Genomic DNA, 57,671 nt, shown 5'->3' with positions numbered 1-57,671 from the left:
TGCCAGCCTTTTTCAGCATTTTTGAGATAAGCTCGGAGGTTTCAACAGCAACGGTACCTACAAGGATAGGCTGACCTTTTTTATGGCGTTCTTTGATATCTTCAATTACTGCACGAAACTTCCCTTCCATCGTCTTGTAAATTAAATCTGGTTTATCGTCACGGATAATTGGTTTATTTGTAGGGATGGCGATAACATCCATATTATAAATATTCCTAAATTCTTCTTCTTCCGTCTTTGCAGTACCCGTCATACCAGCAAGTTTATTGTACATGCGGAAAAAGTTTTGAAACGTGATGGAAGCTAACGTCATGCTTTCATTTTGGATTTGCAGACCTTCTTTTGCTTCAATCGCCTGATGTAGTCCATCACTATAGCGACGTCCTTTCATGAGGCGCCCAGTAAATTGGTCGACGATAACCACTTCGCCTTCCTCAACCACATAATCATCATCGCGATGCATGGAAACATGTGCTTTCAAAGCTTGATTAATGTGGTGCGTTAAAGAAACGTGATTTAAGTCGAACAAATTCTCGATAGAAAAATAGCGTTCTGCTTTATTAATTCCTTCTTCAGTAAGCTGAACACCTTTTGTTTTCTCATCGTAAGAATAGTCATCTTTCGTCAATGTGTTCACAAAAGCATTTGCTTGTTGATACAAGCTTGCCGATTTTTTCGCAGATCCTGAAATAATTAATGGTGTTCTCGCTTCATCAATTAAAATAGAGTCTACCTCGTCAATAATCGCATAATTCAATGGGCGTTGTACCATCTGTTCTTTGTACAAGACCATATTATCACGTAAATAGTCAAATCCAAATTCATTGTTCGTTCCATAAGTAATATCCTGATGATAAGCTTCCCGTTTTTGTTCTTTCGTAAGACCATTACCATTTAATCCAACTGTCAATCCCAGGAATTCGTAAAGTACACCCATTTCCTTCGCATCACGACTTGCTAAATAATCATTTACTGTAATAATATGCACGCCTTTACCAGCTATTGCATTTAAATAAGCAGGCATCGTTGAAGCTAATGTCTTTCCTTCCCCTGTTTTCATTTCAGCAATGTTGCCTTCATGTAAAGCGATAGCTCCCATTAATTGTGTTTGAAATGGGCGCATACTTAATGCACGTTTGGCACCCTCTCGAACAACAGCATATGCTTCTACAAGCATATCGTCGAGGGATTCCCCATTTTGATATCTTGTTTTAAATTCTTCTGTTTTCTGTTGTAATTGGTGATCAGAGAGCTTCACCATCTCCGGTTCTAACGCCTCAATTTGGTCGACGATTTTCTGTAGTCGTTTTAATTGACGTTGCGTTCCATCTCCAAAAATTTTCTGTAATATTCCAGCCATTTATGCAGCACCTCAATATTTATCAAAAATAACGAATTTCAATTCATTTAGATACCATATTGCCTATACCTTTTTTATTTAAAAGCAAATGGATAGGGCATCTATGGTTAATTGCTAGTTTAAATATTCTCATCCAACATTTATCATAACACTTTCTAAAGATAGATGACAACTTGGAACATAAAAACAAGTCTGTCGTGTATTTACTGAGCTATTCTTACTTTTATGCCGCTTGCATCTTCTATTCTTAGACCGAGGGAGTCTACAACGCCTTTTTACGGGATAAAGGAATCATGCCACCAAAACAGGAGTATGCCGATGCCTGGGCGGCAAGCCCGTCTTTAGCCGCCCTTCCTCTTAGCGACAAACCGATGAGGACTTATCGTAGGGCAGATTTCTAAAGTCGCATCGTTGCTGAACGATGGATTCGGACGTGACTAGTTAGTTATTTCGTTATCCACAAGCATCTAATTTTAGACTTTCCTATACAAATACCAAAGAGTGGTTCGGGGATGAACCACTCTTTTTAGAGAGGATAATAGAGGATATATGGAGGTTCTTGCATTCATGCGGGGAGATGTGATAACGAGATTTTTATCGCTCTAGTTTCATCGTTCCCTCCTTTAGCACTGCTATTTGTCGATGTAACACAGCTACAATCTCCACAAGTTGACTGATGGTTCTCTCATGCTGCTCCACCTTTTGGCAAATTTGCTGTAAATGAATAGTTTTATCACGGTCCAATTAACCACCTCCTGCTCTTGTATAATTTATATCACATACGAACTGGATTAAGCTAATCGGCAATTTTTAATTTTAGGCATAAAGTCGACATTATTCTTCAATACACAGGTTAAAATACCTAGATAAAAGGTCTTTTTTGGTTTTTTCGTCCATTATTATGAAAGCGTTTTTTGAATTTAGTATTTTCGACACCAATTTTCGACATTTTTTACTGAGATTAGTAATCTCTAATTGAATACAATCATAATGGCATCTTATTGATGGCTCTAATCGGTCGCATTCACTTATTTCAACTTTCTAAAAGAAATATAGCATGATGATTGACTTTTTAATAACAGACATAAGGCTACATGTTAAGTACTCTCTTTTTCTATTCCATTTATAATCAATTGGTTGGAATATCAAAAACCAGCTGTAAAAACAGCTGGTCTTCTTCTTTTTGGGATTTTATTTGTAAACATATTTTTATTTATCAATCTAAGCGTTCGGTTCAATCAATCCGTATTTTCCGTCTTTTCGGCGGTAAACTACATTAGTATCACCGTTCACAGCGTTTTCAAAAACATAAAATGAATGACCCAACATATCCATTTGTAGCACCGCTTCTTCTGAATCCATTGGTTTTAGGTCAAACCGTTTGGTTCTAACAATTTCTATTTCAGAAGATTCCTCTTCCTGCTCCCCATTCAAAGCATCTTTTTCCAATTCCGCAAAAACATGCTTTGGAGATCCTTTTTGTCTAAATTTTCTATTCACTTTAGTTTTATGTTTTCTTATTTGTCTTTCCAGTTTATCAACAACTAAATCAATAGCTGCGTAGAGGTCGACATGCTGTACCTCGCCGCGTAGTAGCAGATTAGTCATCGGAATCGTAACTTCAATCCTTTGCTCATCATTATAGACACTTAAATTTACATGTACTTCGGAAGTTGGTGGAGTATCAAAATATCTTTCTAGTTTGCCTATTTTTTTCTCCACATAATCACGTATAGCTCCCGTTACCTCAAGATTTTCACCACGTATGTTAAATTTCATATCAGTGTCCTCCCTTCTCCTGATACTCTCATTATACAACGTTTTCCATCAAATTTCCTGTTAAAACTATTAAAATGTTAATGAACCGTTAATCTAAATCGTGTAACCCATGCTACGTACATATTTAACCTATTTACATTAGGTTTACAAATGGATAGTATCAATCTTTATTCGGTTTAATCCAACAAGCGGTTTATTGTAATGGTTTTATTTTTTTCGATCTAAAAACATCCCATCACGGGCTTGTATCGTTTCATAAGGATTAGCATACTTACGATTAGACTGTTTTTGTTTTTTCACCTGTTTCATTTCTAATTTTAATGCATCAAATAATGAATGCATGCATGGTTCAATCAATTGATTTAAGCGAATTACTTCTTGCGCTGTTGCTTTTTCAGCTTCCGAATACGGAGGGAACAGTAAATCCATTTGCTTGCCTCGCTCTTCCATTAAATTATTCACTTTCGCAATTAAGGCTTCTCGTTCCTTAGAATCCGTTTCTTGTTGAAGGAGATCGTATAATTCTTGGGTTATGTTGTATAGTGTTACTAAACGGTTCATTACACTTGAGCACCTTTAGTATATTGGTGTTTTCTTGTTTGCAAGATGACCTGCTTCCAAGTGTCGCGAAACTCAATAGCGAATTCTAGTACTTCGGTTAAAGCAGTTTTATCATTGTGCATATTCGCTTCCGTTAAGCGATGGAGCATATATTCATAAAGTGACATAAACTGGTGCGAAATATCCACTTCCACATCTAAAGTAATCATCAACTCACGAATAATATTTTGTGCCTTTTGGATATTGGTATTTTTAGCTTCAAACTGATCGCTTTCCATATCTTTCATTGCCTGTTTAATAAACTTAATACAACCGTTGTATAACATTAAGGTTAATTCTGAACTCGATGCTGTGTTAACTGCGTTATTTTGATAAGCCTGATATTTTTTATTGAAGGACATACTATTCACTCCCATCTTAATTACATGCCGCCACCGAATTGGGACAATAGCTGTGCCGACTGTTGGTTCATACGTGATATTGCTTTTTCCATCGCCGTAAATTGGTTCCAGTAGCGGGTTTCCACTTGTGAAATGCGAGCTTCAAAAGCCTCTATGCGCTCATCTATCTCCTTCATTCGTTTTCCTAACGTATAGCTTTCCAATGAAGGTGTTAGCACACTGCCAGCTTTTTCACCAATTTGTTTCTTTGTAACTTCTAAGGAATCCTCTAATCGTTGAACGAGTCCACGTGATTCTCCTTCATCGCTATTAGTAAATAGCTTTTGAACGTCTGCAGGATTGTCACGAAGTGCTGATTTTAGCTTTCCTTCATTAACGATTAGCTTCCCACCATCTAAGTAGTCTTTAGATGTTTCAATCCCAACCTGAGTTAATGAAGTATACTCACCACCAGTTTCCACCTTAGCATACCAACTGGAACGCAAGTTAAACAATCCACCAGATATGGTATTATCCCCTCGTAACAGTCCACTTTTAGCCCGTTCTTCCCACAGTTCAATTTCATTTTCAGACATATCCTTCTTTTGTTCTTCAGTTAATGGTGGGAAATCGCGATAGCGTTCCTCCAGCTGCGAACTATTTAACGCTTCAACAACTTCGTTATATTTATCAACAAACTTCATGATCTTTTCGTAAGAAGCTTCTACATCATTTGTTACCGTAAGGCTTGCATTTTTACCATCTGTCGTTTGCTTAAATTCGAACGTTATTTTATCGTCTAACTTATAGGAATTCGTTTTGGACTCCATCTCTAGCCCACTATTATTGTACTCAAATTTCGCATTCGTTCCCCCTTTTTCCTTGCTCATATCCATTTGAAGAACGTCAGCTAAAAATGAACCTTCGGCAAATTGAATTTCAGCACCATCGCGATAATTACCCGTTTTTGTTGTTTCCATAATTACTTTATTACTAGATTCATCATAAAACATGCGAACATTATTATCGTCACGCGATATTTTCTTTAACACATCTGATAATGTATCTCCTGCTTGAATTTCATATGTATATTCTTGTGTTTCCCCCTTTTCATTCACTGTATTAAATGTAACTTTTTCCCCTGCCATTAGTTTATCTGTCGGTTTGATAGTCAATTCGTTTTCACTCACATTAATAGCCGTACTTGCTAATTGATTGACTTTAATTTGATATGTACCATTCGCAGTATCAGCGTTCGCTGTTGCAATTACGGCATCCTGTAGTGAGGAACTAACCCTCTTTGCGTTATATGCTTCACTTTTTTTCATTTCAATCATTAAATTATCTAACTCAGTTAGTTTACTATTAATTTCTCGAAATGCATCCCTTTTCCACTCGAGTTTCGTACGGTCTTGTTCCAATTTATTTAATGGGATTCGTTCCGCACTCATAAGCTTATCTACGATTTTCTCGATTTCCATTCCACTTGTCAAACCACCAACACGCATAACCATTATACACTCCACCTTTTACTCATTAATTATGTTAGGTTGTTCAAAAACTCGCTATAAACGTTACTTTTAAAGACACATTTTTAACATGTCTTATATTTTTTCATCAATTAAGATCCCCATAAGCTCCGCCATATCGGCATACATATCTAACATTTTTTTAGGAGGAATTTCTTTAATAATTTCGTCTGTCAATGGATTCACGACTGCCACATAATATTCATTCAGTTTTTCATGGTACTTAAATCGTAAATCCGTTCGTAACGGCTCAATAAATTCGTTCAATTTGTCTACAGCTGTTTTTAACTTATCTTTTGTTACACCACTAAAGGAGTCCCGAACATCGCCACTCTGCTTGGCATTGGTTTTCGTCGCTTCTTTCATAACTACTGGCCGGTCGTTCTGACTTTGTAACTTAGGGTGTGATCCGGCTCCAATGCGTTCTAATCGCATATCCATCTGCTCCACAACCTTTTTATTTTTATATCGGAATAGCAGGGAACTTATTAAAGCAATTATTTAACAGAGTTACTTAAAAATTGCTATAAAACGGTACTTTGATCTAATTGCTTCCTTTTTTAACTGTCTGTAATTTCTTAGAAACTTTCGTAATGGTGGACATTAGAGGATAAATGCACACCTTATTTTTTCTTGATCTATTACCGTTTGTCCAACCTGTACATGAACATGTTTTATGTTTTCTTTAATAGATTGACTAATTCATTTGGTATATTTACTGCTTGATTGTTTTCATGCATAATATCCAAATAAATCTCCTTCCGATAAATATCTACAGATGAAGGAGCACTTATTCCTATCTTCACTTGATCTCCTTCAATTCCAAGCAGTTTCACTTCAATGGCTTCACCAATTTGAATGGCTTCATTACGTTTACGAGTTAATACAAGCATGCTTATTCTCCTTTCGCCATTAAAGGATCGCTAATGGTAATGGGCGCTCTTGTCATATATTCATTCGTATTAATTACAAACTGTTTCCCAGATAATTTGCTTGCATTAATAATAATGGGCGCTTGTAAATTCATCGTGCTATCCTTAAAAGGCTCCTTCAGAGTTACAATCGATAGAACCATAATGTCGGATTTATCAATCAATTGTAATGCTTGTACAGTGCTTTCATCCAGTTTAAATGTATAATCTGGATACATATGATACGGATTTACCACAATAAAAGCAGTTTCTTTAGATTTCGTAGATTGTAATATTTGAAATATAGATAGATTAGGAAAATCTAGTAAAACAAATTCTGTTTCCTGTTCAAAACCTAATACACCTGTAGGAAAATGAATAATGCTTGTAGACACGATGTCCACTTCCCCAAAATATTTTGTGTCCATACGCATGTAGTGTCTCCCCTTTCCACCTGTTTCGTTGAGTTGCATACTTTAGTAAAGAAATGGAAACCACGTCTTTTTAGTCGTCCTTCGTTTTCATCCAGTCAAAAACGTTAATTGTTTACCACTTCTATTTTTAAATCCTGATATTGCTTCATCTTTGTGGTCACATCGCCCGGCTCATAATCATGTTGTGCCGTGTTTGGTTTTATATTAATAACCGGTGGCTTAGTATGTACTTCTATCTTAAGCCGGGTCGGTTGATAGCTTGTTTTTACGGAAAAAACAGATGGTATGAAAGTGATCCCTAATCTTTTCATAGGTGGTTGTGCATTTGCCTTTGCCTGCGAGATAAGCGGATTCCCTTTCTGTTCAATCTTCATAAGCTCTGTTCCTTGCCGTGCACGTCTCTCTATTCCTTCTAGTGCAGCCTGCTTTCCATCGCTTGCAAATTGGTGATTGCGTTGAAAAATGGACATCAAATTCATATCAGCAAATGCCTTTGTTTGATCAATGGTCAATTTGCCAGGCGTTGTGCGCATCTTTACTTCTGCCTTTGGCTGTTGAATCGACAGTTCTGCTTTCGGCTGACGGATCGTTTGTTTCGCTGCAGTATGTTGAATTTCAATTTGTGCCATTTGCGATGACATTTTCAGTTTCGGTATCTTCATAACTAATTGTTTCCTTTCTACAATAACGGAAACCCTGTGACCCAAACTGGGACAGGGTTTTATTGTTATCTCAAGAAATCAACAAGAGAAGGCTGGATAATTCGAGACCCTGCTGATAATGCAGCTCGGTGCAGACTTTCCTGCTTGATTAAATTTGTTATCGCTTCAGCAAAGTTAACATTTTCGTTTTCTGACATCATTTTTGTCGCCATTATTTTCTGATCGTCCAACCTATTTTCCACAAGTTCCAACCGATTCATTCTTGCTCCTAGCCCTGCTCTTGCATCAATAATTTGGTTGACACCAGAATCGAGCTCTGAAATACTTACACCAATCGTCTCTTCTATATTTTCCATATCGCTATTTTCGAGCTTTTGAATAAATGAATCAACTTTATCAAATAACCCATTTCCAAATACCGCTTCTCCATCCATGTTAACTTGTAACTCCGCCCCAGCGGAAATGGGGATATTCACTGGATCGGTATTCGGAGAGAAGACACCATTTTCATCAAAAGGTGAATTGGTCGTGTCCGTTCCATTAAAGATGTATTTGCCATTTACTTGCGTATCTGCCAAACTAATTAAATGTTCTTTTAATTGTTTGGCCTCTTCTTTCATGCTCGCATATTCTTCTTTGTCGTTCGTTCCATTACTTGCTTTCACAGCTAATTCACGCAACTTTTGCATCGCTTTCGTCGCCTTATCAAGCGCAGCATCAGAATTATCCATCCAATTGTGTGCTTCACCTGTATTTCGTAAATACTGTTCTGCTTCATTTTCCTGTCTCCGATAATTGATCCCTTTCATTGCAACAACCGGATTATCTGAAGGGCGATTAATTTTTTTGCCTGTACTTAATTGCTCCAAATACGTATCTAGCTTCGTATAACTATTGGACAAATTTCGTAACATATTATTTGAAAGCATACTCTGGGTGATTCGCATACTATCATCTACCTCCCAACAAGTCCCATATTATTAATGATACGATCGAGCATTTCATCAATGGTTGTCATACTTCTAGCAGCAGCATTATATGCATGCTGAAATTTAATCATATTCGACATTTCTTCATCTAAAGATACACTGCTTATAGACATCCGCTCATTCTCCACTTGCGCTCGAAGAAGGACAGTAGTTTCTTTCATCCGATTAGCTTCTTCTGCTTGTACCCCCATCTTCCCAATTAGGGAGTCATAAAAACCATTAATTGAAGTGTTTTCGCCCAGAGGGTTCCCCACTAGGGATTTATCATTAAACACTTTGGAAAGAGCTAGTGCATTTGCCCCTTCTCCATTTGTTTCATTCGTACTTGCTGCAATCAAATCTGGTTCTTCCATTATATCCGGGTTAACCGTAATTCCAGCGGCTCCGCTCTTGCCGTCTTTAAAGACGAAAAAGTCCACTCCTTCTGTACCGTCCACTGCTTTTCCATTTCTATGTACACGATTAAACTCTTCAACCATCGTAGTTGCCATTTTATCTAAATTAGTCAACATATCTGTATACGTACCTTGTATCGTACCGTCTCCATCTATATCGTGACCATAAGCTGCAACTAGCCCTCCTAGAGAACCGTTAGATTCAAGGATATTTAGTTGTTCACCATTTACACTAAAACTAGAAATCGGAGCATATGAACCATCTCCATACTCCACTGTCAATTCATTTATCTGTTCTTGACCAGGCTCTCCATTTACTAAAATGACGTTAGGCTGAAAAGAGTTGCCATCGTTGTCTACAACCTCAATAGTAGCAATGCCATCGGCAATATTAGGTGAGCTTTCACTGCTCTTTGAGTATGAAGCTTTTATATTTATTATATTTGACAATTTGTCAATAAGCTTGTCACGGCGGTCGTATAAATCATTTGGCAAATAACCGTGTGGCTCTAACTCACTAATTTGCTCGTTAAGACTGCCAATTTGCCGTAACATAGAATTTGCATTCTCCATTGACGTATCGATTTGATTTTTAAGGTCTGATCGATGCGACGCTAAAGATTTTGATAAATACTGAAACGTTTCTGCAACCGCCAATCCACGATTAGCAACAACTGAACGCGCGCCTGAATTATCAGGATTTACTGCCAAATCCTGTAGTGAATTCCAAAATTTATCCATCGTTTTGGCTAGCCCATTTTTAGACGGCTCATTTAAAAGTGTTTCCAACTTACTTAGCGCTTCTGATTTCGTTGTCCAATACCCTAACCTACCGTTTTCAGAACGAAATTGATAGTCTAAAAACTTATTGCGTACACGTTGAACAGAGCCTGCCTCAACTCCTGTTCCTATTTGACCAGGAATTTCCGGGCGATTTCTAGAGGCTGCAGGATAAGGGCTCAGTGTTTCAAAATTCACTCGCTGCCTCGTATAACCTTCTGTATTAGCATTTGAAATATTATGTCCAGTTGTATATAGCGCTGACTGTTGAGCAAATAGCGCCTGCTTTGCCATTTCTAATCCATGAAAACTACTCATCTCTCGACCTCCTATTAAACCTTCGAGTCAAATAATGACTGTTTTACAGATCTTGTCTGTTTTTCATTCGTTCCATAATTCATGGATTGAATCGTTGGATTCAACACATTAAGAGAAAATTGAACAAACTGTAAAGATTGTTGAATTAACATATCATTTAACTGTTCTTGCCGTTTCAATTCTGTCATAGCCTTTGTTAATAGAGTGGTTAACTCCACTAGCTTCTCTTTTTCTTCCCCGGATTTTACAAGCGACAAAAGCGTCGTAACAGTGTGTTCCTGATCTTGGTACTGATTTGCGGCAAACCAATCTGCCATTTCGTGTTGCCTTTCCTTCTCGGCTTTTTCAATCTTCCGGATCTGCTTCCGCTCCGTTGCTAAAATAGATGTTAATGTATCTACATCACCGGCCTTTACAACCTCTGTTTTTTTCTTTGCGATCTCTATTAGTTCCATATGCAGATGCAACAGTCGTTCCAATAGGTCCAAAATCGATTGTAAGCTCAAGCAAATCCCTCCTTTATACGACTATACACTTATTTACTTACCAGAGAAGAAATCAATCATCTTCTGTGCTGTTTGATCATAAGAAACCTTGTAATCACCAGATTCGATCATTGCTTTTAACCGCTCTATATGAGCAGTTCTCGCTTTGTTTTCCTTATGCCCCTTATGCAATTGCTTTGCTTCACTTGATATTTCCAATTGATCCTTTTTCATTTCTCGTTTAACTTCCAATTGTTTAGGGATTTGCTGTTTATGGTACGGGTTAAAGTCGGATTGATTAGGTCCATTTATTTTCACTTCCACTTCACCTCTTTAAAGACAGTTTCCGTTGGCAATATGCTACTCTACTTTTATTATCGGGTAAAATAAATAATTATTAAATCAATTGTTCAAATGCTTAGATAAAAATAATGTGCTAACTTTTCTAAAAATCAGCTTTCAATCCGTGAGGTGTTACCCCACACTGTTTTTCATTGCTACAAGGGTGTCTGAAGTAGGCATTGAATGACTCAATCTAGGTACCGTTATCTGCAGTCTAGACTTATTGCGGTACAGATTATCCAACTCCTAAAGTGAAAGTCCTACAGCCCCCCTTATATACGAGATTAACATTCTGAAATACCCATTTTTAGTCTCACATATCTTTTAACATATCATATCGGCATGCTGCTTTACCCATTTAATCATCAAACATGTAATACGTTCTTTGTTTTTCTCTTTCCTCTTCCACCTTTCTTTCTTTTTGTTCATACTGTTGTAAATCTTTTTTTAATTTTTCCCGACATGAAATACATAAATTACCTGCAGTAATTTGAGTACCGCAATGGCTGCATGGGTAGCCTATATTAGGAAATTCTGACGGCAATAAACGCTTCTCTTTAATAAATTTAATAATTAACTCCTCAGCTACTCCTGTATTTTCAATAATCTCTGGCATCGTCGCTTGTCTATTTTTTCGCTTACGCATAAATTGGTAAACCGTTTGAAACGCTTTTTCTTCTTCTTGATAGCAATCCTGGCAAATAGAACGTGTTCCTTTCAAAAATAAACGATCACAACGAGAACAGTTTGCTAACTCTGCCATAAATCCATTCCCTCACTTTCAAAATCAAATACTGAAACGCTTCAAGCATTATTTTTAGTATAACATGTCTACATACCTAACTTCGAATAAGCGTAAAAGAGATTACCTCAGGGCAACCGTGCTCTATCAACACCTTTGCAGCATGTCTTAAAGTCGTACCTGTTGTATATATATCATCGACTAAAATAATAGGTTTGTTAATAGGTTTTCTTAATTGAAACGGATTCGCTGATCCCATCCTTTCACTTCTTGTTTTCGTTGCTTGCTTTTCACTGGTCACCCGTTGTAAGTAAGGAGCTTTTGGAATAGGCAAAAATTGTGCAAGCATTTCGGCTTGGTTAAATCCACGCTCAACTTGTCTTTCTACACTTAAAGGAATAGGAATAGCCAAATGGGTTTTAGCAGCCGTTAGCATCATTTTCTGGAAATGCGTATGAAATGCGTTTTTAAATATATATCCTAGCTCATAATCCCCTCGATATTTCCATTTTGTTATGATCTCTTGCATACATTCATTATACTGATAAATGGAATAATTATATCTTAAAGTATCCCTCGCTGGAAATTGCTCCCACTGTAAACAGTCTATACACTTTGGCACATCACTTCTTCGACTACATCTTGAACAACGTGCCCCGCTTATCACAGTGAGTGAATGATTGCATAATTTACATATGCTCATAGGTGTTGGATAGAAAAGCGTTCTCCAGGTTACTTCACTTGTAATCTTGCTTTGACAGAATAAACATTTCAAGTTATAACCATCTCCCTATCCGATTCATTTTTTTAATCGAACGAACTGCTCGAGACATTGCATTTGTTTTTCCATCATGAAAAAAAACCACTTCGCCAGTAGGATCGTCTGCGCTCCTCCCAGCCCTTCCTGCAATTTGAACGAGCGCAGCTTCATCAAATACGGAATGACCCGCATGGATAATTGCCACATCGACAGCTGGAAAAGTAACACCTCTTTCCAAAATCGTCGTCGTTACTAATACAAAAAGATTTTTCTCACGAAATAGGGAAATTTTTTGCTCTCTATCCGGATCAGAAGCATGCACAGAAGAAATTTCTGCTGAACCCTTGATAACATGTTCATGAATAAGCAGTTCACTTAAATTACTAGCTATTTTTTCAGTGAGAGCAATGGTCGGAAGGAAAATCAGCAGCTGCCGTTGCTGATTTTGTCTCAAACGGAGCCATTGGATAAAGGCACGAGGTGGATTCCCTTTGACCAAATTTTTCTGTAGAGCAAAGCACATGCACATTATCGGGACAGGGAGTGGATATCCATGATAACGAGTTGGTACAAAAACATGCTTTAATTGCTTCAACAGCATTTTCGTTCGCTGCTTCTGCCTAGGTGTTGCGGTTAAATAGATCATTGTGCCAGAAGGCTTTAGCGCCCTTTCTGTTGCAAATGCTAACGAAGCATCTTTGTGATAAGGGAAAGCGTCTATTTCGTCAATGATGATAACATCAAACGCATGTTCAAACCGTAATAGCTGATGAGTTGATGCGATGATGATTTGCGACGTACCTTGCTTTTCCGCGCTATCCCCATACAACGCCTGAATGGGTACTGCTGAAAAAGCCTGTTGTATTCGGGGGAGTAATTCCCTTACCACGTCTATTCTTGGCGTAGCTATACAAATTCGCATCCCTTGTCGTAATGCTTCTTCGATTCCAGAAAATAGCATCTCTGTTTTTCCAGATCCGCAAACGGCCCAAACTAACAGTGATGATTCTGGCTGTAAAATAAATCGCCGTACCATTTCCGAAGCCTTCGCTTGTGCTTTCGTAAGTTGACCTTTCCAAGTGCAAGCAGCTTCATGCTTTTGCCAAGAAAAAGGTTGTCCATTCCAGCGGTATAACGGCTCTGTTTCAATTATTCGCCCCATCATAAGACAATTTCGGCAATACCAGGCACCGTGTTTCCTATTTATGTCGTGTATCTTTGCGAATCGAGAATTTGTACGATTTCCACAACGCTGACAAATTTTTCTAAATAGAGTCTTAACGATAGAAGGGATTGGAGTAAGCATGTTCTTTTCAAGTAAAAAATCAAATAGTGTGTCCTCAAAAGGGATCTCTTTGCGCAGCAAAAGCTTTCCCTCCAATTGTTGTGCCAGTTTTGGATCTAACGGACTCGTTTTTTTTGCCATATTTCCACCATCCTATATATTTAGTTCTCTTATTTTTCTCGATAACGAACATTTTTTTCTAAAATATTATTCTTGGATAAAGAAAGGCATACAATCCTAAGAGGGAAGATCAGATAGATCTATATATCCATATTTTATGGGGATAGTAAACATTGAAACATTTATATACGAGAAGCTATTTAAAAAGGGGCAATGGAAAAGTTTAAAGCTATAACTAGACAATTCTCTGATAGATGAAAATTCATCCATTATAAAGGACATAGAAAAGGTATACCATATCAGCTTCAAAAACCGTAAATTATCAATTGATAATACGAGAGGAAAGCAGTTTTCTATTAGAAGGAATGGTAGGAAGAAACTGATTGTACTCTTCATAAAGCCAGAGCATTGCATCTATCTTGTTAGGAAGATTAAGCGTAACACAAGCTTTTTTAGCGGTAGCTCAAAATGAAAGTGATATGAGGTTAGCCATACGTTACAGGATTTTATATCTCTTTATAATGAAGTAATAATATCAAAGAAAAAATAAAACCACTATCAGCTCCAACCGTGTAAGACAAATTCCTTATGACATTCTCGCTCGAACGCCCCCCTTTTTTCCACATGTATTAGTACATGTTGATTTATAATGAAAAACACAATGTCTCCTATGGATAGTCTACAGAATAAATAAAAATTTCACAATAGTTTTAAATAAAATAATAAGCAACCCATGGTTGGATAATCTTTCTTCCATGGAACTATAAATTTCTTTGTTACAGCTATTCTTCATCTAGGAATAGATTCTCTTTTATGAATTATATGTTTCCGCTTCTTATTGCATATGCTACAGCTTGCGTCCGGCTTTTCATCTTCATTTGTCACATAATATAATCGCGCACACTTAACTGCAATTTATTAGTAGCATCTTGTTGATTCTCCTTCAACCATCAATGTGAAAACTTCAATCTCTCTAATTGACAAATGGTATGGCTAACTTAATGGACACGGTTCATTTCTAACCGCATCTTTCCACTACTGTATGCGGGCACCTATAAAAGTAGGGATAAAAAATAAAGCAGGTAACCTGCACGCTATATTTTTCGGAATTGTATAAATAATAAAAACAATATAAAGTACATTTATAGCTTTATTACAACAGGATACTTTTTTCAATTCTGTACTATAACTGTTTTCGCATTAGCAGAAAATGAAAAGGTTTACAACATTGCGTTAGATACGTTTTATAGATCGGAGCGTGATACAGGGAGATAACGAAAGGTTAATTATTGGATAAGGGGGAGTTTACGATTAATAATTTTTTAAAAAAACTAATCACTATTTCACTTAGTTTAATTGTCGTGTTTTTCTATATCAACAATGTTAAACCTGTGCATGCAACGGAAGTTAAAAAATCATTTGATTATTTATGTGTTGCTTCTACTTCCCTTGCAGGAGATATTGAGATTAAGATGAATGTAACCCCTACTGTATCGATCCCTGACTTTGTTCAACCGAATCAGGAAATTCCAGTAACAGACATGAAGACTGCAATTCAAGTTGATTTAACTGGTGAACTTGCTCCATTAAAGGCGTTTATTAATCCATTTAATGGTCATGTAAGTCAATTTCAGCTACAAACAGTAAACCAAACCGTAAATGCAGTTGGTGAAGAAGGAGCTGCAATTCCAGAAACCCCCTTTAATGAAGAGGATACTTTTATCCCCTTCCAAATTAGTGGGAAAGATACTAACGTAACTGCAGGTGAGGAAAGTGTAGACATCCATGTTGGCGAAATAGAAGCAGAGATTCACGCCAAGTTAGGGAGCACACCAATTAATTTACCTGTTACATGCACTCCACCTAGTGATAGCTTATTAGCGACAGTACAAGTAGAGGAAGCTGCTGACGCTACAGATCCAGAAATTTCTATAATCGGGGATAACCCAATGCATTTAAAAATAGGAGAGCCGTATACGGAGCTCGGTGCTACAGCCTCAGATAATGTTGACGGAGACATAACCGACCAGATAACCATTACCGGAAACGTGAATACGGATGTAGCAGGTGAATACACTGTTACATATTCTGTAGCGGATAAAGCAGGAAATAAAACTACCGCAACCCGCACCATCTTCGTAAAAAATACTGAAGAGCCAGGCGATGGGGATAAACCTGGGGATGGCGGACAACCTGATGGCGATGATCCAGGTGACGGCGAACAGCCTGGTGGTAGCAATCCGAATGACGGGAATAAACCTGGCGACGATGATCCAGGTGATGGAAATAAACCAGATGATGGCGACGACGATTCAGGGGATGAAAATAAACCAGGTGGCGACGAACTTCCTGGTGGGAACGATCCGAATGACGGGAAACCTGGCGGTGGCCAACAGCCTGATGATGGTAACGGAAACCCTGGTGGTAAGATTGATAATCCAAAAAACGATATGCAAAATAATGTTCTCCCTAATACAGCGACGAACACTCCATTCATTTTATTAATTGGCACTTTACTCTTAGTTTTGGGTGGAGCTTTATATGTCACTAGAAAGTTCGTCTTCAATTAAATAATTGAAGATAGGCAGTGAAAATCTCCTATGATTTTCATTGCCTTTTCTTACCGACCAATCATGGGGATGGAAGAAAGATTCAGAAGGAGGACGTTACATGAGTAGAATGAGGTATGTGTCAGCAGAATTGAAACACATTTTCAAAAACCGATTTATACTTATATCAGTTTGTTTAGCAGTTCTTGTTCCGCTAATTTATGCAATGATCATGCTGTCACCTAAATGGGGTCCGTACGATAACACGGATAATTTACCAGTCGCTGTAGTTAATAACGACCTTGGAGCAATATCAGAAGGTGAAAAAATAAATATTGGCGAAAGTTTATTAACGAGTTTACAAGAAAATAATGTACTAGGATGGGAGTTCGTCACTTCAGAAGAAGCACAAAATGGCATGAAAAATATGCAATATTATATGACCATTGAAGTACCGCAAGACTTTTCAAAGAAAGCATTGACTGTACTGGATGACGATCCGGTAAAACCAGAATTAATATTTACGCAAAATGAAGGTCTGCATTTTATGGCTGCCCAAGTCACCAATAAAGCTGTCGAAACATTAAAAACTCAGTTATCTACACAAATAACTGCAACATATGTAGAAAACGTTGTCTCTCAATTAAAAGAAGTTGCTAACGGGTTCGGCGAAGCTGCGGATGGCGCTAAACAAATCAACGATGGAACTGGAAAGTTAAGAGATGGGTCCGAACAAATTCTTGACTCTTTAAATGAAAAGTCCCCTGATATTGGTCGTTTAGCAAATGGGGCTAACCAATTGGAAGATGGATCACAAACAATGAAAGAATCCTTAGTATCTAAGCAGGAAGACATAACGAGACTTGCTAATGGTGCCCAAGAACTAAATAATGGAACTGGCATTTTATTAAATAATTTACAAACTAGAATAAATGATATTGGGCGACTTGCAGATGGAGCCAAGCAAGTCAATGATGGAACTTCCCAACTATTAACTGCTTTAAATGAAAAATCAGCTGATATTAACCGCTTGTCAAACGGGGCTTCCCAATTAGCGGATGGGGCGAGTGAGCTTCATTCCGGTTCAACCGAACTACTGGAAGGCGCTAAACAAGCGAAGTCTGGAAGTTCCCAATTAAAAGATGGGCTGAATCAAAAAATTCTGCCGGGTAGTGAACAATTGGCAGCAGGAGTCCAGCAAGCACAAGCAGGTGTTAATGAAACCATTGAATCCATGCAAAATTTGCAAGCAGCTCTGGAACAACTACCTAACAGTGTTGATGGATTAGAGAATAATGTTCTATATAATCTGATTATGGGACAATTAAACGAAAATTTAAAAACAGCTCCTCAAAAACAAAAAGATTTCCAAAGACTGGTAGACGGAGCTCATGAATTAAGGAATGGGTTAAAAAATGATTTCAACCCTGGAATGGTAACCTTAGACAACGGTCTTGCTCAACTTGTAGAAGGTCAACAACAATTACAAAACGGTGCAAGCAAGTTAGCGGGTGGCTCAAAGGAAGTAGCAGCTGGTAACCATACGGTAGCTGCAGGGTGGAAAGAATTACAAAAAAACGTTGCTAAACTAAAAGAAGGAACGAAACTAGTGCAAGATGGCAATGCAACTGTTAAAAACGGCTGGAATGATCTAACAGCTGGAGCACAGCAACTGCATGATGGTTCATCGCAAGTTCGTGATGGCAACAAAATCGTTGAAAGTGGATGGAGAGAGCTATCCTCTGGCGCAATGAGACTGCACGATGGTTCCAGCCAGTTAAGTGAAGGAAACCATACTGTAAAAGAAGGTTGGGCAAAGTTAACAGACGGCGTCTCAGAAGTAGATGGAGGTTTAGGACAGCTATCTGATGGAAGTGAAGAGTTGCATAAAGGTCTAGAGGGAGGCGCTGAGCAAACGAGCAGCATCGATCCAGAAGAGGAAAATATTGCGATGTTTGCCGAGCCCGTTGCTTTAGCTGGTAAAGTAATTAATAGTTTTTCGTTTTATCGTGATGCAAACGCTCCATATATTTTAACATTGGCACTTTACGCCGGGGTCTTCGCACTGTCTTTTGCAGTTCAATACCGAAAACCAGTTGCTTTTCCCTCATCAGCAATAGCATGGTTTACCGGTAAAACAGCAAAATTATCTATGTTAGTTGTCATCCAAGCGTTAATTATCTCTTTGTACACCTTATTTATATTAAAGCTGGATGTACAAAGCAGTATATCCTTTGTCCTATTTTCTATTATGGTGAGCCTCACTTTCTTAATGATTGTTTTATTCTTAGTAGGTTTAGCTGGAAATATTGGTAGGTTCCTTGCCTTGACATTTGTTGTCCTACAATTATCTACGACTGGATCTGCGTTACCAGTTGATATGCTTCCAGAAGGATTACGTAATCTAAGCGTCTTTTTGCCATTTACGTATTCCATAAACAGTTATCGAAATATTATTACAATAGGAAACACGGCTAATATGTGGGAAAACATCATTATATTATTCGTTTATTTTGCTCTATTTGTCATATTAGCATTACTAGTCTTTATGTTCAAATATCGGTCACTGCGGGAACAGGCAAATTTAAATAATAAGGAGGAAGTTGGTGAATCTGTAGGCTAAAGTCCTAAAAATTGCTTCATTACCTACATGATGCAGTTCTATTCATTATTTCAGAAATGATCCAACCGTTTCTGCACGGTGGATCATTTTTTTAAAAAAAGTAGCTTCGTCTAGTCAAAGTGGTAAAGAGGTAGAAATAATGAGGTGGTGTTCCATGTCAAAAGTCAAAACAGTAGAAGTAAAGTGAAGAGAACAACTCTTCATCCATTACATGAGCTTAAGTTTGTTGAACGAAACTACCTGACAGCACTTGAAATATGATATAGTATCAGATTTTTTGCATCTGAATATAACCTCGCATTGTTATTTCATTGTAGAAACGCCATTTGATACGCTGTTCGTTTAGTCAACGCTATCCAAAAATACATTGTATTAAGGGTATTATTTTTTAAAATCCATAAGTAACATATAATTTTAGGGGTTTGGCATCTATAAGGGAATTTAACCGACAATTAACGGTATAGGAAGCAAATGAAACTTCTTATACGATAGGATATATTCCACAAATAAGGAGGACAGACCCATGTCAAATGTTAAAAACGTTATCGCCACAATCAATGCTGCTTTAAAAGAGAATCCAGCACTTATTAAAGGAATGGAAGCTGTCTATCAATTTCACTTAAAAGATGATGTTCCGGATACTTATCAACTTGTACTTCGTGGTGAGGAGAGCTACATGAGCGAAGGGGCAAGTGAAAAATCAGACTGTACCCTTCATATGAAGACAGATAGCTTTATTAAACTGGCGAAAGGAAAATTAAGTGGAGCAACAGCTGTTTTAACTGGCAAGTTGAAGATTGAAGGTGATATGGGAACGGCGTTGAAGTTAGAAAGCATTTTGTCTCGGATTAAGATTCCATAAATCTGGGTAAAATAATTTTTTAGAAGAAGTTCCAGTTGATAGCCTAGCTTCCATCCTTTACTTTAGCGAGTATGCAGCTAGAAGTCGCTAGCGTTGCAGTTTTGGCATTAGCACGGACTTATTTATTAGATTATTCTTAATGTTTTAATTTGGTTCATTTATTAAATAGGGTTGCCTTTCGTCTTCAAGTTATTTAACGAATTTTGTTTGATCATTGTAAAGAGGTGATGGGAAATGAAAGTAGCTAATGTTTTGCAAATGCTTCATCGGACCGTTGAACAATTTCCTAGCAATATAGCTTACCAATGGAAGGAAAAAGGGTCCATTAAAAAAATAACATATCACGATTTATGGGATAGAATTAAAGATTTCGCGAATGGATTAACATACATTGGCATAACCTCTGGAGCTAAGGTTGCTATTATTTCTAATAGCAACCCTATGTGGGCAATTTCTGACTTTGCATTAGCTAGCATTTCAGCTGTCAGCGTCCCCATCTATCCTACCATCCCTTCGGAACAAGTTGCTTATATTTTAAAAAACTGCGATATCACAGCTGCCATTGTTGAAAATAAGCAACAATATAATAAGTTGATAGAAACAGGAGTACAGTTAGATCATATTATTATGATGTTCTCAGAGCAAATGGAAGTCGATCATTTTATGTCGTTTAAAGAGGTAGAAAACATCGGAAAGAATCAAAGCCAAGTGTATTGGGAACAATCTTGGCAGCATATTGGTCGGAATCATCTCCTTACCATAATGAATACTTCTGGAACGACAGGAAAACCAAAAGGTGTGATGTTATCACATGGAAACATTTTGGCCAATATAGAGGGTGTCCAATTTTGGGTGGTTGAACTGTTACCTGAAGACGTTTCTCTTTCTTATTTGCCGCTTTCCCATATTTTTGAAAGGTTAGCAGGTCATTATTTACCATTATCAATTGGAACAACAATAAGTTATGCAGAAAATATTACCACTATCCCTGAAGATCTCCAGAAGTTCAACCCTACTGTCATGACAAGTGTCCCGAGGTTGTTTGAAAAAATATATACAAAAGTACAAGGCGAGATGGAAAATGGACCAGCCCTTAAAAGAAAAATTTTTAATTGGGCACTATCAGTCGGTCAAGAAAAGTATAAATACTATCTGAATGCAACCATTAATCAATATATTTCCCAAGATTATTTACCTAAAAGACTAGCGCGTAAATGGAAAATCGCTAATAAACTTGTTTATCAAAAAGTAAAAAAACAGTTAGGCGGTAGGTTACGTGGACTCGTGTCTGGTGGAGGAACCCTAAATGCAGACATCGCAAAATTTTTCTGGGCTTTAGATATACCATTACTGGAAGGCTATGGATTAACGGAAACATCACCTATTATTTCCACAAATCCAATCATCCGTGCAAAAGCAGGTACAGTTGGAAAAATTTTACCCAACGTTGAATTAAAAATTGCTCAAGATGGAGAAATATTAGTAAAAGGTCCTAATATCACACAAGGTTATTATAATAATCCCGAAGAAACAGAAAAAGCTTTTGATGAAGGCTGGTTTAAAACAGGCGATATTGGAAAATTTGAAGAAGAAGGCTATTTAAAAATAATTGACCGTAAAAAGCGAATCCTTGTTCTATCTACCGGGATGAATGTCGCGCCAGCACCAGTTGAAACAGCAATAAACGAAAGTGCATATATCAATCAATCACTTGTAGTTGGCGATGGAAGAAAATACGTTATTGCATTGGTAAACCCAGATTACGAAAACCTAATCCCATGGGCAAAAAAGCACCACATCTATACCGATTCGAGAGAAGAACTAATTAATAATAAAAAAGTACAGCTTTGTTTAAATGAAGAAGTAAACAGATTAACTATAAATTTAACAAATTATGCACGACCTAAAAAAGTAATTATTATTAGCAAGGAATGGACAATTGATGGTGGAGAATTAACACCAAAGCTATCCCTTAAAACGGATATTGTTGAAAATAGATATCAACATTTAATTGACTCCGTATATAGAGAAGGAAAGAACGATCAGCAAATTGCGATTATAGGTTAGCGATACCTTATCTGGAAGTAATCTTTTTTCTCACCTAGCTCATCGCGCTTATCCTGCGGACAGGAAATATTGTTTGTCATTTTATACCCTACACTCACTCGATATACTTTTCTAGGAACAAAGGCGCAGGACGCCCGTTTAGCAACGTAGCGACTGGAACGAAGCAACGAAAGTTTTAGGAAGCATGCTCCTACAACAGGAGCATGCAACGCCTGAGCGGCAAGCCCTTATTTAGTCGGCCTTCCTTTTAAACCACGGACCGATGTTGACTTATTATCGAAAGGCGCCTTCGTGAAGTCGTCTAGTTGCTGGGCGCTTAAGCGGGACGTTACCGTACAAGAAGCAATTTCCCCTCGAAGAAGAACAGAGCGTTAACATATCGGGTAGCTTTGAGAAAACACTTTTTCTCGTACCCCTACCCGTTTTCTTCGGAGGGCTAATTCACGTTACCTGCAATCCTTGAAGTTGGAAGTTTTTCGTGCCTTACAAAAAAAGAAGGAAATAGAAGAAATGCACCTTTTTATCTTGCTTTCTTTGTCCTCCAAAAAAGGGTGTTTAAATAATTCCCTGTCTTATTGCATAGGCCACTGCTTCTGTTCGGTTCTTCGCTTTCATTTTTTGCATAATTTTTGTAATATAATCCCTTACTGTATACTCACTTAAATGTAGCTTGTCAGCAGCGCTACTTGTAGATTCTCCTTCTGCCATTAATGTTAAAACTTCAATTTCTCTTGATGACAGCTGAAGAGATTGGTTTAAGTAATTGAAATTATTTTTAAATTTGCCAATAATTTCTCCTGCACTTTGTCCAAACTTAATCAACGCCTTATACGTATCTTGTGACATGGCGAAATGTTTATTGGCTCCTTGGTCCAAAATAGCTGCTCCAATTAATTCATGGTGAGAAGCCTTGAAAATTGGCGCCACAACTACGGATTTTAATTGAAATTGCTGGATATATCGAATTGGAAAACTGTTTTTGGCATCGGAAATATAAAGTGGCTGCAAAAACTTTATTCCGTTTCCGAGCAACTGCAACAGCTCTAAACCATTATGAATGAGCGGGAAATTACGTACATCTTCAGCTATTTCTTGAATGGCTTTTATATTGAAGCGATGACCAGATAAACCAATCCCAATCTCATCGTTGGGGGAATAGGAAAAAATCCCGCAACGCTCAAACGGTAAATAATCTGTAAACCCTTTTGTTACCAACTCCAATGCCTCTTTCAATGTTTTAGCCTGCATAATAGATTCATAAAACATAATAACAGAATCCTTCCACCGCTGTTCTTGCTGGGTTATGTTTAAAATTGTTTTGCTACTTTGAAAAAGATACAGAGCGTGATGGATAAAAGGAACAATATGTCCCGTGCAATGTTTGTCCGTACACAATAATAAAGTCATATTTTCAAATGGAATCGTCATCACACTTTTATCTACTGAATGAGTAATACACCCCAATAGCTGTTCCATTACATCAAATATAGTATCTGCTGCAAGATTATCATACTTGTTTAATAAACATTGATATTGATTGAACCATTTGTCCACGTAAAATCTATTGCCTTTTCTTGCGACAACTGCTATCCACTCAATTGGTAGCTGTTCAGAAACAACCAGGTGTTTTAAGAAAGTGTCCATTGTGTATAAGTGCTCTAACTTTCCTGTAAGAATATGCTCATTTATTTTAGTAAACACATATTGAATTGCTTGATGATCATTATAATTATTATCCTTATTTACTTTGGCAGCCTGGTAAACTGAATTTTCCAACAATGACAATGTGAATTGGTTCCATAGATTATTCCCTATTTCTTTATTCCAAGCGTCCCGCAACTGGTTCATAATTGTTTCTTTATCATAGGGATGATTAAAAATAATTTCCGAAAAAATTTTAACGGATATTACTATAGTGCTTGCGATTTTTTTACCTGTATGTTTAAAATAATGTTGTACTTGTTCCCAATTATGTTGTATCGCTTTTTCATTTTCCCGCATGATGTCTAGTCCGTGATGAAATAAGGAGTCTAGATAGTGGTCTAAAGTCAATGTCATGAAACGTTCTCCCCTTCCTTTTCATCAATTAACTTACCTTTCCCAACCATCATGGAGTTTTTTAGCTTCTTCAACTAAAGCTTATACGGATTAGTATTTATCCTGATACTACGATAACTAAAAAAATCATTTTTCTTTTGCAAGGATAAGTAAACCGATAGCGACATAGCTACATTTTCAAGTATATCTTCCATTATAGCTGTTTCACGCACAAAGGCGGAGGGCGCCCGGTTAGCAACGCAGCGACTGGAGTGAATCAACTAAAGTTTTAGGAATCATGGTGAGGATACGAACCAATAATGACTTATCGGAGGGCGATGGATCCGGACGTGACTATTCCGTTATATCGTTATCCCAATGCCAAAATTTTCATACTTTCTTATCTCTTAAAGAAAAAACGTTCTTTAAATAAAACAACCCCTTACAGTGAATATCCTAATTTTATTCCGTTTTTTAATATGTGGTTTATTAATTATTAGCTTTGAGCTCCCCCCTCCTCTTCTTTGTTTTTTTAGATTAAGATCTAGCTTTCTTTTACTAAGCGATGATCGCTTTGTAAAACATAAAACAAGCATTTCTTTAAAAATTGATGAAAACGTAGCAATTCAAAGTTCTTTTATACAACAGGTCATCATATCCACCTCTGTACTATAACTATTATCATACTATCAGAAAATAAAAAGGGATACAACGTTGGTTTTATGAATTAAAAGGAGTGGATTAAAGTTGGTATGGGTGTTGGATAATAGGAGGTTGGTGATGTACCTAGCATTTACAAATCATACAGGAAGGTTTGTGAGCAGATGAGAAGTAAATGAAGTAGTGTTAATCCCAAAGCAGAGAAATATTACTATGTTTGCTGAGGTAATTGCTTTAGATGGAGAAGTAATCAGTAGTACTCGAATTTACCAAGATATAAATGCTCTTTTTAGATGTTAACACTCTCGTTTATGTCCCAATTCCCTTCTTTAGCACTAACATGGTTTACAGCCAATAAAATCATAGTTACTTACCATCGCCAAAAATCTATATTTTGTATGTACTCTGTTCGTACTACAACTGAACGCTCGTTTGGTTTTCTATAGGAGTAAGTCCCATCTCGACTTGCTATGATTCGTGCTATTTTGAGTTAGTGTAGCAGTAGGGAATATTGGTAGATTTTACTACTGGATCCTCACTACGTGTTGATATGCCTTCCAGAAGGATTATATTAGCTGAGTGCTTTTTCTTTTACGTATTCTTGTAGAAAGCTATCGAAGTATTACTACTTGAGGGTTATATTAAAATATATGGAAAAAATTAGTTTCAATATCCTTTCCTTGGCCGTCTTTTTTAACGCAAGAAAGATTGGATAAAGAGCTAACAGATCTCAAACTAAACTATTAAATGAATGTTAGTTACCTATGGAGTTAAGGCCCTCCTTATCACGGGCCTTATAACATGCTCCATAGAAGCAGTATAATAAAAAAACAATTGGTTCATAGAGGACTCGGTTTCAGAATGCTCTATTTTTTATACCACGTCACACCTAGTGCACCTTCTCCAAGATGTGTACCAATTACAGGTCCAAAATAACTAATACTTGTATCAGTGTCAGGATGTTTTTCTAAAAAACGTTGTTGTAAATCTATTGCAGCAGATTCATTATTCGCATGAATAAAGGCCACTTTCAACGGATGTCCTTCAGACGCATCAGCTTCCAATAAATCAAGTATTCGTTGAAGAGCTTTTTTCTTTGTGCGAATTTTCTCAAAAGGAACAATTACCTTATCTACAAAATGAAGAATCGGTTTCACTTGCAACATGCTCCCTACTATTGCTTGAGCACCATTTAGTCGTCCACCGCGGTGCAAATTACTCAAATCATCAACCATAAAATAACCACGCATCGTTTGCTTCATTTCATCGAAGCGCTGGATAATTTCGTCAGGAAGCTTTCCATTCCTCACCATATCTACCGCTTCTAACACATAAAAACCTTGCGCCATACAGCTTATTTCAGAATCATAAGCATAAACATCAATTCCATCTACCATTTCACCAGCGCTCACTACAGCCTGGTACGTACCACTAATTCCACTGGAAAGATGAACAGAGACAACTGCATCATAATCTTTAGCTATCTCCTCTAGTAAACTAGTAATGTACCCGATCGATGGTTGTGAGGTTTTTGGTAACTCTTTTATATCAGTTAATTTTTGATAAAATTCATTCGTCGTAATATCAATTTCTTCCTGGTAAGAAGCATTAGCAAATTGGACACTTAAAGGCACCATATATATATCATACTTATCGCGTATTTCTTTCGGTATATAAGCGGTGCTGTCTGTCATTACAGCAACTTTCATGCAAACCTTCTCCTCTTTCCATATTCTCTGCTTTTGATATTTTCATATAACAATCCTACTATATTCTACATGAAAAAAATAAAAATTGCATGTTTTACATGAAATCAATTACTCTATCAAGTATTTACGGAATTTGCTCTCACCTTAAGATCTTCCATTTATATTACATTAGCTTTGAAACAATGCTTAAGAATAATAGCTGATCAACTGCTTTCATTTCACTCCTTTAAAGGGAATCTTCCATCCATACGACTTTTATTCCTCCCACCGCGGATTATTAACCGTATGGTATGATCTAACAACAACTTTGATTTGTTTTTGTTTCTCGCTCAGGCTTGTTTCATCACTGGTGTTCCATACTGCAGTAGGAGTCTTATTGTTCCTTAAATGTTAAGAAAAATAAGTTTGGCCAACACATGCCGGATGTGACTATTCCGTTATATCGGTATCCCAAAGTAACAAGTTTTATACTTTCTTATCTCTCTGAACAAAAAATGCCACCTCCATATAGAAGCAGCATTTTTTTAAAGCTATATATGATATTTGCAGCAAATGCCTCCGCCGCGTAGATTAGTTTAAATTACTTCTACCCATCCTTTACGGATAGCAGCAACTACAGCTTGAGTTCTATCATTAACATTCATTTTTTGCAAAATATTACTAACATGGTTTTTTACTGTTTTTTCACTAATATATAAAGTTTCAGCTACCGCACGGTTACTCTTGCCATCTGCCAATAATTGGAGCACTTGGCATTCTCTTTTAGTCAATAAATGAAGCGGTTGTCGATATTCAATTCCACTTTCCGAAAGAGAGGAGATATTATCCTTTGCTAGTCTGCGATACTCCATTACTAAGTTATGTGTCACTTTAGGGTGGAGATAAGACCCGCCATCACTTACTACTTTAATCGCTTCAATAAGTGCATCCGAATCCATTTCTTTTAACAAATAGCCTTGTGCTCCCGTTTTAAGCGCATGAGTGACATAGCTCTCATCGTCATGGATGGAAAGGATAATGACGCTTGTATTTGGAAAATAACGTACAAGATCTTTAGTTGCTTGCACACCATTCATATTTGGCATATTAATATCCATTAATACTACATCAGGGTTGTTCTCCTTTACGAGTTTAGCAGCCATCGAACCATCATCGCCCTCTGCCACTACTTCAAATGAAGGCTCAAATTCTAAGATTCTCTTAACTCCCTCGCGAAATAATTTATGGTCGTCAATTAATACAATGCGTAATTTTCTTTCCTCATTCATTATATTTGTTCCTCCTGCATCAAAAATGTATTTCATTACCCCAGAAATTACTTTATGATAGAATCCAATTCTTCTTATTCTAAAGACTTAACCAAGCGTTGGAACAAGCTTATTTGAGGTTACAGATAACTAACCTCTTATAACCAGACTTGAAGTATTCTAATTATAAAAGGTGAAATATCTTTCATCCAAACATAAAAACACTTCTACTTTATTATAACGTTATACAGACGTATAAGGAACCTTTATAAAAATGGTTGTTCCTTTTCCTATACTGGACGAAATTTTCATTTCCCCTTCAAGCATCTCTACTCTTTCTCTCATACCAATTAATCCAAACGACTTATCTCTTTTCATCGAAGGGTCAAAGCCTATTCCATTATCTTTAATCACCATGGTCAAATCACTTTTACCAATCTCTAATTTCACTTGAATCAAGGACGCTTCAGCATGCTTTACTGCATTTTGTAAAGCTTCTTGTACTAAACGAAAAACAGCAATTTCATATTTTTGATGCAATCGCTTTTTTTCACCAAATGAATGGAAATCAATTTTCACTTCATTATAGTCAGCTACAGTCGCTACATATTTTTTCATGGTGGGGATTAATCCTAAATCGTCCAAAGCCATTGGTCGAAGGTCGTAAATAATCCTCCTCACTTCGTATAAAGAGGAGCGGATCATTTCTCGAACACTTTTCATCTCTGCAAGTGCCTGTTCAACATCTTGATTAAGAAAAGTACGTTCTACAAGTTCAGAGCGGAGTAGAATATTGGCTAGCATTTGTGCTGGACCATCATGAATTTCTCTGGAAATTTTTCGCCTTTCCTCTTCCTGAGCTTCAATAATTTTCAAGCCAAACTCCTGCTTTTCTTTTGCTTCTTCTAGCATTTCATTCACTTGCTGAAAATCATCGTGCAAATAATTAAGTACTACAGATATCTTACCAGCTAAACCCTCTGCTCGTTCAATCGTTTGTCCGAGAGAAATTAATCTTCGTTCTAAATCATCTCTTTTTTCCCGCAATACACTCTCTTCCTGACGCAGCATAGCTAGTTTCGTTTGCATAGAATGTGTCATCTCATAAACTTCTCGTATTTCGACCTCTGAGTATCTATCAAAATACCTGCTTACTTCAGCCAGACGTCTACGGGAAAAGCGAACTTTTTGCTCCAATTCGTCTCCATCGTTGATGTGCTGGGCTACTTTAACTTTCGTATCCTGTAATTCTTTTACGAGATGCTCATGCTCATTTCTAGCTTCTTCACTAATGTTAAAGATCTCATCTTTACTATTCTGCACTACTTCAATCATTTCATGAATAATATAATCCAAAGCTCTATCACTAATTCTCTGCGCCATCATTTCCCACCAACCTATGTTATAATTATACGCATACTTTCATAATTTTTATAGGGTCTTTTAGCATACATAAAAAGGACATAAAATGCATCTTTTTACTCAATTTTACTAAACTGCCTAAATTCTATACTACCTATATGCTTAGATAGTTTATATATTTATTTGTAATTCGCTTGTTTCTTGTTGTTGTCATAACAGCTTGAAACTCAAATTAGCTACTTTATATCCCAAATTCCCGCTACCTAAAAGCATACCTTTTAAAATGAAACATAAATAAAATGCTAATTGAACATCCTATTACTTTATGTCATTATTTCATATAACACAATAGATTTTAGCATAAATACGCCGTTTGTTAATACGGAGAACAAAACAGTTTACAATCGGTTATTTATTATTTTACCATGCAAAATACCAAGGAGGAAATATAAGTTGCTAGATTGTTATTATACGGTGAAACACGAGGGTCATGATGAATTACTCATACAAAAGTCCCGTTTCATTGGTTATGTTAAAAGAGTAGAGACAGAAGCTGCTGCACAAGAATTTATTCACGCAATTAAGAAAAAACATCATGATGCGACCCACAATTGCTCTGCTTATTTAATTGGTGAACACGACCAAATTCAAAAAGCAAATGATGATGGAGAGCCTAGCGGAACCGCAGGAGTCCCGATTTTAGAAGTATTAAAGAAGCAGAAACTAAAAGATACAGCTGTTGTTGTAACGCGGTATTTTGGGGGGATAAAGCTTGGTGCAGGTGGATTGATTCGTGCATATGGAAGTACAACTGCGCAAGCGATCAAAACGACTGGCGTAGTAAAGCGACAACGAATGCAAGGATTCACTATTACTGCAGATTACGGACTATCAGGTAAAATAGAACATGCTCTGCGCCAGTCAGAATATATCCTCCAAGCAATTGACTATACGGACAAAGTTTCTTATCACGTCTATGTAAAAATCGGGCTTGAATCCGAGTTCAAAGCATTTATTATCGAACTAACGAATGCACAAACAGAAATAAGTGAAACAGACACAACCTATATAGAAATTGATATATGAACAAAGGCGCAGGGCGCCCGTTTAGCAACGTAGCGAATGGAACGAAGCAACTAAAGTTTTAGGAATCATGGTGAGGCACGAACCAATGATGACTTATCGTAGGGCGATTCGTGAAATCGCCTCGTTGCTGGGGCTTAAGCCGGACGTGGCTATTCCGTTATATCGGTATCCAAAGCCAAAATTTTTATACTTTCTTATCTCCAAACAAAAAATATTATCTAAATTACCATAGACTTAATCTATCGTGGAAAAGTGGTTAGGGCATAGCTAAAACCGTTGAATAAAAATGGCACTATACAAATCTCAATTAACAGGTCCATATCCCGTTATTTACTTAAGGAGAAGACCTGAAAATTGGGACTTAGAAGTCGTTATCTCTTCACTTCACTTTTTTGCTCACCAAATAATGAAGGGGCTACCGTAGCCTATGTTCGGAATAAATCGTCCATGGTATATATGCTATGTTTTAAACCTGCAGGAACACTACAAGCTGAGAAAACAACGCTTTTTTGGCATCGCGGTGGTAGATGTTATCTAACACAAACAAGCCGAACAATTATAAATAATTAATTGTTCGGCTTTTGCTATATACTAGTTGCTTATGTTCCTGCCTTTTCCATATAACCTAATTTCACTTAAAGTAACTTACATGCCGCTTCATCCGCTACGATGATTACATGAGGATGATTTTGTAAAATGGATGCAGGAAATTCCTCACTTACTTCGCCGTTGATAACACGGTGCAGCGCCTCCGCTTTTCCTTCCCCTGACACAAGCAATACCATTTGTTTGCTTTCCATAATTGTTTCAATGCCCATGGTAATGGCTTGAGAAGGAACCTCGTCTATGGATATGAAAAAACGTGCATTAGCTTGACGCGTAGATTCATCCAATTGAACAATATGTGTCCTGCTTGTAAAAGGTGTTCCTGGTTCATTAAAACCAATATGACCGTTTAGACCTAGGCCGAGTATTTGTAAATCAATATTTCCTGCCTGTTTGATACGATTTTCATAATTTGTAGCTTCTTCGTTTAAATCAAGTGCGTTTCCATCTGGTAAGTGTGTTTGATTACGTGGAATGCCAATATGTTTAAACAGCTTTTCATTCATATAGTAATGATAGCTATTAATATCATCTTTTTCTAAGCCTACATATTCATCAAGATTAAATGTAATCACATGCTCAAAAGACACCTTACCGTCTTTATACTGGTTTATTAAATACTGATAAAGTCCTTCTGGAGTAGAACCTGTTGCCAAGCCAAGTACCGGATTTTCAAGTGTATTTACTTTTTCAAGAACCAATTTCCCAGCATACTCACTTAATTCCTCATAATTACGAACCTTAATCAATTCCATTTTACTTATCTCCTTTAAAAGCTATCATTCCACGACAGAATGTATATTTAATTTCGAGATGCTCATCTACTAAAAGAACATCTGCGTCTTTACCTGGGGTGATGCTGCCTTTTCGATCATATATGCTGATTTGTTTAGCAGGATTAACAGCTGTCATTTCCACTATATTTTTCATTGTCGCATCTGTTAAACGCAACATATTTTGCGCGCCTTCCTGCATTTTCAAAATACTTCCTGCTAACGTACCATTATCCAATAATGCTCTATCCGACGATACGTGCACCGGTTGACCACCTAATTCATATTCGCCAGCAGGTAAACATTTCGCTCGCATTGCATCGGTAATTAGTAATAGTCGTTCACTGCCGATGTTGCGATATATCAGCTGTAGCATTTCCGGAACAACATGAATGCCATCTGCAATGAGTTCTGCACGTAATTCCTTTAACTCCATGGCCGCACCAACTGCACCAATATCACGATGATGGATGCCGTTCATGGCATTGCATAAATGAGTAACTTGTCTAACTCCATGCTTGATAGCTTGTTGCATTAAAGAATAATTAGCATCTGTGTGACCAGCAGAGACATTTATTCCCTCTGCCGCTAGTTTTTTAATAAACGCTCCATCTGGATCAAGCTCAGGTGCCATTGTAATCGTTTTTATTTTCTTCCCGGATAACTCCTGCCAACGATCAAATAAAGCTTCATCGGGGTCTTTAATATGTTGTAAAGGTTGGGCACCAGCCTTCGTTTTTTCAATGAATGGGCCTTCTAAATGAACGCCAATTACCTCTGCTTGCCCTCCCTTATTCCTATAGTCCCGTACATTGATTAAAGCAGCCTCAATCTGCTCTGGAGCCTGTGTAATTGTCGTTGCTAAAAAGCTAGTTGTACCTTCTTTAGGCAATACAGAAGCCATCGTATCTAGAGCAGCTTCAGTAGCATCCATCACATCTGCGCCATTCGCCCCATGAATATGACCATCAATGAACCCAGGGATAGCGGCTAAACCTTTCGCATCAATAATTTGTATTCGTTCAGGTAAATTGGAAGGCAATTCCTCAGAGCTATGGACGGAAACAATTTTTCCTGCCTCCATAAATACATTACCAGATTCTATAACCGTTGTTTCTGTGTACACTTTTGCATTTTTAATTAACACTGGAGAAGTTTCTTTCACCTTACGTCGCTTCCTTCCTGATGAATCATGTAATATGTTCCTTTTTTCCTTACGAAGTTTCTTAAAATAACTCTCTAGGACGATGGTAACATAACTTGTGTTTTTTTTCACATTGCTTCTAGTTGGCAGTCTAGCCTTGTTACATCGCAGATCGATAAAAAATCCGAGAACCGCGATTTGCATTTCAGTTAAGTGAGTACATTATTAAATACAGCACCTACAATTAGCTGAGCAACCTATTACTATACCACGTCACTTCTCCCGAACTCCATTTCTTTATTTGCATTCATGAACAAAGGCGCAGAGCGCCCGTTTAGCAACGTAGCGAATGGAACGAATCAACTAAAGTTTTAGGAATGACGCCACAAAAATTGGACTATGCCGACATCTGGGCGGCAAGCCCGTATTTAGTCGGCCTTCCTCTTAGCGACGAACCAATGAGGCCTTATTTTAGGGCGATGGAGCCGAAAGCAGCTTTTCGATTATTTCGTTCTTACCAAGCGCCTCACTTTATACTTTCTTATCTCATAAAAAACAACCATTGTTTAAAATAAGTCACATTCGTCAGTAGGCCTATGGTTATAGCCTCGTACTTGAACTGCTCGTTTGATACAGGTGACAACATATCAAGAAGCAGCATCTCTAGAAAAAATACTACTTCTTGATCTTAGGATTTATGCGCTACTGAACTTGTTATTGTGCTACTTCGTAATTCTTTAATAAGCATATTCACCATTTCTTGAGAAGATTTTATATTTTGATTTTCTGTTTCTCGGATAACTTTTTTTAATAATTTTTTATACCTCTCTTGTTCACCCATCATATTCCCACCTTTACACCTTCATTTTGTGCACATAAATGATTGACTGCTCAACTTCATTAATTCGATAATCTTTTTCTAAATTACTATAAATTCTACTAAAAGTTACAGCGTTATACAATCATTTCGACTATTTTTTCATAAATAAGAATAGATGCAATTGTAGAAAGGATTCAAATTAAATTGGTTCACTGTATCATATGCTATTATTATCAAATTGGTAAGCTAGTAATTATTATTTAAAGCATATGTCATGATTAACCGTGGTGGGCAGTTAAGCTTCTTTAAAAAACAAAATGACCCGTTTAGATGTTGAACACCTTCGTACAATCATAAAAAATAGAAATACAAATTACAGCTAAAACAATTAAACTTGCTTACAAAGTAAAATAACCGCAAGCACCCTATCGCTCCACGGTTATTCTTTATTAATTCGCCATTTATTAAATTCTAAGAATTCTTTAAACTGTTCTTTAGTCACTCCAGACTCCATGGCCTCTTTAACAATGTCCAGCCATTCCTCATCTAACTGTTCTGCAGACATACTTCGGTCTTCCCTTAGCAATTCGTTAATGGAGGTCCCAAGCACATAACTAATTTTTTCCATAAATTGAATAGAAGGATTCTTTTGAATTCCACGTTCAATAGAACTCAAATATGATTTCGCTACACCAGCCTTTTCAGCTAGTTCTGAAATTGACATATTTTTATCTTTTCGTAATTTTTTTATTCTATCTCCGATCACTTCCTCACCTTCTTTCAAATGGCATTATACCATAACATAGGTGAGTTGTACTATTTCTAAATTAATTATGATAATACATTATTTCCTTCCCGTACAGCACGTATAAATAAACGGATATCTTCGATTGGAATACCTAATGTTTTAGCTTGTTTTATCAACTCAATCCATTCGCTATCCAGTGATAACTGCTTCACCTTCATTAAGATCATCATCCCCCATTTTATCATATGCAGCTGCAGCGCTTGCTTTTTTTGCCATATCCCCCACAACTATTATACTATACTCTTCCCAAAGGTTCTCTAGCTTGTTTTGTCGTATAGTAACTAGTTTTGTATTGTTTTTTGAAAAAAATGTCTGATACCCTTAAAAGTAAGTTGCTTTAAACGATTGATTTTTTATGAAAAGTTGGTTCTCTACAGATAGTGAAAATTTCAATTAGCAGGAGTTCCTTTCATCCTCCGATGATGGCGAAGTAGATCAAAAGCTAAACCTAAAGCTCCTTGAACAAAGGCGCAGAGCGCCCGGTTAGCAACGTAGCAACTGGAACGAAGCAACGAAAGTTTTAGGAAACATGCTCCTGCAACAGAAGTATGCCGAGGCCTGAGCGGCAAGCCCGTTTTTAGTCGACCTTCCTCTTAGCGATGAACCGATGAGGCCTTATCGTAGGGTGACTTCTGAAGTCGCATCGTTGCTGGGCACATGCGCCAGGCGTGGCTATTCAGTTATTTCGTTATCCCCAAGCACCTTATGAAAAATTAAAAACGCTTTTTCCTGATGTCACCCCTTGCGCGCGACACCTTACAGGCTCAACGAATGGGAATTTAAGCGCCCCCCTATTTAGTTTGTGTTATATTTACGCAGACCTCCGTAGCAGGGGGCTAGCGGCCCATTGCGTTTGGGATAAGATAAAGCTTGATTCAGATTGGGTAAAGGTGAATCTTATAATTTAAAAGTCGCACAACCATTAGCTATGAAACTATAATTTGTACAGTCATTGGTCTTTCCAACTTAAATCTCGACGTTTTGTGTTTTTCACTTTATAAGAAATAAGAATAAAAAAGCCACCTATTCCAACTAATATGAAACCAAGTAATATATATAAAAACATATCTGTTGCTGTATTAGGAAGCTTTGGGCCAACATCATTTAAATCCGTGCCCACTTTTCCGATTATAGATTGCTCCTCATTCGTGTTTCCATCCCCTTCGACAGTAAAAATGATGGAGAAATTCGTTTCCCTTCCTTGATACTCGTTTCCTAGTTCCTTTGGAAAACGCACTGTCATTGTAATCTCATCTTTACTATTCGGGGCTAACGTTCTTGGTTCCATACTAATAAAGTCTTTCAGCCTTCCGTTATATAATGCACGATCTTCTTCCGTTACCTCTAGATATAGTTCATTATAAAGATTTATCCCCCCTTGACTTTCTACCTTCATGTTATATTGCAAAGTATCGTTACCTTGATTTTTTATAGTTACGGTTCGTGGAGCCCAATCTCCAGGTTTCATATTATAAACGTCAAACAAGACATCATCCGGAACCACATCAAAAGCTATTTCCTCTTCTGCATAAATCTTTGTAATAAGTCCACTTAGGGACAGAAATAATGCAACGAGTAAACTAACAGCGATATAAAAACTTCTCCTCATTATCCATCAACTTCCCCACCTCAAAGCCTAATGTCCACTAACATTGGCTTGATTCGTTTTTTTAGCATCTTCTAATTGCGCTAATGTTCGCCAAATTGAAATTCCTGCAAATCCTAACAAGAGCACCCCTGGTAGGATTAATAAGAAAATACTTCCATTAGGTGATTGAGCAAAATGTATAAAGTATCCGAGGAAAGGGATGGTGAATCCTTTATATTCACCAACTACATTTTCAGCAAGGACAGGGCTAGAGTCCGCTGCATTATTATTGTCACCCTTTGTTGTGTATACAACCCCATTTTTGGTACTCGTCGTATCTACAATTCGATGGGTTACAAGCTTATTTTCATCTGCTTTAAATGTAATGACATCTCCTTTTTTGAACTCATTTGTCTCTGAAATCATCTTTATCGCTATGATTGAACCAGTCTGGATTTCAGGTTCCATGGATCCGGATAGGACAGTTTTAAGCTGATAGCCAAATAATTCCGGTTCTCCACCAGAAACCTTGGTCATTAAAACAATACTAGCCACAACAAGTAACGTTATAAATAACACATAAGATACAATACGATTTGCCCACTTAAATATTTTTCTTTCATTATTCATTTCTTTCCCCATCCTTTTGGTTATTTGAATCAGGTTTTCCCTTTAAAGTAGACTGCTTTCTCTCTTCAGCTATTACTTCTTGCTTCTCATTTGCCTTCGTTTGTTGCGTTTGTGTTTCGCTTGTTTCATCCATTTGCTGCTTCGTTTCCAGGTCCTTTGCTTGATTAGCGTCTTTTGCTTCCTCACGCTTTTCATTTTCTGTTTTTGGGTTAGGCTGTACTTGACTTGGTGCTTGGCTTTCTGAAGGCTCACCTACATCTTTAGATTTTTGCTTCTCTTTGCATTGCACGTTTATTTCCTTGCTCCATAGCAAATCGTCATCAGCTTGCTTCACAAGAAACACGTAAACTCCTGGTTGTTCTACTGTAGCTGTTAATGTGGCTGTCTCTTTATTTGCTAACGGATGAATCTCTCCTTCCCCTTTTTTAAGATCCAATGATTTGCCATATTTCCTTGGATTTCCCTTTTCAGCATAAAATACGTCATACGTAATCGACTTGGTCATATCCACAGAACCGACATTTTTGATTTTAGCTTTTAAAGTTACTCCTTCACATGTAGTTATCTGTTGTCCTTGCCTACGGATAAATTCCAGCTCGTAAGTTTCTTCTATAACAGGCAGTTGTTCCTGCCACTCACCAATAGTAACTTCTCCATTTAATGGAACGTTTTCATGAAAATAAGCTGTGGTTGAAGATGTCATGTAACCTAGCAAATAAACTGCCGCATAACCAATTACAAACACCTTTAAGCCAAAATACCAATAACGATATTTATTTTGATGGCGACGGATACGGCTTCTTTTCACTTCTATCCCCCCTTATTCTATATAGATTTTATTGCTACTTTCACATATCCGTAAAAGGAATTCATTTCACTGCTAAAGTAAATCTTCAATCAGTAGGTTTTTTCATTCATTCCCTAATGTTGGTTAGACGAACGAATCACACATTTAGATGCTGTTATCTCCCACGTAGACTTGTTACAGTACAGATGATCCAACTCCTGAAGGGGTGACTTACAGCACCTTATATGCGGGATAAACTCGTAGTTGATTTCTACCTCTATGGACACTATCTGTTTTATACAGTTTTTAGCGAATATATATGTAAAAACGTAAAACAATCGTTTTATGTTTTTACATATATATGATACTTGGGAAAGAACTCCTCTCCCCTTCCCAAAGTATCACCATGATTATTGAAAGTTCGGTTTCCCATCTCGCTGCATAGCCTCAAACCTCCATTGCAAACGAATGTAATCACCTTGGAAATGGTTTTGACTCTTTTTATTATCCATAAACGAAAATCTCACCGAAAAGTTTTCTGCATCACTATTGACAGGGAATTGTTCCAAAACTGGGATAGATTTATTTTTCATTTCGGACAATTTCTTTTTAAATATCACGTTTTTGTTTCCGTTTACATGATGTAAATACTCAACAGTAATATAATCAGCGAGATCTTCTCCTTTATTGTTTTCGCCTTTATCGACTACTTCATAATCTGAATGAAGTACAACTTCCTTCATATCAACCGTTCCATCGTTTGTTAATTTGAAATGACCATTAACCCTGTCGCCTGGTACTAGATTTTCGATATCTATAATGGAGGTTTTATTAATTCCTAAATTTAATAAACCTGTTGCAAACGTATTTGTCGTTTCTTCGTTATCATTAAAATAAGAATAGGTACCACCACTAATTAAAATTACTCCTAACATAGCCGTAATGATACTTATTCCTAGCTTTTTTTTTATATCCACACTACTGCCCACCTTTATTAAAATTATCTAACAGATAATATGAACCGTCATACTGTGAAGGTTGAGCTATTATTTATCATATTCTTTCTTCTTTTTCATATATCTAGTAGTGAAGGAAGCATGGTGACAACCAAAGTAGAGGGATAAACATACACCTCTACTTTGGCTTGCAGTTCCCTGGTTACTTCTCTTCTCCTTCTGTTTGATGTGCTTCTAAAGCAAAGTCCACATCTAAATTAGCTCCTTGAAGGAAGTTTTGATCTTCACCGTTATCTACAAATGTGATTTTAATTTGAATTGTGTCTTCTGTTCCAATCGGGATCCCTTTCCCTTCTTGAACGAAAGGCCACCACGCCCAAAATCCAGGTGTAATATCTTGATTTTTTATTTGGCTCAATTCACTAATCGTCTTTCCACTTAAACTTTCAATGACTTTTCCATCACTCGTTAAGAAATCCACTCGTAAATGATCTTCAAACCCTTCTGTTCCAGAAAAAGTTGTATTCATTAGAACTTTGCTTATATCTAATGTTCCTTCGTTCGTCATCTTAAATGAACGTGTCATGTAATCTCCGGGTTTTAAATTATCTATATCAAAGGCGATATTGGGATCCACCCCTAAATCCAACGTTCCAGCAGCAAATGAATTCGCTACGACCTCTTGATCACTAAAATATGCAAAAGTTCCTCCACCTATTAATCCAACTCCTAAAACCGCTGTTGCAATACCCATTCCTAATTTTTTCTTAAAACTCATGTTTTTTCCTCCCTCTACTTTTAATAAAACGGTTTTCCCAAAAACTGGTCTATCCCCCTTTCCCATATGTATAACCCCATCCGTTCTTTCTAAAGATTGTTTAGTTCTTTATAAAGAACATTACGTAAAGTATAATCTATGCTCTCATAAATTTAAAACTCCGAAATAAGCCTTTTATTCGTTATAAAGAACGAATATCTTAAATTAACTCAATTTTTCTCCCAAATACTTAAATTTACTTATTTTTTCCATTAAAAAGAACAACCTGAATACACAATTATATTTTATGAGCAAACATCGAATAATTTGAACTTGATTCCTCATATTACTTTCAAACAACTAAAATATAATTCTATTTGCTGTGTGAGAAAAAATAGTGAATCATTGGTAGGTATTTATCCGTATGTACAGGTAAATATTGCTCCTTATAAAGTGAATTTTGTATCAGTAAGGTTTTCATTCATCCACCACTGATTGTTAGAAGGACGAATCGGGCATTTAGGTGTCGTTATCTCCCCCACTTAGACTTGTTAGTGTACTCGTAGGAGTCTTACACCATCTTATATGTGACAAAATTGAAAGGATAGGAAAAATAGACGAAAACGACTAATTTCGATATAATCAAACCGTAATTGTTTTTATTTTACAACCTATCAGATAATGAATGCAGACAATTTTAACTTATTGAGCAGTTGTGGTCATGAAGAATAAAATACATTTATTCTTTCAGGTTCTTGTAATATACAAAAATAAAAGCATTTCTCGTTAATACGTATTTAGAATGGGATAAAAGCTCTAGATGGGTAGCATAGTGATTAGTAGCAAAATGTACGAAATCGAACGCCGCTATGAGCTTCCGTTTACAGTTCTTCTGAGTTACTATTCATTCATGGAAAGAATACGTTTACAAAACGCTTCATTATTTGCTTGAAAGTATAGTGACAGATGAACGAGGAGCTTTATTACACCAACCTAAATGTTTTATTTCTGGCCACAATGAATCTAGCTTCACTAGACTGAATAAAGATGGTATATAGGAGTGAATGAATTGAATACCCGTATGAAAAAAAATAAAAAAAAGCGTAAATGGCCGTTGTGGCTAGGGGGAATTTTTTTAGCTATTCTACTCATTGTTGGTGGAGCTATAATTTACGTCTGGAATCAAATCGATAATACGATCGAAACAATGCACAACCCGCTATCTCGTGATAATGATCCAGAAAGGCAAAAAGAGCTAGAAGCTATTTTCAAAGACACAAAGGCTGTCAATCTACTATTACTTGGTGTCGATGAACGGAGTGGCGACAAAGGCAGATCGGATACAATGATCGTTTTGTCACTTAACCCCAAAACCAATGCAATGAAAATGGTTAGTATCCCAAGAGATACTTATGTTAACATCCCAGGAAAAGGTCAAGATAAAATTAACCATGCTTATGCTTTTGGAGATGTAGAACTTTCCCTTCAAACAGTGGAAGAGAACTTTCATATTCCGATCCATTATTACGCTAGCGTAAATATGGAGGGATTCAAACAAGGAATTGACGCATTAGGTGGGGTGACTGTTTCTAACGATACAGCTTTTTCACAAGGAGGTTCTGAATTCCCTAAAGGAGAAGTTCAGTTAAATGGCGAACAAGCATTAGACTACATCCGTATGCGGAAAAACGATCCTAGAGGAGACTTAGGGCGTAATGAACGCCAACGTGAAGTAATTATGGCCGCTATGAATAAAGGAGCTAGTTTTTCCAGTATTACTAAGTTTGGTAATATCCTTTCCATCCTTGGAGATAATGTAAAAACAAATCTTGACAAGGATGATATGCAAACGTTATTTAGTAATTATCGAAGCACCAGAAACAACGTATCAACCATAGAAATTAACGGAAACGGTCAAAAGATTGGCGGAATTTGGTATTATGTTTTACCAGATTCAGAATTCAGCCGAGTACAGTTAGAAATCGACGCACATATGAATGCGAAATAACTAAAAGGAGTCAAGTAACATGGATCCAAACCGTCTTTCCATGTTACTTGACGTATACTATTTTGGGGTGTGATTATGAAAAAACGAATTTTAATAGCAATTATTATGCTAATTGCATTCGTAACTGCTTGTTCTGATAACAACGCTACACCAAATGATCGATTCTCAAACTATATCAAGCATTGGAATAAGCAGGAATTTGGCAAAATGTACAAAATGGTAAGTAAATCAACTGCGGAAAGTTATCCCACAGAACAGTTTGTTGATCGCTATAAAAAGATTTATCAAGATTTACATGTTTCTGATTTAAAAATTGAAGCTAAAAAAATAAGCAAAGAGGAATCCGATAAAGCCGTGGATTCTGGTAAAGCAACTATCCCTTTCACCGTTAGCATGAAAACGATGGCTGGTCCTATCTCTTTTGACTATGAAGCTAATTTAATCAAGCAAGGAGAAGAGGATGAAGAGAACTGGTATATCGAATGGGATCCAGGTTTTATTTTTCCAGAAATGAAAGATGGGGGGGAGCTGCGTATCGAATCTACCCCTCCTGTTCGTGGAGAAATTCGTGACCGTAATGAGATGCCTCTAGCCATGAACGATATCATTTACGAAGTTGGGATTGTTCCTGAAAAACTTGGCTCAAGCCCTGATCAAAATAAAGAGAAAATTGCCCAACTGCTTGGGTTATCTGTTGAGGCAATTGATGAAAAACTAAATGCAGATTGGGTTCAACCTAATTTATTTGTACCTATAGCAAAAATTACGAAAGAAGAGGAAGCGCTTTGGAAACAACTCGTCACAATTGATGGTATTACAAGACAGGAAACAACAGGGCGCATTTATCCAGGAGGAGCAGCGACTGGAGCTTTAGTTGGTTATATCGGATCCGTGACGGCAGAGGATTTAAAAGAACAAAAAGAAGGTAATTACACTGACCAAGATGTCATCGGGAAAAGAGGACTTGAAAAACTATACGAAAAACAGCTACGAGGAAAAAAAGGCAGCCGAGTTAAAATCGTGAAAGGCGGAGCAGAGACCGTCCTCGCTGAAAAAGAAGCAAAAGATGGAGAAAATATAAAACTGACTATTGATATTAATGTACAGGAAAAGATTTATCAAACTTTAGATGGTAATATGGCTAATGTATCAGCAATAAATGCTAAAACAGGAGAAACATTAGGCTTAGTATCTAGTCCTTCTTTTAATCCGAATAAGATTTTATATGGAACCACACCAAATCTTTGGAAACAATTAGAAGAAGACAGCAAAAATCCACTATTAAATCGTTTTTCATCCACATATGCTCCTGGTTCAGTTATGAAGCCGATTACTGCTGCAATTGGATTGAGTAATGGCAAGATTGATCCAAAAGAAGGATTAGAAATAAATGGACTTACTTGGAGCAACGGAGAAGGCTGGGGAGATTATGAAGTAACACGTGTATCCGAATCCAACGGTCCGGTAGATTTACATGACGCACTTGTTCGTTCAGATAACATCTATTTTGCTATGCAAGCTGTAAACATGGGGGAGAAAGCTTATGTTGAAGGGCTGAAAGCATTCGGCTTAGGAACAGACTTCCCATTTGAGTATCCGATAACAGCATCTTCTATTTCCACTTCAGGAAAGTTAGATGATGAAGTTCTACTTGCAAACACGAGCTACGGTCAAGGAGAATTAGAAATGAGTTCCATTCACCTAGCTACCGCCTATACAGCATTTTTAAATAACGGAAATATGTTGAAACCAACTTTGCTTGCAAACGAAGATAAAAAACAAATATGGAAAGATAAATTAATTACACCAGAGCAAGCGGACATTATAAAGGAAGCCTTACGCGATGTAGTGGTAAGCGGAACAGCTAAGCAGTCTGCCAAAAATGCTGATTTCCCTGTCTCAGGTAAAACGGGAACAGCTGAGTTAAAATTAACGAGTGATGATTCAGGTCAAGAAAACGGTTGGTTCGTTGGTTATCCTACAGACGATGAGGATATTATTGTTTCTGTTATGATTGAAGAAATCAAAGGAAAAGGTGGCTATCCTACTGAAAAGGCAGTAGAAATTCTCAATCAAATGAAGGAATAACCCTTCACGTGCACGCACTTTCACCAAGAACAAAGGCGTAAAGCGCCCGGTTAGCAACGTAGCGGCTGGAGCGAATCAACTAAAGTTTTAGGAATCATGCTACTAAAACCAGGGGTATGCCGACGTCGGGCGGAAAGCCCGTATTTAGTCGGCCTTCCTCTTAGCTACAACCGATGATGACTTATCGTAGGGCGATTTGTGAAGTCGCCTAGTTGCTGGGCGCTTAAGCCGGGCGTAGCTATTCGGTTATTCCATTATCCATAAGCACCTCATTTTACAGTTTCCTATACCGTAATAAAAGGGTTACCCATAAGATATGGCTAACCCTTTTATATTACTATTGCTGCTTTAATGACAATTGTTCGTTTTCTGTAAATACCCTGGACCTGGTTAAAAATCGTTTCCCTTCAGGTCCTTCTAAAGAAAACATACCACCTCTCCCGTCCACTACGTCAATAATGAGTTGTGTATGCTTCCAATAATCGTATTGACCCTTCGACATGTAAAATGGTGCTCCACCAATACTGCCCAATAAAACATCTGCCTCACCTACACGGAATTCATGTAGAGGATAGCACATTGGGGAACTTCCATCACAGCAACCTCCAGACTGATGAAACATTAAGTCGCCGTGTTCCATCTTTAGTTTTTCTATCAGCCGAAGTGCTTCCTCTGTTGCAGTTACCCGTTCAACCATATGATCCCCCTTTTAATGAATGATGGAATAATTGAACAAAGGCGCAGAGCGCCCGGTTAGCAACGTAGCGACTGGAACGAATCAACTAAAGTTTTAGGAATCACGGTGAGGTAACGAACCGATGATGACTTATCGTAGGGCGATTTGTAAAGTCGCCTAGTTGCTGGGCGCTTAAGCCGGACGTGGCTATTCCATTATATCGGTATCCCAAAGCCAAATACTTTCTTATCTTTTAAAATAATCCTACTGGACCTTCGCTATAGCTGACGAATAAATTTTTGGTCTGTTGATAATGACTAAGCATCATTTGATGATTTTCCCTACCTATTCCTGATTTTTTATAGCCACCAAAGGCTGCATGAGCAGGATATTGGTGATAACAATTCGTCCATACTCGTCCAGCTTCAATATTACGCCCAAACCGATAAGCCGTATTAATATTTCTCGTCCAAACGCCAGCACCTAAACCATACAATGTATCATTTGCAATTGTTAAAGCTTCTTCTTTATCCTTAAATGTAGTTAATGAGAGAACTGGCCCAAATATCTCCTCTTGAAAAATTCGCATCTTATTATCGCCTTTAAAAATAGTTGGCTCTACATAATATCCATTGTTTAGATCAGGGTCATCTATTTTTCGTATATTACCACCAATTAAAACCTCTGCTCCTTCCTGTTTACCAATATCTAGATAAGATTGGATTTTTTCCATTTGCTCGTGTGAGGCTTGAGCACCCATCATCGTAGCTGTATCTAGTGGATGCCCTAGTTTAATTTGTTTTACCCGCTCGATAGCTCGTTCGATAAATTCATCGTATATCGTTTCATGAATTAAAGCCCGAGATGGACAAGTACAAACTTCTCCCTGATTCAATGCAAACATTACAAAACCTTCAACCGCTTTGGCTAAAAATCCATCGTCTTCATCCATCACATCAGCAAAGAAAATATTCGGAGATTTCCCACCAAGCTCTAGTGTTACCGGAATAATATTTTCAGAAGCATACTGCATAATTAATCGTCCAGTAGTCGTTTCTCCAGTAAACGCGACCTTTGAAATTCTGCTATTTGTAGCAAGAGGCTTACCTGCTTCTAAACCAAAGCCGTTAACTACATTTATAACGCCAGCAGGAATTAAGTCTTTAACTATATCTAGCCAAATATGAATGGATGCTGGTGTTTGTTCAGCTGGCTTCAAGACGACACAATTTCCTGCAGCCAATGCGGGAGCAAGCTTCCAAGTCGCCATTAGCAACGGAAAATTCCAAGGGATAATCTGCCCTACTACCCCTAGCGGTTCATGAAAATGATAAGCTACCGTATCTTTATCAATTTGACTGACTCCACCTTCTTGCGCTCGTATTACACCTGCGAAATAGCGAAAATGATCAATAGCAAGCGGTATATCTGCAGCTAAAGGCTCTCGAATAGCCTTTCCATTATCCCACGTTTCTGCTACAGCAAGCTTTTCGATATTTTCTTCCATGCGATCTGCTATTTTATTTAGCAACATAGAACGCTCCGTTACTGATGTTTGGCTCCACGTTTTTTTAGCTTCATGAGCTGCATCCAAAGCAGCTTCAACATCTTCTTTCGTGGATCTGGCAATTTGGCAAAATACTTCTCCTGTTACTGGGCTAACATTTTCAAAATACTTTCCGCTTGCAGGCGGTTGATATGTCCCACCTATGAAATTGTCATACCTATCCTTGAAATGAACAACTGCACCCTCTGTATTTGGTTTAGCATACCTCATGCAACCATCTCCTCCCTATTCGAAAGCGCTTTCAGATAGTTCGAAAACAACAATTGGATTTAGGTATAGTATAGCAAATGATTCCGAATTATTGCAAGATTATATTTTAAAGTAGCACATAGCGTGGCTTATTACAAAAAGGTTGGCTTTCCCCAAGTAGGTTATTCATAAGCTAACCATATGTGCAGGTTAAATGAAATTTCACATGTTCACGCGGTATTTAGATAACTTCCATAGTTATAAAAGATTTGGTGAGCCGATCTAAACCTTCCATATGCAAAAACCCTTGATGGGACATCAAGGGTTAGCAGCAATAAATAAGAGATACTTCTTACTGGTTCATGCTACTTAAGTTCAGGAAGAATCCTTACTTCCTTTTGCATAGTGGACTTACATAACGGACATGTTGGTTCCTCCTCAAAACTATACGATTCCCTCATCCAACCTTGGCAATCGTCACTGGTGCATGACCAAATGTTCGTTTCCACTTCTGGAACCGGTTCTTTTGGTCCACGTGAAAAAGACATATGAGCATCTCCTTTCTTATACTAACTTCTATTATACGCCTATTGTTACTAGAAAGAAAGCTACTGAAAAAACGGATCCTGTCAAGCATGTACAAGGCTACTCTCAGTTTGAAACCTTCCAACTAATCCAGACATATTTATCTGAAATTTAAGAATGTTGTGATAATCTATCCGTTCCATACTTTACGTATACAAAAAGAACCATTCTTCGTTAATCCGATTTTAAGTTTGACGGCTCTATTCTACTTGTATTATATGATAGTTAGATCATCTTTATGTACGAAATAAAGGCTGTTCAAGTAATAACAGATGTTCATAGTTAAAATAAAGTGAAAACCAAGTAAATCCTTGCTTCCATTCGATTATAAAGGGAATCTTCCATCAAATGAGGGTTTTCATTCCATCCCCCACTGATCGTTAGTACCGTAATGGTGTGTTAGTTTATTGATCTAAAGAAAGTTTAACAAAAATAGGAGATTGGTGTTTTTATTTATCTAACTTTTTTTCTGCACCCTAACATATATTTTAGAGCCTAAAAATAAAACGCCCTTTAAAGGGCGTTTTATTGTAGAATAAATGATTTTTCTGTTCCATTTTTTATAAGCATTAAAAGATAGCAATCCTATTTTTTCTCAAGAAGTACGTAAAGCCAAAGCCAATTTAATCAGTTTACAAAGCAAACCGCTGGATTGCTTTTCCTACCCCATCCTCATTATTAAAATCCGTGATATAATCTGCGGCTTTTTTCACAGCTTCTTGCGCATTCCCCATGGCAACGCCAATACCTGCCTGTTGGATCATTTTGATATCATTTAAGCTATCACCAACCGCCATTACTTCATCCATCGTTATTCCTAGTTTTTTACATACTTTTTCTAACGCACGTGCTTTATTTACCCCTTCAGGATTCACTTCCATATTCGTTGGTAATGAGTTCGTCATTTCCAAACCTTCAATATAAGAGAGCTCTTTAATCATTTTTTCTAAAATCACTGGATCATGGGACTCACATCCGAACTTCAACCAGTCTAGTTCATGAACATTATCTGGTAATTCATTACGATATACTTGTTCTGTTGTAATCATCCATGTTGTAAGCCCAAGCTCAGTTGCAATATGATACATCTGTTCAATTTTTTTAGAATCGAATAAATGTTGCTCTACAAGTTCTTTGTCTTTCGTCCAGATCTGTCCCCCATTTACCGTTACGAGGTAAGATTGTAAGCCCAACGATTCTGCATACGGATAGCATGATTTTAACCAGCGCCCCGTACTTAACACAACATGTATTCCCTTATCCATAGCGTCAGAAATTGCTTGGCGAGTTAGTGGTGTTACTTCATGATCCATTGTTAGTAACGTGCCATCCATGTCTAAAGCGATTAATTTAATACTTTTTGCTTGCTCCATGTCATTGCCTCCATTTATTCCGTTTTTCTTTTCAAAACAATACCCCGATCATATACACTTGTTGTTATATAAGGAATAATAAGTAACGCAAATAAGATAAAGAATAACAGTTCAATGTTAAACATATCTACAACAATCCCACCTAGTACTGGCCCAACCATTCTTCCAGCCGCACCAACACTATTTACTATTCCTTGATAAAAGCCTGTTCTCCCATGTGGTGCTAAATCATTTGCCAACGTAGGAACTGCAGGCCAAACAAGCATTTCTCCCACTGTTAAGATTACCATAGCTATAGCAAACATGCTAAAGGTTTCTGATAATAATGCAATCAGAAAGGAAATAAGGAAAATCGTATTTCCAACATATATCTGCGTTTTTTGGGAAGTTACCTTTTGCGTAATCCATTTTATCAAAGGCTGTCCTAAAACAATCAGAAAGCCATTAATGGCCCACAAACTACTATATAACTCTAATGGTATTTGTAAATCTTGCGTATAGGAAGCGATGGTCGATTGCCATTGACTATACGCAATCCATGTCACTAAAAATCCACCACATAAAATAAGTAACGCAACAAATGCTGTTTTATCTTTCATATTTCCATGTTGCTTTAAAACAGTCGTATGCATTTGCCTGTCTATGGAAGAATCCATAGGTTTAAATGTAAACAAAACAATAAGGAAAAAACTAAAAAATAAGACTGCATTGCTAATAAAAATATAATTAAATGAAATACTTGCCACATAGCCACCTAAAGTAGCCCCTAAAGCAACACCAAAGTTCTGGGCAACATAAATGGCATTAAACGCCCGTCTTCCCCCTTCTTTCCAAATGGAACCAGCCATAGCAAACATAACCGGCCAAGTTATGCCCGAACCAAAGCCGATGAAAACAAGGGAAATAGAATAGAAAACAATGTCTTGGTGGAATAAAACCATTACAGCTGAGGCAATAATTGCTAGACCTGTTCCATAGAGAATCGTTCTATAAGGGCTAAACTTATCAAACAATATCCCTCCTAGTAAGTTACCTGCAATGGAAGCGCCCTGGTTAAGCATTAAAATAAACCCTGCAAAAGCAAGGCTTTTTCCAAGTTCATTATGCATATATATGGTGTTTAATGGCCATAAGAAAGAAGCTCCAGTGACATTTACAGTTGTTGCTATTACTAGTAGCCAAATTTGTTTTGGCATACTTATCACCTGCTATCTATCATCGTATCTATGTTATTTTAAACCATTTCCCAAGCCGAATCAATAACGCTGCCCTACGTCTTTTGTAAAGTTTTATTCATCAATTGAGCTACAAATAAGCTTTAAGCAAAACGATAAGTGTGCACTTATTAACAGGCTTACGTAATCAGGTTTTAGATGATTTGAGCATCATCCTTAAGAACTTCTTCCTTCAAGTTTCTAACCATTCTAGCTATGTTATAAACTAGCAATAATTATTTTTACAGCATTCATTAAATCAAATTGCGACCAGCTGGGAAGTTCTTTCTTCAAAGCAAGCTCATGAGAGGCCGGGAGGTGTATAAAGCCAGCAGGAATCGATAAATTTTTCTTTTTTACAAAGTGTAAGGCATGATACATCACATTGTTGCATACATATGTCCCAGCAGTATTAGATACTTTAGCAGGCAGCTTTTCTGCATGTAACGCGGCGACGATTTCCTGTAAAGGCAGGGTAGAAAAATAACCGTCGGCACCGTCATCAACAATTACTTCTCCATTCGGTTGATAATCACTATTATCTTTCGGTCCATCATTACAATTAATTGCAATTCGTTCAAGTGTAACAGCCATTCTTCCTGCAGCTAAGCCTAATGAAATGATAGCATCGGGTTCTATTTCCTCTATATAAGTAATCAATTGCTTGCCAGCTTCCATAAAAGAAACAGGCAGTGTTCTTCCAACAACTTCATAGCCTTTAATTATTTCTCCGTCTAACTTTTCAACCATTTCTTCGGTTGGGTTTATAGGATTATCTAAAAAGGCTGAAAAACCGGTTAGTAATACTTTTTTCATGTTTTCAATATCCCTTTCTATTGTCTAAAGTAAGTGCATTAAGTAAATTTATATAAACTATCATATCACATTTTAAAAAATCAATTAAAATATCGAAAGCTTTATACCTACTGCTTAAATTAGCAACAAAATCATCACCTTCTAAAGAGAGAAGCTACAAAAACGGGTGTACCTATTTTGTTATTTATTAGATGAGTGGACAACGCTATCTTTTAATTTATAAACATTTTCCTATGCTACCCAATGATTTCTTTTTTATTATTTATGTCTTTCTCCTTTGGCATTTATCTGACATTTCACTCAAGATAAATGCGGTTAGATACCTTCATAAATCAAAAGGAATTTGGGGTCATCTATTTGTCTACTATGAGCAACCGTGAATCCAACACAAGCCTTCTTAATCTATCTTTAGACTAAATGAAACCACCTATGATAACAAATTCATATATATAAAAATTTCTATTGACAATGAAAGCGAAATCATCTTATCTTGCTGATTGATTCATCTATGCATATAATGTTAACTATGGGAAAATAAAGGGGGGATATGTATGTTTTCGTCAACGTGGAATTGGATGTGGGAGAAACATGACGAAATAAAATCTATGTTTACGTTTTTTATTAAAGCCAATGCCTCTAGATTATCGACAAGTAGGTCGATAGACCCTTCTGATAATCTAGCAGGGAAAAATCATGATTATCGAGGCAACCGCAATTATAAACCAGAACAGATTATCGGCTTAATTGCTGGACCATTACTTTTTGCCATCACTTTATTATTTTTTTCACCTGAAGGTTTGTCTCAGGAAGGTTTAGCAGTCTTAGCGAGTACCATTTGGATTGCTGTGTGGTGGATGACAGAGGCAATCCCAATACCTGCAACTTCCTTATTACCGATTATCCTATTTCCGTTAACTGGTGGACTAGATATAGGGACAACGACTTCATCTTATGGAAGCGATACCATATTTCTGTTTATGGGTGGCTTTATGATAGCGCTAGCAATGGAAAAATGGAATTTACACCGAAGAATCGCCTTATCGATTATTTCTGTGATTGGAACAAATACGAACCGAATTATTTTAGGATTTATGGTTTCTACTGGTTTTTTATCCATGTGGATTTCCAACACTGCTACAGCGATGATGATGGTTCCCATTGGATTAGCGATAATTTATCAAATTTCTGATGCATTAAAAGGGGAACCTTCTATAGACACATCAAAAGAAAACTTTGCTTTTGGAAAAGCTTTAATGCTTGGTATCGCGTATTCTGCCTCTGTTGGAGGAATTGCAACATTAATTGGAACTCCCCCTAATGCGGCCTTAGCTGGAGTAATTAATAAAATGTATGGGATAGAGCTTTCCTTTGCCAAATGGATGCTATTTGGGGTTCCAATTGCATGGGGCTTTATTTTAATCATCTGGTTTTATTTGATAAAAGTAGCCTATCCATTAAAGTTAAAGGAATTACCAGGCGGAAAAGCGGTAATTCATCGGGAAATACAGAAGCTTGGTAAGTCTTCAGCAGAAGAAAAAGTGGTTTTCACAGTCTTTGTACTTACTGCTTGTGCCTGGATCACACGCTCGTTTTTCCTTGTCCATATCAATCCAAACATCGATGATGCAATTATTGCTATGTGTGCTGCCATTATTTTATTTTTACTGCCTTCCAAAAATCATAAAGACACATTTTTACTAGATTGGAATACAGCAGTTAAACTTCCATGGGGCATTTTGTTATTATTCGGAGGCGGTTTAGCGATAGCAGCAGGATTTACACTGTCTGGTCTATCTGCGTGGATTGGAAACCAATTAACAGCATTGCAAGGCATTCATATTTTCATTGTATTGTTAGCCGTTACCGGACTAGTTATTTTCTTAACGGAAATCACTTCAAACACGGCAACAGCAAATATGATGTATCCGATTATGGCAGCTCTTGCTATAGCATTAGGAGTGCACCCGTTTGTAGTTATGATCGCTGCTGGAGTGGCATCATCCTGTGCATTTATGCTACCAGTTGCAACACCACCAAACGCCGTCGTCTTTGGTTCGGGTTACTTGCAAATACAGGATATGGCTAAATCCGGCTTTGCTTTAAATATTATTGGCATCATTCTTGTTACATTAGCAATCTATTTCTTACTCCCCATTTTCTGGGGCATCAATATTCATGAAGTGCCTAACTTTGTAAAGTAAAAGATTTTGCATGATAGAGAATAACATAAGCTAAAAATATCATCCCAAGACGGTTTGAAGTAAAATACCAGTCATTAGAATGTGAATTCAAATAACTTATTGTACTGCATTTAAAATCGTAATATGTGGGAGCTATAGTTGATAACAAGCTCCCACATATTTTTTCTATTGTTTAATGCTAAAATAAAGTATACGTTGAAATGTCAACAGCACTTCAAGCAAATAGATTACCACGCCATTTTCCCCATAATAACTTCATTGTTTGCTCCAGTTGCTGCTGGAAGATTATTCGTTCTTTGCTGATAGCATTGATACCCTAATATAGCAAAGGATATAGCCTCTTTAGCATCTGCAGGCATCCCAATCTCCTCTGTTCCGTACACGCTTACATCTGGAGACAAATAATTGGAAATAAATCGCATTAACGTTTTATTATATCTTCCTCCTCCACTAATGAATACTTCCTTTAAACTAGCAGACTTTATAAACTTATTTATTTCCATAGCAATTGTTTTTGCAGTTAGAGCTGTTATCGTAGTAATCTTATCTGTATGATTCATCTGATAACACTCTGCTTCTTGCCATAATTTTTTTGCAAAAGCTTCACCAAATAACTCTCTTCCTGTACTTTTTGGGGCTGCTAGCTGAAAGTAAGGATGGTCCAAGAGCTGTTTCAACCAATCTTCATGAACTCTCCCCTTCGCTGCTATATCGCCATTTTTGTCATAATTCTGTGTATGATTAGTAGCCCAGCTTGTAAAAGCGTCTATAATCATATTCCCTGGACCAGTATCATATGCTAAAACATTCGTTTCTGTACATCCCATTGGAAGAATGGTAACATTTGAAATTCCTCCAATATTGACAAGTACTCTCCCATGTTCTTCGTTCCGAAACAATTTATAATCCGTATAAGGAACTAGGGGGGCACCTTGTCCTCCGGCAGCCATATCCCTAGTTCTAAAATCACCAATTGTCATAATTCCTGTTTTTTCTGCAATCATTCCAATATCCCCAATCTGTAATGTTGAGGTTACTTCGTTGCCAGCAATCATCTTTGGTTCTGGTTGATGAAAAATAGTTTGGCCATGTGAACTAATTAACAATATTTGTTTGGTTGATAATCCCGCTTCTTGTATTGCTTTAATTGAGGCATCCGCAAATAGTTTTCCAAGGTACATGTTCATACTTGATATTTCCTCAATGCTTGCTGTTTTAGGATTACATATGTTGGAAATTTTATCTCTAATTGTTTGCGAGTATGAAAAACTAGTAAAATGCAACAGTTTAAAATCTAACGTATCCATTTGTTCTTTTATTTCCACAACCGCTGCATCAATTCCATCTAAGGATGTACCAGACATTAAACCAACCACAAGATTGCTTGACTGCTTTGAACCTAGCATATTCATTATCCTTTCTTTTTAAATATAACAAATACATGAGCATTTTAGATTGTTCTCCTGTTAACTATAGCACAACTACAACTTAATTGAAATTTCATTTTAAAAAATAAACGATATAAATGTATTTATATTTCATTGTGTTCAAATGCTCAATTTGTTATGTAAAAAATGAAAGCACTTAGAAGTTATTGTTTTCGACGCAAGCTTTTTGGTAGATGGAAAATGATTAACGCTAATCCAATTCCTAAACTAATATAAGGCAGAACAAGAGTTGGATCTTCATAAATAAAATATGCCCCTACACCGGTAAAAAGCCATCCCAATAATTCATAAAGCAGATGTTTGAACATCTCGTCTATTTCCCTCCTTTCACCTCTTGTTTTTTTGAAAATTCGTGGCAAAATGAACAAAGAATAAGTACGCAATTGGTAACAAACCAAGTACTATGATTAAACCGTTCCAATGAAAATACTGCCATATAGGTGCTAAAGCTGAACTTCCCAAGGAAACCCCAATATAATAAGCTACTAAATATAAACTGGAAGCACTTCCCTTGTGATGCGTTGCTGTTTCACTGACAGAAGACGCTGTAAGTGAATGGGCTGTGAAAAAACCAAGACACGCAATACAGAGCCCTACCATCATGATGATTAACGAATTGCTTAGCGTAATGAATATACCTAGCGAGAGCGTTAGAATTCCAGCTACCCGCACCTTTTTTAATCCAATAAATCCTGAAAGCCATCCAGCTAATGGCGAACCAATTACACCCAGCCCGTATGCAAAGAAGAAATACGATATAGTTTGCAATGGCAATAAAAATGGCTCTTCCTGCATGTAAAATGGAAAATATGTCCAAACTCCTGTAAACGACATTTGCAAAATAATCCCTAATCCAAATACGAGCAGAAGCATAGGATTTTTAAGATGAAATACGAACCCTTCTATATCTTTTTTAAATCGTAAATTACTGGACTGGAAGAAGTTTGAACGAGGTAACATCAAATGGACAAGTACCCATATAATGGTTCCACCAATTGCTAAACCATAAAATGCAGTCTGCCACGATACAACGTCTGCAATGACACCGGTTATTACTCTTCCAACCATGCCGCCAAGTGCGTTACTAGAAATGTATAGCGCCGTTGCAAAAGCCGCACTTTTAGGTTCAATCTCCTCATGAATATATGCAAGAGCCGCTGCTGGCAGCCCAGCAAGCACAAACCCCTGAATAAATCGAAGCCCAACCAATACAATAAAGCCGTCTGTCAAAGGCATTAGGACAAAAGGGATGATAGATCCGAATAGGGACAGTTTAATAAATTTCGTCCTGCCCATCCGATCAGATAAAAATCCTAACATAATCAGACCAGCAATTAAACCAATAATGGTAAACGACATAGACAAACTGGACACAGAAACACTAACTTCAAATTCCTCTACAAATACAGGGAGCAGTGGTTGAACAGCATACATACTAGCAAAAATAAAAAAAGAAGCTAACGCTAGACTAGCTGTGATTTTCCAGAAATAAATATCTTTTAAACTGTATGGTGTCGAGTCGCTCCGTTTTCCCTTCATTGCTTCCTTCTTCGTCCTTCTCTGTTCGTTAGTCGAATACATACTTATCTCTCCCGGCTCCAAAACCAAATATGACCACAATCACGGCTACTATCATTAACGTTACTAATGGAATATCCCACGTTTGTGTTGCGTCAAACAAGAAGCCTATGGCAAGCGGACCAAGAGCTGCGAGAATATATCCAAAAGACTGTGCCATTCCAGACAACTGAGCAGCTTGCTTTGCATCTTGAGCACGCATTCCAAGCAATGTTAGCGCTAAAGCAAACATTCCACTTAATGAAAAACCAATCAAAACGATACTAATGATCATGGTTCCCAACGTTTGCCCCCATAAAAGACCTCCATAACCACTAATGGAAAATAAACCCATTATGAGCACGACACCTTGCTGGGAACGAAATTTACCAGCAATGACAGGGACAATAAAACTTGCCGGTAAACCAATAAACTGCATGAAAGATAACAACCATCCAGCAGCTGAAGCAGTTATTCCATTTGCCTGCAGAATTTCCGGCATCCAAGAGATTGTGACGTAAAACAAAGAAGATTGAAATCCCATAAACCCTGCAACCTGCCATGCTAATGGGGAATGCCATATTTGATTTTTAGTACTATTTCCATAATACACCACATGTCGTTCTCCTTTTTTCCGCTTCATTAAGAAGAACCACACTACACCCCCCGCCAACGCAGGAACTGCCCATACCCATAAGGCAATTTGCCATCCCATGCCAAGTCCTTCAGCAATTGGGACACTTACCCCTGAAGCTAATGCTGCAAAAATCCCCATTGCTGTAGAATAAATACTCGTCATAAGTGCCACCTTAAATGGGAAGTTTTCTTTTATGATACTCGGTAATAACACATTACAAACGGCTATTCCTAACCCAACGAATAATGTTCCTGCAAAAAGAAGACCAATAATTGCAAAACTACGCAGGCTAATACCAATAAACAGAATAAGCATACCTGCCACCATCACAGCTTCATTTGAATATCGATGACTTAACCTGGCTACTAACGGAGACATGATTGCAAATGCTAATAGCGGAAGACTTGTAAGTAATCCTGCACTCCAGTTAGCTAGTTCAAGGCGATCACGTATCACACCAATAAGAGGACCCACAGATGTAATTGCTGGACGTAAGTTAAAAGCAGCGACTATGATTCCCGTTATTAATAAATATTTATACAATATAGTTTTCTTTTCGTTTGTCTGCTCCACTTTGTCGCTACTCTCCTTTGTAAAGAAATTCCTCTCTAATATAGCATAACTTGCTTATTCCTATAAGAGGCTTCTGTAAAAGGAAGGAACTTAAATTGAATTTTCAGTCAACAGAATTTATCCTACTAATTGTTAGTGCGTAGATGTAAGCTTATGGCCTCTGACTAGAACTAGGCATTTGACTTGCAATTAGACCTTTTACCTTTAATTTCACCCCCGATGTTAAAACGGAAATCCTTCTACCAGCCAGTTACATGCGTGACAATGCATTGATTAACAGATGTACCTTTGACATATCCGTCTTCAAACAAATAAACGTTTGAATTGTTAAGAAGATCGCCTTTTTATTTTTGAATTTTCTGATGTTTCTAGTTGCGCTTGATTGCTATTGGATAAGTCATTTAAATAGTTAAATATAAATGATAGTTGTTTTTTTCTATAAGGGAACTCCAATTGGCTCATGGTTGTACATTTTAAAAGTAAATACTTGTTCGATTTTATCCATTCCGTTTGCAAATCCAATTTTTCAACATCTCCTTTGCTATTTTGCCTTATATTTATGATTGATTAGGTCTAAGTACCTGTTAAACAAACGTTACCAAGACTATAAACCTACCTAGCAAATGAAGTCAAGTTCGCATTAAAACAGTTGTATGTCGAATTAAAAGTTAGTATTTCAGAAAATTGCTGAAACAACTACATTGTTGTCTAATGGTGACAATGTAGCATACTTTCTTTGAGAATATATTGTATAAAAAAGACGAAAGTTTTTCACTTTCGATAACCGATTCACACTCTACCTTGTGTGTTTACACAACGATGAGCATATGTAGGAAAGGCGAAAACATTTGTCATTCATCTAAAAGCAAATTGTCAACAGGTAAAGCAATGAACAAGACAGATGAAATCGATGACTTTGATCATGCTGCCTACATTCGTTTTGACCGCTTACCTATGTCGATTTTCAAAGAAGAACAATAGCACTGCAACTATTTCGCGCGGGAAAGATATCACTATCTCAAAATACAACTTGCTAATTAAATCAGTTGGCTTATTGGGCTCGCTTAGCTTTTATGGTATACTATTGGCACAATGATACATATACTAAAAAGACCACAGAGAAAGCTGTGGTCGAAGGATAAGCGGTCCTTAAACGAGGATCGGCTGTACAGAAATAGGCCTCTGCGTTTAGTTACTGGATTACAGGAGGTCTATTTTTTATTAATCATTCGCACGATCAGTGTCAACAGCGTCACCAGAAAGGTGCCAAACGCAAAAATCACAACAAAAACTTCATAAACATTCACCTGGCTCCCCCCTTTCTTTTAGGGCTAGCCGGCCGATCCTACAAGAACATTATCTATACCTAGTATGCCATACATATAGAAATAAATACCCAAAAACAGAACGTTTGTTCCGATAGCTCCACATGTATGCTACAAGCAATCATGTGCTTGTATACTTCATTGTATGCTCTCCATCTCTTTGGATGTAATGCATTTAAAAGGTATTGTTATTAAATAGTCGTATTAATGAGCAAAATAAAGGTATAATAACAGCGGTTGTTAGACGTACATATAAGGAAGTTTGTAAGGCATATATGATATGCTTAATGCCTTCAGGCAAGACTTATCAAACAAAGTATATTTGAAAGATCGAATATTGTCTATAGGTATAAGAAAAACTTGGCTTACCGCTAAATCTTTATGGCGGAAGCTATAGTTTTTCTTATACTATAAACCATAGAAATCTTATATTCGAGAGTGTAAAAAGTTTTGTGTAAATGGATATACTTTCCAATAAGGAGATGATCATTTATGCAAGACTTTTTTCATG

50 protein-coding genes (1 of these 50 running past the window's edge) are annotated in these 57,671 nt (G+C 37.2%); 8 read left to right on the top strand and 42 right to left on the bottom strand.

Translation table 11 applies throughout. From position 1 onward, the window contains the following. The 17 genes from secA to D1839_RS08905 all read right to left on the bottom strand — a co-directional run. A protein-coding gene (gene secA / locus D1839_RS08985) for a preprotein translocase subunit SecA (protein WP_120379567.1) crosses the window boundary here: on the bottom strand, positions 1 to 1,360 show its 5' portion. 1,151 nt of this gene lie to the left of the window's left edge; 1,360 of the gene's 2,511 nt are visible here — the first part of the coding sequence; the start codon lies at positions 1,358 to 1,360; the stop codon falls past the left edge of the window. A 594-nt stretch (positions 1,361 to 1,954) separates the two neighbouring features. Beyond that, on the bottom strand, positions 1,955 to 2,104 hold the full coding sequence (locus D1839_RS08980; protein ID WP_158589629.1) for a hypothetical protein: 150 nt from the start codon (positions 2,102 to 2,104) through the stop codon (positions 1,955 to 1,957). Between the two features lie 477 nt (positions 2,105 to 2,581). After that, entirely contained in the window at positions 2,582 to 3,139 is a 558-nt protein-coding gene (gene hpf, locus D1839_RS08975; RefSeq protein ID WP_120379566.1) for a ribosome hibernation-promoting factor, HPF/YfiA family, read from the bottom strand. A 207-nt stretch (positions 3,140 to 3,346) separates the two neighbouring features. Beyond that, positions 3,347 to 3,700, bottom strand: a complete 354-nt coding sequence (locus D1839_RS08970) for a flagellar protein FliT (RefSeq protein WP_120379565.1) — start codon at positions 3,698 to 3,700, stop codon at positions 3,347 to 3,349. Beyond that, positions 3,700 to 4,101, bottom strand: a complete 402-nt coding sequence (gene fliS / locus D1839_RS08965) for a flagellar export chaperone FliS (protein ID WP_120379564.1) — start codon at positions 4,099 to 4,101, stop codon at positions 3,700 to 3,702. The genes D1839_RS08970 and fliS overlap by 1 nt, the downstream gene beginning before the upstream one ends. Before the next feature lie 20 nt (positions 4,102 to 4,121). Beyond that, complete coding sequence (locus tag D1839_RS08960; protein WP_199690044.1) at positions 4,122 to 5,594, bottom strand: flagellar hook-associated protein 2; 1,473 nt, start codon at positions 5,592 to 5,594, stop codon at positions 4,122 to 4,124. Positions 5,595 to 5,684: 90 nt separating this feature from the next. Continuing rightward, positions 5,685 to 6,044, bottom strand: a complete 360-nt coding sequence (flaG, locus tag D1839_RS08955) for a flagellar protein FlaG (protein WP_120379626.1) — start codon at positions 6,042 to 6,044, stop codon at positions 5,685 to 5,687. A gap of 239 nt (positions 6,045 to 6,283) precedes the next feature. Next, positions 6,284 to 6,502, bottom strand: a complete 219-nt coding sequence (gene csrA, locus D1839_RS08950) for a carbon storage regulator CsrA (protein WP_120379563.1) — start codon at positions 6,500 to 6,502, stop codon at positions 6,284 to 6,286. A gap of 2 nt (positions 6,503 to 6,504) precedes the next feature. Next, positions 6,505 to 6,954 carry a flagellar assembly protein FliW gene (gene fliW, locus D1839_RS08945; RefSeq protein ID WP_120379562.1) on the bottom strand — a complete coding sequence of 150 codons (450 nt, stop codon included), beginning with the start codon at positions 6,952 to 6,954 and terminating at the stop codon, positions 6,505 to 6,507. A 104-nt stretch (positions 6,955 to 7,058) separates the two neighbouring features. Further along, positions 7,059 to 7,616, bottom strand: a complete 558-nt coding sequence (locus tag D1839_RS08940) for a DUF6470 family protein (protein ID WP_120379561.1) — start codon at positions 7,614 to 7,616, stop codon at positions 7,059 to 7,061. A 65-nt stretch (positions 7,617 to 7,681) separates the two neighbouring features. After that, on the bottom strand, positions 7,682 to 8,563 hold the full coding sequence (gene flgL, locus D1839_RS08935) for a flagellar hook-associated protein FlgL (RefSeq protein WP_120379560.1): 882 nt from the start codon (positions 8,561 to 8,563) through the stop codon (positions 7,682 to 7,684). A gap of 8 nt (positions 8,564 to 8,571) precedes the next feature. Then, positions 8,572 to 10,098 carry a flagellar hook-associated protein FlgK gene (gene flgK, locus D1839_RS08930; protein ID WP_120379559.1) on the bottom strand — a complete coding sequence of 509 codons (1,527 nt, stop codon included), beginning with the start codon at positions 10,096 to 10,098 and terminating at the stop codon, positions 8,572 to 8,574. Positions 10,099 to 10,112: 14 nt separating this feature from the next. Continuing rightward, positions 10,113 to 10,604: a flagellar protein FlgN gene (locus tag D1839_RS08925; RefSeq protein ID WP_120379558.1), complete on the bottom strand. Its 492-nt coding sequence runs from the start codon at positions 10,602 to 10,604 to the stop codon at positions 10,113 to 10,115. Between the two features lie 33 nt (positions 10,605 to 10,637). After that, entirely contained in the window at positions 10,638 to 10,901 is a 264-nt protein-coding gene (flgM, locus tag D1839_RS08920; protein ID WP_120379557.1) for a flagellar biosynthesis anti-sigma factor FlgM, read from the bottom strand. Positions 10,902 to 11,283: 382 nt separating this feature from the next. After that, complete coding sequence (locus tag D1839_RS08915) at positions 11,284 to 11,688, bottom strand: TIGR03826 family flagellar region protein (protein ID WP_120379556.1); 405 nt, start codon at positions 11,686 to 11,688, stop codon at positions 11,284 to 11,286. A 76-nt stretch (positions 11,689 to 11,764) separates the two neighbouring features. Then, positions 11,765 to 12,196 (bottom strand): ComF family protein, encoded by a 432-nt coding sequence (locus tag D1839_RS20345; RefSeq protein WP_199690043.1) that lies wholly within the window; start codon positions 12,194 to 12,196, stop codon positions 11,765 to 11,767. Between the two features lie 247 nt (positions 12,197 to 12,443). After that, positions 12,444 to 13,853 (bottom strand): DEAD/DEAH box helicase, encoded by a 1,410-nt coding sequence (locus tag D1839_RS08905; protein ID WP_120379554.1) that lies wholly within the window; start codon positions 13,851 to 13,853, stop codon positions 12,444 to 12,446. A 1,268-nt stretch (positions 13,854 to 15,121) separates the two neighbouring features. Between D1839_RS08905 and D1839_RS08900 the strand changes: the two genes are divergently transcribed. The 4 genes from D1839_RS08900 to D1839_RS08885 all read left to right on the top strand — a co-directional run bounded on the left by D1839_RS08900 (position 15,122) and on the right by D1839_RS08885 (position 21,933). Beyond that, on the top strand, positions 15,122 to 16,402 hold the full coding sequence (locus D1839_RS08900; RefSeq protein WP_120379553.1) for a DUF5011 domain-containing protein: 1,281 nt from the start codon (positions 15,122 to 15,124) through the stop codon (positions 16,400 to 16,402). 100 nt (positions 16,403 to 16,502) lie between these two features. Next, positions 16,503 to 19,004, top strand: a complete 2,502-nt coding sequence (locus D1839_RS08895; protein ID WP_120379552.1) for a YhgE/Pip domain-containing protein — start codon at positions 16,503 to 16,505, stop codon at positions 19,002 to 19,004. Positions 19,005 to 19,527: 523 nt separating this feature from the next. Continuing rightward, positions 19,528 to 19,866: an SCP2 sterol-binding domain-containing protein gene (locus D1839_RS08890; protein WP_120379551.1), complete on the top strand. Its 339-nt coding sequence runs from the start codon at positions 19,528 to 19,530 to the stop codon at positions 19,864 to 19,866. Positions 19,867 to 20,100: 234 nt separating this feature from the next. Next, on the top strand, positions 20,101 to 21,933 hold the full coding sequence (locus D1839_RS08885) for an AMP-dependent synthetase/ligase (RefSeq protein WP_120379550.1): 1,833 nt from the start codon (positions 20,101 to 20,103) through the stop codon (positions 21,931 to 21,933). A gap of 555 nt (positions 21,934 to 22,488) precedes the next feature. Here D1839_RS08885 and D1839_RS08880 read toward each other — a convergent pair. From D1839_RS08880 to D1839_RS08865, 4 genes are all read right to left on the bottom strand, one after another. Next, the gene (locus D1839_RS08880; RefSeq protein ID WP_120379549.1) at positions 22,489 to 23,991 is read right to left on the bottom strand and encodes a response regulator transcription factor; all 1,503 of its coding nucleotides are present in this window, start codon (positions 23,989 to 23,991) and stop codon (positions 22,489 to 22,491) included. A gap of 1,505 nt (positions 23,992 to 25,496) precedes the next feature. Next, positions 25,497 to 26,339, bottom strand: coding sequence for a DegV family protein (locus tag D1839_RS08875; RefSeq protein ID WP_120379548.1), 843 nt, complete (start codon positions 26,337 to 26,339; stop codon positions 25,497 to 25,499). Between the two features lie 575 nt (positions 26,340 to 26,914). Then, positions 26,915 to 27,607, bottom strand: a complete 693-nt coding sequence (locus D1839_RS08870) for a response regulator (protein WP_120379547.1) — start codon at positions 27,605 to 27,607, stop codon at positions 26,915 to 26,917. A gap of 222 nt (positions 27,608 to 27,829) precedes the next feature. After that, positions 27,830 to 28,969, bottom strand: a complete 1,140-nt coding sequence (locus tag D1839_RS08865; protein WP_120379546.1) for a sensor histidine kinase — start codon at positions 28,967 to 28,969, stop codon at positions 27,830 to 27,832. A gap of 432 nt (positions 28,970 to 29,401) precedes the next feature. Between D1839_RS08865 and D1839_RS08860 the strand changes: the two genes are divergently transcribed. Further along, entirely contained in the window at positions 29,402 to 30,034 is a 633-nt protein-coding gene (locus D1839_RS08860) for a YigZ family protein (protein WP_120379545.1), read from the top strand. Positions 30,035 to 30,669: 635 nt separating this feature from the next. Here the strand turns inward: D1839_RS08860 and nagB are convergent. The 10 genes from nagB to D1839_RS08810 form a co-directional block, all read right to left on the bottom strand. Then, positions 30,670 to 31,395, bottom strand: coding sequence for a glucosamine-6-phosphate deaminase (gene nagB, locus D1839_RS08855; RefSeq protein WP_120379544.1), 726 nt, complete (start codon positions 31,393 to 31,395; stop codon positions 30,670 to 30,672). A 1-nt stretch (position 31,396) separates the two neighbouring features. Further along, positions 31,397 to 32,578: an N-acetylglucosamine-6-phosphate deacetylase gene (gene nagA, locus D1839_RS08850; RefSeq protein ID WP_199690042.1), complete on the bottom strand. Its 1,182-nt coding sequence runs from the start codon at positions 32,576 to 32,578 to the stop codon at positions 31,397 to 31,399. A gap of 667 nt (positions 32,579 to 33,245) precedes the next feature. Next, entirely contained in the window at positions 33,246 to 33,398 is a 153-nt protein-coding gene (locus D1839_RS08845) for a hypothetical protein (protein ID WP_166554445.1), read from the bottom strand. A gap of 418 nt (positions 33,399 to 33,816) precedes the next feature. Continuing rightward, positions 33,817 to 34,143 carry a helix-turn-helix domain-containing protein gene (locus D1839_RS08840; RefSeq protein WP_120379542.1) on the bottom strand — a complete coding sequence of 109 codons (327 nt, stop codon included), beginning with the start codon at positions 34,141 to 34,143 and terminating at the stop codon, positions 33,817 to 33,819. A gap of 65 nt (positions 34,144 to 34,208) precedes the next feature. Further along, the gene (locus D1839_RS08835) at positions 34,209 to 34,343 is read right to left on the bottom strand and encodes an anti-repressor SinI family protein (protein ID WP_120379625.1); all 135 of its coding nucleotides are present in this window, start codon (positions 34,341 to 34,343) and stop codon (positions 34,209 to 34,211) included. 791 nt (positions 34,344 to 35,134) lie between these two features. Further along, the gene (locus tag D1839_RS08830) at positions 35,135 to 35,794 is read right to left on the bottom strand and encodes an LPXTG cell wall anchor domain-containing protein (protein ID WP_120379541.1); all 660 of its coding nucleotides are present in this window, start codon (positions 35,792 to 35,794) and stop codon (positions 35,135 to 35,137) included. A 27-nt stretch (positions 35,795 to 35,821) separates the two neighbouring features. After that, the gene (sipW, locus tag D1839_RS08825) at positions 35,822 to 36,403 is read right to left on the bottom strand and encodes a signal peptidase I SipW (RefSeq protein ID WP_120379540.1); all 582 of its coding nucleotides are present in this window, start codon (positions 36,401 to 36,403) and stop codon (positions 35,822 to 35,824) included. Beyond that, the gene (gene tapA / locus D1839_RS08820) at positions 36,396 to 37,211 is read right to left on the bottom strand and encodes an amyloid fiber anchoring/assembly protein TapA (protein ID WP_158589628.1); all 816 of its coding nucleotides are present in this window, start codon (positions 37,209 to 37,211) and stop codon (positions 36,396 to 36,398) included. Before tapA ends, sipW begins: the two co-directional genes overlap by 8 nt. A 389-nt stretch (positions 37,212 to 37,600) precedes the next feature. Further along, on the bottom strand, positions 37,601 to 38,167 hold the full coding sequence (locus tag D1839_RS08815) for a TasA family protein (RefSeq protein ID WP_120379538.1): 567 nt from the start codon (positions 38,165 to 38,167) through the stop codon (positions 37,601 to 37,603). A 181-nt stretch (positions 38,168 to 38,348) separates the two neighbouring features. Beyond that, positions 38,349 to 38,924 (bottom strand): TasA family protein, encoded by a 576-nt coding sequence (locus D1839_RS08810; RefSeq protein ID WP_120379624.1) that lies wholly within the window; start codon positions 38,922 to 38,924, stop codon positions 38,349 to 38,351. Between the two features lie 1,048 nt (positions 38,925 to 39,972). Here D1839_RS08810 and D1839_RS08805 point away from each other — a divergent pair. Beyond that, the gene (locus D1839_RS08805; RefSeq protein WP_286168703.1) at positions 39,973 to 40,911 is read left to right on the top strand and encodes an LCP family glycopolymer transferase; all 939 of its coding nucleotides are present in this window, start codon (positions 39,973 to 39,975) and stop codon (positions 40,909 to 40,911) included. 75 nt (positions 40,912 to 40,986) lie between these two features. Next, positions 40,987 to 42,999, top strand: a complete 2,013-nt coding sequence (locus D1839_RS08800; protein ID WP_120379537.1) for a penicillin-binding transpeptidase domain-containing protein — start codon at positions 40,987 to 40,989, stop codon at positions 42,997 to 42,999. Between the two features lie 337 nt (positions 43,000 to 43,336). Here D1839_RS08800 and D1839_RS08795 read toward each other — a convergent pair whose 3' ends face one another. The 6 genes from D1839_RS08795 to D1839_RS08770 form a co-directional block, all read right to left on the bottom strand. Beyond that, positions 43,337 to 43,696, bottom strand: a complete 360-nt coding sequence (locus D1839_RS08795; RefSeq protein WP_120379536.1) for a DUF779 domain-containing protein — start codon at positions 43,694 to 43,696, stop codon at positions 43,337 to 43,339. A gap of 232 nt (positions 43,697 to 43,928) precedes the next feature. Further along, complete coding sequence (gene exaC, locus D1839_RS08790) at positions 43,929 to 45,452, bottom strand: acetaldehyde dehydrogenase ExaC (protein WP_120379535.1); 1,524 nt, start codon at positions 45,450 to 45,452, stop codon at positions 43,929 to 43,931. Positions 45,453 to 45,796: 344 nt separating this feature from the next. Next, positions 45,797 to 45,979 (bottom strand): cold-shock protein, encoded by a 183-nt coding sequence (locus D1839_RS08785; RefSeq protein WP_050352295.1) that lies wholly within the window; start codon positions 45,977 to 45,979, stop codon positions 45,797 to 45,799. 669 nt (positions 45,980 to 46,648) lie between these two features. Further along, on the bottom strand, positions 46,649 to 47,389 hold the full coding sequence (locus tag D1839_RS08780; protein ID WP_050352294.1) for a Cof-type HAD-IIB family hydrolase: 741 nt from the start codon (positions 47,387 to 47,389) through the stop codon (positions 46,649 to 46,651). Positions 47,390 to 47,403: 14 nt separating this feature from the next. Then, positions 47,404 to 48,585, bottom strand: coding sequence for an MDR family MFS transporter (locus D1839_RS08775; protein WP_120379534.1), 1,182 nt, complete (start codon positions 48,583 to 48,585; stop codon positions 47,404 to 47,406). Between the two features lie 237 nt (positions 48,586 to 48,822). Beyond that, positions 48,823 to 49,419 carry a pyroglutamyl-peptidase I gene (locus tag D1839_RS08770; RefSeq protein ID WP_120379533.1) on the bottom strand — a complete coding sequence of 199 codons (597 nt, stop codon included), beginning with the start codon at positions 49,417 to 49,419 and terminating at the stop codon, positions 48,823 to 48,825. Positions 49,420 to 49,970: 551 nt separating this feature from the next. Here D1839_RS08770 and D1839_RS08765 point away from each other — a divergent pair. Beyond that, a complete protein-coding gene (locus tag D1839_RS08765; RefSeq protein WP_120379532.1) occupies positions 49,971 to 51,620 on the top strand; it encodes an SLC13 family permease in 1,650 nt (549 codons plus the stop codon). Positions 51,621 to 51,847: 227 nt separating this feature from the next. On the opposite strand, the gene D1839_RS08760 is transcribed toward D1839_RS08765, so the two are convergent. From D1839_RS08760 to D1839_RS21320, 5 genes are all read right to left on the bottom strand, one after another. Beyond that, positions 51,848 to 53,026 carry an anhydro-N-acetylmuramic acid kinase gene (locus D1839_RS08760; RefSeq protein ID WP_120379531.1) on the bottom strand — a complete coding sequence of 393 codons (1,179 nt, stop codon included), beginning with the start codon at positions 53,024 to 53,026 and terminating at the stop codon, positions 51,848 to 51,850. A gap of 185 nt (positions 53,027 to 53,211) precedes the next feature. Further along, a complete protein-coding gene (locus tag D1839_RS08755; RefSeq protein ID WP_158589627.1) occupies positions 53,212 to 53,376 on the bottom strand; it encodes a hypothetical protein in 165 nt (54 codons plus the stop codon). 19 nt (positions 53,377 to 53,395) lie between these two features. Continuing rightward, complete coding sequence (locus D1839_RS08750) at positions 53,396 to 54,649, bottom strand: MFS transporter (RefSeq protein WP_199690041.1); 1,254 nt, start codon at positions 54,647 to 54,649, stop codon at positions 53,396 to 53,398. Further along, complete coding sequence (locus D1839_RS08745) at positions 54,636 to 55,835, bottom strand: CynX/NimT family MFS transporter (RefSeq protein ID WP_120379530.1); 1,200 nt, start codon at positions 55,833 to 55,835, stop codon at positions 54,636 to 54,638. Before D1839_RS08745 ends, D1839_RS08750 begins: the two co-directional genes overlap by 14 nt. Before the next feature lie 1,211 nt (positions 55,836 to 57,046). Next, positions 57,047 to 57,142 carry a putative holin-like toxin gene (locus tag D1839_RS21320; RefSeq protein ID WP_120379529.1) on the bottom strand — a complete coding sequence of 32 codons (96 nt, stop codon included), beginning with the start codon at positions 57,140 to 57,142 and terminating at the stop codon, positions 57,047 to 57,049. Positions 57,143 to 57,671: the final 529 nt, after the last annotated feature.

The sequence above is a fragment of the Roseburia sp. 1XD42-34 genome, from assembly GCF_009917385.1.
In the GTDB taxonomy this organism is placed as follows: domain Bacteria; phylum Bacillota; class Bacilli; order Bacillales; family Amphibacillaceae; genus Virgibacillus.
This window is presented reverse-complemented; position numbering and strand designations above follow the sequence as displayed.

Bases quoted from the DNA above. Each gene is read 5' to 3' on its own strand.
- D1839_RS08810 (WP_120379624.1), bottom strand. From the start codon at position 38,924: ATGAGTTTTAAGAAAAAATTAGGAATGGGTATTGCAACAGCGGTTTTA.
- D1839_RS08875 (WP_120379548.1), bottom strand. From the start codon at position 26,339: ATGAAAGTTGCTGTAATGACAGACAGCACCGCTTATATACCGAAAGAA.
- D1839_RS08940 (WP_120379561.1), bottom strand. From the start codon at position 7,616: ATGAAGATACCGAAACTGAAAATGTCATCGCAAATGGCACAAATTGAA.
- sipW (WP_120379540.1), bottom strand. From the start codon at position 36,403: ATGAATAATGAAAGAAAAATATTTAAGTGGGCAAATCGTATTGTATCT.
- D1839_RS20345 (WP_199690043.1), bottom strand. From the start codon at position 12,196: ATGCAAGAGATCATAACAAAATGGAAATATCGAGGGGATTATGAGCTA.
- D1839_RS08775 (WP_120379534.1), bottom strand. From the start codon at position 48,585: ATGCCAAAACAAATTTGGCTACTAGTAATAGCAACAACTGTAAATGTC.
- D1839_RS08760 (WP_120379531.1), bottom strand. From the start codon at position 53,026: ATGCTAGGTTCAAAGCAGTCAAGCAATCTTGTGGTTGGTTTAATGTCT.
- D1839_RS08755 (WP_158589627.1), bottom strand. From the start codon at position 53,376: ATGTTCAAACATCTGCTTTATGAATTATTGGGATGGCTTTTTACCGGT.
- D1839_RS08780 (WP_050352294.1), bottom strand. From the start codon at position 47,389: ATGGAGCAAGCAAAAAGTATTAAATTAATCGCTTTAGACATGGATGGC.
- fliW (WP_120379562.1), bottom strand. From the start codon at position 6,954: ATGCGTATGGACACAAAATATTTTGGGGAAGTGGACATCGTGTCTACA.
- D1839_RS08870 (WP_120379547.1), bottom strand. From the start codon at position 27,607: ATGAATGAGGAAAGAAAATTACGCATTGTATTAATTGACGACCATAAA.
- D1839_RS08765 (WP_120379532.1), top strand. From the start codon at position 49,971: ATGTTTTCGTCAACGTGGAATTGGATGTGGGAGAAACATGACGAAATA.
- D1839_RS08800 (WP_120379537.1), top strand. From the start codon at position 40,987: ATGAAAAAACGAATTTTAATAGCAATTATTATGCTAATTGCATTCGTA.
- csrA (WP_120379563.1), bottom strand. From the start codon at position 6,502: ATGCTTGTATTAACTCGTAAACGTAATGAAGCCATTCAAATTGGTGAA.
- exaC (WP_120379535.1), bottom strand. From the start codon at position 45,452: ATGAGGTATGCTAAACCAAATACAGAGGGTGCAGTTGTTCATTTCAAG.
- D1839_RS08770 (WP_120379533.1), bottom strand. From the start codon at position 49,419: ATGAAAAAAGTATTACTAACCGGTTTTTCAGCCTTTTTAGATAATCCT.
- D1839_RS08905 (WP_120379554.1), bottom strand. From the start codon at position 13,853: ATGGCAAAAAAAACGAGTCCGTTAGATCCAAAACTGGCACAACAATTG.
- fliS (WP_120379564.1), bottom strand. From the start codon at position 4,101: ATGTCCTTCAATAAAAAATATCAGGCTTATCAAAATAACGCAGTTAAC.
- D1839_RS08890 (WP_120379551.1), top strand. From the start codon at position 19,528: ATGTCAAATGTTAAAAACGTTATCGCCACAATCAATGCTGCTTTAAAA.
- D1839_RS08830 (WP_120379541.1), bottom strand. From the start codon at position 35,794: ATGAGGAGAAGTTTTTATATCGCTGTTAGTTTACTCGTTGCATTATTT.
- D1839_RS08795 (WP_120379536.1), bottom strand. From the start codon at position 43,696: ATGGTTGAACGGGTAACTGCAACAGAGGAAGCACTTCGGCTGATAGAA.
- D1839_RS08750 (WP_199690041.1), bottom strand. From the start codon at position 54,649: ATGTATTCGACTAACGAACAGAGAAGGACGAAGAAGGAAGCAATGAAG.
- D1839_RS08915 (WP_120379556.1), bottom strand. From the start codon at position 11,688: ATGGCAGAGTTAGCAAACTGTTCTCGTTGTGATCGTTTATTTTTGAAA.
- D1839_RS08960 (WP_199690044.1), bottom strand. From the start codon at position 5,594: ATGGTTATGCGTGTTGGTGGTTTGACAAGTGGAATGGAAATCGAGAAA.
- D1839_RS08880 (WP_120379549.1), bottom strand. From the start codon at position 23,991: ATGACATTGACTTTAGACCACTATCTAGACTCCTTATTTCATCACGGA.
- D1839_RS08785 (WP_050352295.1), bottom strand. From the start codon at position 45,979: ATGTCTTTTTCACGTGGACCAAAAGAACCGGTTCCAGAAGTGGAAACG.
- nagB (WP_120379544.1), bottom strand. From the start codon at position 31,395: ATGGAATTGATTAAGGTTCGTAATTATGAGGAATTAAGTGAGTATGCT.
- D1839_RS08895 (WP_120379552.1), top strand. From the start codon at position 16,503: ATGAGTAGAATGAGGTATGTGTCAGCAGAATTGAAACACATTTTCAAA.
- flgK (WP_120379559.1), bottom strand. From the start codon at position 10,098: ATGAGTAGTTTTCATGGATTAGAAATGGCAAAGCAGGCGCTATTTGCT.
- hpf (WP_120379566.1), bottom strand. From the start codon at position 3,139: ATGAAATTTAACATACGTGGTGAAAATCTTGAGGTAACGGGAGCTATA.
- D1839_RS08845 (WP_166554445.1), bottom strand. From the start codon at position 33,398: ATGGGTGAACAAGAGAGGTATAAAAAATTATTAAAAAAAGTTATCCGA.
- D1839_RS08835 (WP_120379625.1), bottom strand. From the start codon at position 34,343: ATGAAGGTGAAGCAGTTATCACTGGATAGCGAATGGATTGAGTTGATA.
- flgL (WP_120379560.1), bottom strand. From the start codon at position 8,563: ATGCGAATCACCCAGAGTATGCTTTCAAATAATATGTTACGAAATTTG.
- flaG (WP_120379626.1), bottom strand. From the start codon at position 6,044: ATGCGATTAGAACGCATTGGAGCCGGATCACACCCTAAGTTACAAAGT.
- D1839_RS08865 (WP_120379546.1), bottom strand. From the start codon at position 28,969: ATGGCGCAGAGAATTAGTGATAGAGCTTTGGATTATATTATTCATGAA.
- D1839_RS08970 (WP_120379565.1), bottom strand. From the start codon at position 3,700: ATGAACCGTTTAGTAACACTATACAACATAACCCAAGAATTATACGAT.
- D1839_RS08885 (WP_120379550.1), top strand. From the start codon at position 20,101: ATGAAAGTAGCTAATGTTTTGCAAATGCTTCATCGGACCGTTGAACAA.